The sequence below is a fragment of the Bacteroides sp. ET489 genome, assembly GCF_030518095.1.
In the GTDB taxonomy this organism is placed as follows: Bacteria; Bacteroidota; Bacteroidia; order Bacteroidales; family Bacteroidaceae; genus Bacteroides; species Bacteroides ndongoniae.
The window spans coordinates 115,343-157,677 of the sequence record NZ_JAULLJ010000009.1; the positions used below are offsets into that span (position 1 = coordinate 115,343).

A 42,335-nucleotide genomic window follows, 5' to 3' on the forward strand; every position below is an offset into this window, starting at 1 on the left:
TCAAGCGTATTGCCGGTGTGGGCGACGTGATGGCGATGAACGCCCCTTACAGTATCCGTATCTGGATGAAACCTGACCGAATGGCGCAGTATGGGCTGGTACCTTCGGACATCAGTGCAGTATTGGCTATGCAGAACCTGGAGGCACCTACGGGCTCATTGGGCGAGAATTCGGATAATGTATACCAGCTCACCATGAAGTATCGTGGCCGTCTGAAAGAAGTATCTGACTTTGAGAACATCGTCGTACGTGCACAGGAAGACGGTTCTGTTCTTCGTCTGAAGGATGTGGCCGAAGTAGAGCTGGGTGCATTGAGCTATAGTTACCAAGGCGAGATGGACGGTAAGACAGCCATTGCCTTCATGGCCTTCCAGACAGCAGGATCGAACGCTACTGCCGTGAATGCCGAAATCTCGGCTTTGCTCGATGAGTTGTCGAAAGATCTGCCCGAAGGATTGGAGTTTGTCAATCTGATGAGTTCTAATGACTTCCTGTATGCTTCGATTTACAGTATTGTAGAGACGTTAGTTATTGCCATTATTCTGGTTATCCTGGTGGTATACTTCTTTCTGCAGGATTTCAAGAGTACGCTTATTCCTTCTATATCTATCATCGTTTCTCTGGTAGGTACGTTTGCCTGCCTGATTGCCGCAGGATTCAGTCTGAACATTCTGACCATGTTTGCGTTGGTGTTGGCCATCGGTACGGTGGTGGATGATGCTATCGTGGTGGTTGAGGCGGTACAGGAGAAGTTCGACTCTGGCTACAAGTCGCCTTACCTTGCTACCAAAGATGCGATGGGCGATGTGACGATGGCTATCATTTCTTGTACTTGTGTGTTCATGGCCGTGTTTATCCCTGTGACTTTTATGGGTGGTACGTCCGGTGTTTTCTACACACAGTTCGGTATTACTATGGCTACTTCCGTAGGTCTCTCCATGATATGTGCCCTGACACTGTGTCCGGCATTGTGCGCCTTGCTGATGCGTCCGGCATCGGGTACCAAGAGTGCCAAGAGTATTAATGGTCGTGTTCGTGCCGCTTACAATGCTTCTTATACCGCTTTGTTGGGCAAATATAAGAAAGGTGTGATGTTTGCCATCCATCATCGTTGGATGTGTTGGGCAGCTCTGGTTGCTGCTGTTGTGCTGCTGGTATTCTTTATGAACACCACCAAAACAGGACTTGTACCGCAGGAAGACCAGGGTACCATCATGGCCAATGTCAGCACTGCTCCGGGTAGCACACTGAAGGAGACCACTCAGGTGCTGGATAAAGTAGATGCCATTCTGACCAATACTCCCGAAGTAGCCCACTTCCAGCGTGTAGCCGGTTACGGTTTCCTTTCTGGACAGGGTACGTCGTATGGTATGATTATCATTCGTCTGAAAGACTGGAGCGAACGTAGTGGCAGTGAACATTCGGCAGAAGCCGTGATGGGTCGCCTCAATGCTCAGTTTGCCCAGATAAAGGATGCACAGATATTCTGCTTCCAGACGCCTATGATTCCGGGCTACGGTATGGGTAACTCGGTAGAATTGAACATGCAGGACAAGACGGGTGGCGACATGACCACTTTCTATCACGCTGTGCTGCAATATCTCGGTGCGCTGAACCAACGTCCGGAGGTGGCAATGGCTTATACGACCTATGCCGAGAACTTCCCGCAGATTTCGGTAGATGTAGACGCTGCCAAGTGTATGCGTGCCGGCATTTCACCCAACGAAGTACTGAGCGTATTGGGTAGCTATTGCGGTGGTTCGTATGTGTCCAACTACAATAAGTTTGGCAAGATGTACCGCGTGATGCTTCAGGCCGATCCAAGATATCGTTTGGACCAGATGGATCTGAGCAATATGTTTGTGCGCAACGGTACGGAGATGGCTCCTCTCAGCCAGTTCGTTACGTTGAGCAAGACCGAAGGTGCCGAAATCAAGAACCGTTTCAACCTGTTCAGCTCTATCTCTGTCAACGTGAATGTGGCCGAAGGGTATTCTACCGGTGAGGTACAGAAAGCGATTGCCGAAGTGGCCGAACAGATGTTGCCTTCGGGCTACAGTTACGAGTACGGTGGCATTTCGCGTGAGGAGGCCAATACCAGCCAGTTCCAGACAGTGTTTATCTACAGTATTTGTGTCTTCCTGATTTACCTGATTCTGGCCTGTCTTTACGAGAGCTTCCTGGTACCGTTTGCCGTTATCCTCTCTGTGCCGTTCGGTATGTTCGGATCGTTCTTGTTTGCCAAGCTCTTCGGACTGGAGAACAACATCTATATGCAGACAGGTATGATTATGCTGATCGGTCTGTTAGCCAAGACAGCCATCCTGATTACGGAGTTTGCCATCGAGCGTCGGCGCAAGGGCATGGGTATTATTGAGTCGGCCTATGCAGCTGCACAGGTACGTTTCCGTCCTATCCTGATGACGGTGCTTACCATGATATTCGGTATGCTTCCGCTGATGTTCTCCAGTGGTGCGGGTGCCAACGGTAACTCGTCATTGGGTACTACCGTCGTGGGTGGTATGCTGATCGGAACCCTTGCATTGTTGTTCGTTGTGCCGGTATTCTACATTATCTTCGAATATATGCAGGAGAAGATTCGTCCGCACCAGGAACTGGAAGCCGATGCTCAGGTGCAATTGGAGCGCGAAAGAAGCCTGGCAGAACGTAGTGGGTTTAATGAGGAGAAATAATCATTCTTAAAAAATTAATCCATCAACTAATATGAAGAAACTTATTTTATTGTCAACCGCCGCTGCTCTGCTGAGCAGCTGCGGCATATATACCAAATATAAGCCGGCCGAAAGCGTGCCCGACAACCTTTATGGGGAAGAGTTCAGCACTGAAGACACTACCAGTCTCGGCAGCATGGACTGGCACGAGCTTTTTACCGATCCGCAGCTGCAGGCCTATATCGAACAAGGTTTGCAGAACAATACCGATTATCTGTCCGCACAGCTTCGTATCGAGGAGGCCGAGGCTACCTTGCTTTCCTCCAAGCTTGCATTCCTGCCCTCGTTTGCATTGGCTCCTCAGGGGACGGTAAGCAGCTTCGATGGCGGAAAAGCTACACAGACCTATTCGCTGCCCGTTACTGCCAGTTGGGAACTGGATATTTTCGGTAAGATGCGTAACAGCAAACGGCAGGCACAGGCTCTTTATGCCCAAAGTAAGGATTATAAGCAGGCTGTACGTACACAGCTTATTGCCGGTATAGCCAATACCTATTATACGTTGCTGATGCTCGACGACCAGCTTGCCTGTGCGCAGGATATGGCCCGGTCGTGGGAAGAAACCGTTCGCTCTACCCGTGCCCTGATGAATGCAGGACAGGCCAACGAGGCTGCCGTATCGCAGATGGAAGCCGCCTGTTACGAGGTACAGGCATCTGTGCTCGACCTGAAAGAGCAAATCAACCAGGCAGAAAACAGCTTTGCATTGTTGCTGGCCGAGACACCCCGTTCCTACGAACGTGGTACACTGGCTGGCGTGCAGATGCCCGATGAGTTATCTGTAGGTATCCCCATGCAGATGCTTGCCAATCGGCCCGACGTACGTATGGCCGAACGGTCGTTGGAGTCGGCCTTCTATGCCACCAATGCGGCACGCTCGGCTTTCTATCCCTCCATTACGTTGAGTGGCAGTGCAGGCTGGACCAACTCGGCCGGATCCATGATTATTAATCCTGCCAAGTTCTTGGCTTCGGCCGTAGGTTCGCTCACCCAGCCGCTCTTTGCACGCGGACAGCTGTTGGGACAGCTTAAGATCAGCAAGGCGCAACAGGAAGAAGCCGCCCTTTCTTTCCAGCAGACTCTGCTGAATGCAGGCAGCGAAGTGAACGACGCACTGACGGCTTGGCAGACCAGCCGCGACAAGAGCCTGTTGCTGGACAAGCAGGTAGCTTCGTTGCAGAAAGCCGTGAAGAGTACTTCCTTGCTTATGGAGCATGGCACTACGACTTACCTGGATGTGCTTACGGCCAAACAGAACCTGCTGAGTGCCCAACTTACGCAGACCGCCAACCGCTTCAGCGAAATACAGAGTGTAATCAGTCTTTATTGCGCATTGGGTGGAGGACAGGAATAAATACTAATCTCTCTTTATACTCTTTTTTATAAGAAGACGAGCCATCCCGGGAAGTGATTTCCAGGGATGGCTTTTTATATAGAAACAAGGGATAAAGAAGATGGATTTCGTAGCATCCACTTCTTTATCCCTTGTCGTTTATTCGCTTATCAACAGGTTATGTCCCGTTGGAGAATGTCTGTTAATACTGTGACCAGTCAACGTTGCGCATGTCGCCACTCTTAGCCAACTCGGCGTGCATACCCAGGGCAGCACGGATGGCGTGCGGAGTCTGTGACTTGCCGTCGGTCAGTTTCAGGTAATCCCACATGATGTTCTTGTAGTCGGGGTGAACACAGTTCTCGATGATAGTCTGTGCACGTTCCTTCGGGCTCTTGCCGCGGAGGTCGGCCACACCTTGCTCGGTAACGATGATGTTGACGTCGTGTTCGCTGTGGTCGGCGTGCGATACCATCGGAACGATAGCGCTGATCTTGCCTTCCTTGGCTACAGACGGGCAGGTGAAGATAGAGATGTAGGCATTGCGTGTGAAGTCGCCGCTGCCGCCAATACCGTTCATCATCTTCGTTCCGCCGATGTGGGTAGAGTTTACATTACCGTAGATGTCGGCTTCGATGGCAGTATTGATAGAGATAACGCCAAGACGACGGATAACTTCGGGGCTGTTGGAGATTTCCGACGGACGGAGTACCAGTTTGTCGCGGAAGAAGTCCATGTCCTGATATACACCGTTCAGACAGTCGTTGGTAACGGTGAGCGAACAGCCTGAAGCAAACTTCACGCGGCCGTCGCGGATCAGGCCGATCACGGAGTTCTGGATAACTTCGGTATATACGTCGAAGGCGGGGATTGTGGTGTCGCGTCCCAGTGCGCCGAGTACGGCGTTGGCAATGTTACCTACACCACTCTGCAGCGGCAGGAAGCTTTGCGGAATGATGCCACGTCTCATGTCGTGTACCAGGAAGTCGGCAACGTTCTGTCCGATCTTGTCGGTTACGGGGTCGGCAGCAGCAAACGAACGTGCTTCGTCTGGCCAATTGGTCTCTACTACGCCTACAATCTTCTTCGGATCTACCTGGATGTAGGGCAAGCCGATGCGGTCGTTGGGCTTGGTAATGGGTATTTCGCGGCGGTAAGGCGGATCAAGGGGTTCGTACACGTCGTGCAGGCCCATAGCTGCCTTGCTGTGTGCAGCGTTCAGCTCGACGATGATCATGTCGGCCAAGCGGCATACGGTAGGAGCGATACCACCGGCAGCAGTCAGATAGATTTTACCGTCTTCGGTCAGCTCGCAGGCTTCGATGATGGCTACGTTTACTTTGCCCATGAAGCCATAGCGCAGTTCCTGTGCCATTTGCGAAAGGTGGATGTCGTTGTAGGCAATCTCACCGTTGTTTACGGCTTTGCGGAAGTCGGGGTTGGTGGTGTAGGGAGCACGGTAGCGGATGGCTTTGGCACGCGACAGGATACCGTCGCAGGCATCACCTGTAGAGGCTCCGGTGAAGATACCGATCTGGAAAGGATTTCCCTTTGCATGTTCGTCTTCTGCGATGGCAGCCAAAGCATGTGTAACGGCTTTGGCAGTTCCTGCGGGGGTAAATCCGCTCAGACCAATGTTGTAGCCATGTTTGATGAGGCTTGCAGCTTCTTCTGCTGAAATGTAATTAAATGCCATAATTGTTCTTTTATATTTTTGATGTTAAAGATTTCAGGGTCAAGTCTGTCCGTTCGTGAGTCTTTTAGCCGTTCAGTTGAAGAAAGGTAATAACTTGCCAACTTGCAAACGTAAAAGCGAAGGAACCGAATGCTTATGTACCGACAGCAGGTTTCAGTATTTCCTGTTCAGTATTTCTGCCCAAAGGATGCCTCGCCGTACTTCCTCTATCGACTGCAGGTCGAAGTCGGTTGCAGCGTGGTCTGTTTCTTGCCCGGCAGGGGCCGGAGGGGCGGTCGGTTGCGAAGTCGGGCTGATCCGGTGCGATGATGTCTGCCGGTCTCTTCGCGGAATGAAAGGTTCGGGTCTGGAAGTCTTCTGTTGCTTTTTCGGGGTATGGAGCTGTTCGGCTGGTTTGGGACCTTCGGGAATGTATCCGCCATAGGTTTCTCCTCCCCAGTTTTCGGGAAGCGGATTGGCTTCGTGGGGTAGGGGCATGCCATGTTCATCACTGGGAGGAGCTTCGGTACTTTGGGCTTCCTTCCTGAACTGCTTGATGATTCCGACCACGATGATTCCTGCCACCAACAGAAACTTGAAGATATCTTCCATACGCATGCTTGTTTTTCACCGCCAAAGGTAGTTAATTAATCTGATAGCCCCTAACATTTGGGCAATAAAAAAGGGCAGCTTCACAGCTCCCCTTAATTTTTTTAACCTAAACCTTAACTATGAAAAAATCTAATGTTTCTTTCATTGCACAAAAATGTAAAATAATTCTTTTTTTACCAAATTAACAGTCAGAAAAAGCTTTTTACGTTAACATTAATTAGTAGAATCACTGTCAAACAGGCTATTTCTGTTGCATTTTCTTTTCGTTTAAGCCGTTTTAGGCCAAAAATGGCGTTTGTTTTTCGGTTTATCTGTGGTGTGGGCGCGCACGTTGGATGTGTTACTTCAGAAAACATTGTTTTCATTTTCCCCGGCACTGTCCTTTCATTATCTTTGTCCCCGAAATCAATAAACTTTAGGAATAATGGAAAATCAAACGGGAGCAGACTTAAAATCTGCAACTGCCGGTGACAATAAGAAATTGTTCATCGAAACGTACGGCTGCCAGATGAATGTGGCAGACAGTGAACTGGTTGCGTCGATTATGAAAATGGCCGGATATACGATGGCCGAGACGCTGGACGAGGCCGATGCCGTGTTTTTGAATACTTGTTCGGTGCGCGATAATGCCGAGCAGAAGATTCTGAACCGCCTGGAGTTCTTCCACTCGATGCGGAAGAAGCATCGCGGGCTCATTGTGGGCGTGCTGGGCTGTATGGCCGAGCGGGTGAAGGAAGACCTTATTGCCAACCATCATGTGGACCTGGTGGCAGGCCCCGATGCCTACCTGACCTTGCCCGACCTGATTGCGGCGGTAGAGGCGGGCGAGAAAGCCATCAACGTGGAACTGTCTACCACGGAGACCTACCGCGATATCGTGCCTTCGCGCATCTGCGGCAATCACATTTCAGGTTTTGTGTCCATCATGCGCGGATGCAATAACTTCTGTACTTACTGCATAGTCCCCTATACGCGAGGCCGCGAACGCAGCCGCGATGTGGAAAGCATCTTGCGCGAGGTGGCCGACCTGCAGCAGAAAGGCTACAAGGAAGTGACCCTGCTGGGGCAGAACGTCAATTCGTACCGTTTTGAGCGCGCCGACGGAGAGGTAGTGACTTTCCCGATGCTGCTGCGCCAGGTGGCCGAAGCTGCTCCGGGCATGCGTGTGCGCTTTACTACGTCGCACCCCAAGGACATGAGCGACGAGACACTGCACGTCATTGCCGACATGCCCAACGTCTGCAAGCACATCCACCTGCCCGTGCAGAGCGGAAGCAGCCGCATTCTGAAGCTGATGAACCGCAAGTACGACCGTGAGTGGTATCTGGAGCGTGTAGCAGCCATCCGCCGCATCATCCCCGGCTGCGGACTTTCGACCGACATCTTCTCGGGCTTCTCCAGTGAGACCGAGGAAGACCACCGGCAATCGCTGTCGCTGATGGAGGAGTGCGCCTACGATGCGGCCTTCATGTTCAAGTACAGCGAACGCCCGGGCACCTATGCCAGCAAGCACTTGCCCGACGACGTTCCCGAGGAGGTGAAAATACGCCGTCTGAATGAAATCATCGCTTTGCAGAACCGTCTTTCGGCCGAGGCCAACGCACGTTGCGTGGGGCAGACCTTCGAGGTGCTGGTCGAGGGAGTGAGCAAGCGCAGCCGCGACCAGCTGTTCGGACGGACGGAACAGAACAGGGTAGTGGTGTTCGACCGCGGCACACACCGCGTAGGCGACTTCGTGCGTGTGCGAATCACCGAAGCCAGCTCGGCCACGCTGAAGGGCGAAGAGGTGTCAGCCTGACGTCCCACTGCTTCGCAGGCAGTTATTTTTCTTTATAACATATCCATACCGACCGGGGGAGCCTATCACAGTCGTATACTGAGGCACCCTCGGTCGTATACTTAGACCCCCTCAGTCGTATACTTAGGTACCCTCAGTCGTATACTGAGATAGACAGGACCTAACAGTACTTATATTCAAGAAGTTACGGAATCGGATGAGGGCTGTTTCCTGATTAAGAATATTCCTTGCAGAGCGCCGTTGTGCGTTCTTTTCTCTTAACTTTTGTAGAATATGCCGTGCCTGTGCAGGCAAAGGTTGAATAATGTATAAAATCGTTTCCGTCAGCATGAGGGAAACGGGAATTTTGCTACTTTTGTAAGTAGAGCCTGCGACGGAAGCCTTTCTCCCGACGCGCTGCGGCAGTGGTGTCTTCGCCCGCCGGCGCCGGAGGTGGCTGGTAGTGGTCCGGGCTGTCCGAAACAAGAAAGGAGGAGGATATGTACATCGTACGGAGAGTCTGTCTGAAAGTGATGGTATGCAGCCTGTTGGCGGCGTTGCTCCCACACGACGTGTGGGCACAGGCTGGGGCGGAGGATGCGCCCCGCGACACGCTTCGCCTGGATATGGGGAACGGCGAACTGCCGTATGTCCCCTCGGTAAATACCCCTAAAATCGTGGCTCCCGACCTGATGGAGCTGGTGAAGGCTGCTCCGGATCTGCCTTCGCAGCAACGGTTCAGCGTGCCCGAAGTGCCCGAGCCGACACCCCGCTTCTCGCTCGATGCGATGCCCGTCATTCCTTACTACACCCATCCTTCGCCGCTCTACCGGGGCGACTACAGCACCGGTGGCGTGATGACACGCCTCGGCAGGGGCTATCTGATGGGGGCAGGCAGTCAGACTTCACTGCCCGGCATCGGTCGGCTGAACGAGGCTTCGATAGGCTACGGACGGAAGTTAAGCGACCGGCTGGACTTCCAGATCCAGATGAATGCCATGAAGATGACGATGTCGCACCTCAGCCGTCAGATGTTCAACACGTCGGGCATGCTGAAATATCAGGTTTCCGACCGCCTGGCCTTCCGTGCCTTCGGCTCGTATGTGATGGGCAATTCGTACGGTATGGGCACGAACAGTTACGGTGCCACCATGGTGATTGACATGACCGACCGCTTCGGCATGGAGGTAGGTGTGCAGCGTTACTACGACTCCATGCGCGGAGGTTGGCAGACGGTGCCTGTGGCCATCCCTTATTACAAGTTCGACAAGTTCACGTTGGGACTCGACGTAGGCGGCATCTTGTACGAAATTCTCCGTACAGCCGTCTTCGACAGCAAAAGAAGAAGTGACGGGCCTACGATACTCCCGCCACGTCCGTCGCTGCCCATGCGGTAAGCCGTGGCGGGCACAGGTGTCAGTTGATTTTGGAGTGAACATGGTGAAGTCGAGTCTTTGTATTAGGTAGCCGAAAATGAACATCGAATGCTACAGGCTGATACCCTTGGGTTAGCGGTTAAATGAAAAGTAGAAAAGGACAAAATAGAGAATGCAAAAGACAAAAGAATGCATACTTTGGACTAATAACTTCTTTTCCTTTTCACTCTTAAATCTCCAATATTTACAAAAAATGATGGTACTCCATATAAATGCAGCTATAGCCCCGAAAAGTCCCACAACGGATAGCATCTCTTTTTGCAGGAGTTCACCGAAACCATACAGGGCAAAACAAAGCAGTTTGATGATGCTGATATCTTCTTCGTATTTCATAATGTTATTCCCCAATACAAGTTGCAAAATCAGCAATCATAAGTGCAACGCCGATATAACCTAAATATCTTTTTCCAACAGCTTTGATAACTTGCAATGCCATTTTCGCATTAACAAGACCTCCTATGCCAATGTCTTTTATAGCTGCCAGCCCTGTTGCAACACCCAAACAGGCAAAGATTTGGTTGCTTGATACAGCTTTTGTCTCAGTGCTATTCTGATTAATAGAGCAGACTAAAAAGGAGAGTGTTATTAAATCCGTTTCAGTCATGTTATGCCAATCTTCGCTAAAATCTTTGTCTATGAAATCAATCAATGAATGCTGTATTTGTTTTCCATCCTCTATGAAAGGTATTAATAATTTTCTGGCTTCATTTTCTGTCATTTCAACAGAACCAGTACTTCTGGTGGAATATTCCAAATTAGAAGCTACCATTTCTAATAAGGCTTTATACTCTTTGGCTGTAATATTGCTCTTTAAAGCAAGATTTTCATGTTTTTCTGCTAAATATTCAGTATTGTTAGAGCAGCTTAAACAACAAACAAAACAAATTGACAAGAAAATTTTTAGTACTTTCATAAGTAATCTTTAATTGGTTAAACATATCATTTACGCTAATAAAGGTTTAATTGTTTATTTACACCAAAATATCGCACAATTTATTAAATAATTAACATTTTATAATGTTTTATACATTGTTACTATATGTGATTTTTGGGTTTATCTCTGTCTATTCATCAAGTCGTAACGTCACTTCCACATCAAACAGGGTGTCTGTCGGGGCGAGGATTGCATTCGTACTTTGGCTTGTTGCCATGTGTTGCCTTCGCTGCTGCTGATGTGGGTGAACGTTTGTGCTTCGAGGTGTGCCGACAGCAATAAGGCTGTGCACGACAGGAATAGTCTTGCTGATGTTTTCATGTCATTCGTATGATTATGGGTTTGATGTTTACTTTGTATGTTGTTACGTTTCTGCGAAGTGTTACGCCTAATGGCGACTTCGCGTACGGACATAAAAAAAGGAGTACCGCTGTACTCCAACCTTTGTTAACCTTAAATCTAATACTATGAAAAACACGTTGCAAAGGTACGGTCTTTTCCGGAATCTGCAAATTTCCCGACCGGAAAGTGCTGTTTTATAACACGTTTTAAATCTGTTACAGATTTGTTAAGTATTTGGACCATCCGCTTAGGCTTTCAGGTTACGGATTGGTTTGCAGCAGTTGGATGAGGAACTCGCGCTGAAGCGAGTAGTTGCCGCTGTTTTGCTGGATGTATTTCAGCAGCTGTGCGCCTTCCTGGCGCAGTCGCGACTTTAGCAGCAGGTTGTCTTTCTCTACTTCTTCGGATAGCTTCAACATGCTGACGGCGGCCAGCTCCAACTTATTCATTCCGTCGGGCGTGTCGGCATAGCGTGCCGTCAGCTCTTCGGCAGTGGTGTTCAGCAGGTCGCGGGTGTCGGTGCCCAGTATCTGTCGGGTCAGGTGGTCGTATTCTTCCCAGTCCTTCTCACGGATTCTTTTCCGGTGGAGCAGGGTATCTACAATCATCGAGATGATTTCCTGTATCATGCGTATCAGGTAGTCTTGCTTTATCATAAGCCTATGTTGGGTTTTTATGCACCGCTGCCGTAGCAGAGGGTTTGCAGGTGTTGTCTGTAGGATGAAAGGGTAAAGGTTAACAGGGTTGGGGTACGGGTATAAAAAAAGGAGTACCGCTGTACTCCAACCTTTGTTAACCTTAAATCTAATACTATGAAAAACACATTGCAAAGGTACGGCCTTTCTTGAAATCTGCAAATTTCTGGCCGGAGAATGCGTTTTTTCTAACACGTTTTAAGGCTGCTATAGGTTTGTTAAGCATATCAATACGTTTTCTTCTTCCTTAACCTTCTTCCTCTATCTGCTTGAGTTCACGGTTGGCACTCATCATCTCTTTTACCCGGTCGTGCGTGTAGTGGAAGGTAAAGTAGTCGGCTATGATACAGGCAGCCAGTAACAGCGACATGAAGAGGATGTTGGACCGTGTGCCGTAGTAGCAGAGGAAGCAGATGAAGAACAGGGCGACGAGCGGATAGCCTGTCAGCAGCATACGGTTATAACGGCTCTTGTATTGCAGGATGTGGCGTACCTGGTTTTCCAGATTGGTTTCCCGTCTGATTTTGCTCAGTTTGTTCAGGCTGAAGATTTGTGCAAGAAGACCGTATAAGATCAATACGGCTCCTGTAATACCGGGCACGATGTGGAAACCGGGCTGGGCAATCCAGGCAGACGCGAATACGATGCAGACGACCAATACCATCGCCAGTCCCATCTTTTCCAAGCGTGTCAGCCGTTCCAGGCTGTTTTCCCGTCGTGTGTTCAGTATTCTTTTCACTTCTTCGCGGTGCAGAATTTCGTTGCGTGTGACCCGTTCGTTGAGTTCCTTCCACGCTTGTTGCATTTCTTCCAGATTCATGATAAAGGGTATTTAGAGGTTGGACATAGTTTTCAGTTTCTCTTTGATGCGGTGCAGCCGGATGGCTACCTGATTGCGGTTGGTACCTACGATTTCGGCTATTTCGTCATAGGTCTTTTCGTCTAACCAGAGGACGATATACATGCGGTCCAGCTTGTTCAGGCGGCGGATGAGGCTGTACAGGGTGTTCAGCATTTCGGCCTTCGGGTCGTTGTCGGGCAGGTCGATGTCCGCCAGTTGCAGGGGCACGTACTCGTGGTGCTTTCGGCGGCGCAGGTCGCTGATGCAGGTATTCAGGGCGACACGGTAGAGCCAGGTGCTGAAGCTGCTTCGGTTTTCGAATGTGGCGTAGCTTTTCCACAGGTTATACACCGTCTCCTGGTAGAGGTCGGCGATATCTTCCTTTTCCTGCGCATACATCAGGCACACTTTGTAGATGATGTGCTGGTTTTGCAGCAGCAATTCGGTGAATTCTTTTTCCTTGTTAGTATCCGTCATATCCTTGTCTTTTTGTTTCGTTAGTCGTACAAGGCTTCGGCATAGTTACAGGTAGGGCGTTATTTTTTCCAGTTAGGAAAAAAATGCTGGGCAATTAGGAAAAATCTGTGGCCTGACTGAAGAATCATCGGGAGCAGCCTGACGGGGAGGGCAGAGCAGACGTATGGGCATAAAAAAAGGAGTACCGCTGTACTCCAACCTTTGTTAACCTTAAATCTAATACTATGAAAAACACATTGCAAAGGTACGGACTTTCCGGAGATTTGCAAACAATCCGAGTAAATAAGCATGTTTTATAACATGTATTAGCGGCTTTATATACTTTTTAAATGTTCACAGGCGGTATTCTGCTGTAAAACTCTATTTTTGCACTATCCATAATAAGCCTCTATAACTATGCGATACTTTATGATTCTTTTTTGCCTGATTGCGTCGGTTGCAGTCGGTTCCTTTGCCCGGCCGGCTTCGGACGGGGGTGAGGTAGTGATATGTGGGAAGGTGCTGAACCGTGACTTCTATCCCAACGAACGCGAATTCCGTTTGTCGTTGTCCTACTTCAGCGGTCAGGATGTCTGCTATACGGCGCCTTTGCGCGACGATAGCAGTTTCTTTTTCCGTTTCCCTTTGTGCGATGCGCTGTGCGAGGTGTCGCTGGCCAATTATGCGCCCCGTCTGTATGTCAGTGCAGGCGACAGCCTTTACCTGCAAATCGATTTCAAAGACTTGCTGCATCCCGTGGTGAAGGGTTCGCGGGCAGCTCTGAATCAGGGCATGCAGCATTTTGTCGGGGAAGGCTATTACCTGCCGGATTATTATTATGCAGAGGATGTTCGTGCTTCCGGCGAGGCATTCGACAAAGCTGTGGAGAAAGGGTATGAGGAGCGGAAACAAAGGCGGGCCGACTTCCTGACCCGATATTCGCCCGGCGACGATGTGGCAAAGCTGACGGAGCGTATGTTGCTGGCCGACTACTGTGCCGAGCGTTTCCGATATGCGCGCGAACACTTACGGCAGATACTTATTGAGAAACGGACGGACTGGAAACAGGAGATGGCAGGTTACGAAGCCTTGTTGCCGGAAGTGAATGCGCTGTTGTCCGACGAAGTCATTACGTCGGCTCATTTCCGGTTGCTTTATCATCTGAACTTTTATCTGCAATACCGACGCTATGCCGTGGGCGATGAGTCTTTTACCGACATGGATTTGGTGGACGAGCAACAGGGCAACATGCTGTCGCAATTCCTTTTGGCCAATATGCTGGGCAATTCGTTGGTTCATAATGATACGGTAGATTTTACGACTGCCCGTCCGAAATACGACGCGCTGGTGCAGGTGCCTGTGCTGCGCTATGCGGTGGACCTGCTGTACAGGCGGACCATGGAATATCTGCAGCATCCTGAGGAGTACTCTCATTATCTGCTCTATGGCGACGCCTCCGACAGCGAGGCAGAGCAGTACATGGTACCCCTGCGCTCGCTGATAGACAAGCATCGGGGAAAGGTGGTTTATATCGACTTTTGGGGAGTTCATTGTCCTCCCTGCCTGGCAGAGATAGAACCGATGAAGAAGTTGCGTGCGCGATACAGTACGGACGATGTAGTCATAATCAGTATCTGTGGTAGCGGGAAACGTGCTGACTACGAACGGATCTTGCAACGTTTCTCCCTGCGCGACACAGCGATCGAAAGCCTGTTTCTTGAAGATTGGGTAGACAGCAGCAACTGGAGTAAGATACGCAAGCATCTGGACATCGACGGCATTCCCTACTTTCTGCTGGTGAATAAAGAAGGAGTGATTGTGAATTACGGTTCGATGGTACGGCCCTCCTGGCCTCAGACGCCTGTCCAGATTGACAGGCTGATAGCCAAATAAACAGCCCGCACGACGAATGCACTTCGCGTACGGGCATAAAAAAAGGAGTACCGCTGTACTCCAACCTTTGTTAACCTTAAATCTAATACTATGAAAAACACATTGCAAATGTACGGACTTTCTGGATATCTGCAAATAATCCAAGTAAAAATGCATGCTTTATAACATGTGTTAGCTGAATTACAGATTTGTTAAGCCTTTGGGGCGTATTCTATGCTATTACCCTTTAATACGGGCACCAGGCGATAAAGGTTTTTCCGGGTCATAATTTTATGATTAAGGAAGCTGACAATGTAGCCTGTCAGGCAGGCGGCAATCAGCGAACCTTCGCGTACACCTTCGATGGTCTGTGTGAAAGCCAGTGAAGTAAGTACGGCCAGTGTGACCAGAGTAATGTCGAAGCAAACCTTTGTGCGACCGAACTCGCGGTTATAGCGTGAAGAAGCATACTTCACGAAAGCTTCGGCGCTCATCATTGCCACACGAGGTTTCAGTTCGAGTACCACACCTACCGACTGTATAATGCATCCTACCAGCAGCAAGCCGATGGAGGCAGCATAGTTTACCGGGTGTATGTCGGAAGCCAAAACCATATTGAAGTCGATAAAAGCCGAGAAGATGAACGAGAAGGGTATTTGCAACAGTATTTCCATAACGTCTTGCCGACTTCCTCGTCCGCGTATTAGCCAGAACTGACCTACGATGAGCAGTATGTTAATGATGAACGTACAGGTGCCCAATGTGAGCGGTGTGTTCAGGCTCATTACGTAGTTGATACTCGAAATAGGGGTAGTACCTAAGGCCGAACGGACAATGAGCACTACGCCCGCAGCCAGAAAATACAGTCCCAATACAAAAACTAAATACCTTTTGATAATACTTTTCATTTCCATCTTTTTACCTCTTTCCTAATTATATTCTAATACCTGTTTTTTTCGGCGGCAAAGTTCGTGCTTTTCTGTTGCATGGATATTATCCGATATGACATAATTTTTGTCGATTACGAAACAAGTGCTATCTTTGTAGCTGGTATAATGCTCGAAAATGGTAAAATCGTGTATATTTGACAATGCGGGAATGCTGAAAAGGCATCCGGATATTCCTCATTACGGTGAAGATGTGGTGTGCTTCGAGAGCGTCTATGGCGACCGAAACTATCCCGAGGGCGAAGCCTACTTCAACCGCGAACTGTATCTGATATTCATCCTGGAGGGTCGTTCGGAGATTCTGCTCAATGGTGAACACATTGTGATGGAAGCCGGAACCCTGCTGGTGCATGGAGCAAACTTCCTGACCGACCATCTGTTTTCTTCCGAAGATATTCATTTCATTACGCTTTCCATTTCGGAAACCATGTTTACCAACGATTCCTATCTGACGCAGATAACGGCTATGGTATTGGCTACGATGAGGCAGAACAGGCAATATACGATACTGCTGACTGCGGATGAATCAGACGCCGTGCGCGGCCAGTTGGAGTTTCTGATGCAGTTGCTTCGGTCCGATCATAAGTTTCTTTTCCGTCGCGTCCAGGCAGTGTGCAACGCTCTGTTTCTGGACATTGCCGACTTTCTGTCGCGCAAGACGCCGATACGCAAGCATGTCAGTCCTAAAGATCATGTATTGCAGGAGTTTTATGCGCTGGTTACCCGTCATTTTCGTGAAGAACATTTTGTCTCTTTCTATGCTCGCGAACTGGCCATCAGTGAGCAATATCTGTCGCGCATCGTAAAAAGTGGCACAGGAAAGACGGTGAATGCCATTATCAGCGAATTGTTGCTGATGGAGGCACGCATGCTGCTGGGCAACCGGAAGCTGACGGTGAACGATGTCTCAGCCAAGCTGAATTTCAGCGATACATCGGCATTCTGCAAGTTTTTCAGGCGTTGTTCGGGCGAGACTCCTTTGGGATTTCGCAAGAAGTTGTGGATGGAGATGGACAAGACGCCTGCCGCAGACGGAAAGAAGTGACGGAAGCAATGTTTGCGTACAGGCATAAAAAAAGGAGTACCGCTGTACTCCAACCTTTGTTAACCTTAAATCTAATACTATGAAAAACACGTTGCAAAGGTACGGACTTTTGGGAAATCTGCAAATAAAACAAATAAAAAAGACTGTTTTATAACATGTTTTATGATAATCCGGTAATTTGTTAAGGGTTGCTAAGGATTTAAATGCTCTCCGCATCTGTTTTCTAAAAAAGAGGTATCTTTGCAGAAGTTGCCGAAACGGATGGCAGGGTGGGGCATATCCCAGCAAGTCATCGTGCGTCCGACACTTGGATATTTCAATAAACAGAGAATTCAAAAAAACATATCATGCAAGAAGATATTGTCCTTACTCCGATGATGAAACAGTTTCTCGACCTGAAGGCGAAGCATCCCGATGCTGTGATGCTGTTTCGTTGCGGGGACTTCTATGAAACTTATTCGACCGATGCCATTGTTGCTTCGGAGATATTGGGTATTACGCTGACCAAGCGTGCCAATGGCAAGGGGAAGACCATTGAGATGGCCGGATTTCCCCACCATGCACTCGACACCTATTTGCCCAAGCTGATTCGTGCCGGCAAGCGGGTGGCGATTTGCGACCAGCTGGAAGACCCGAAACTGACCAAGAAGCTGGTGAAGCGGGGAATCACGGAGCTGGTAACTCCGGGCGTGTCGATCAACGACAACGTGCTGAACTATAGGGAGAATAATTTTCTTGCTGCCGTACATTTCGGAAAAGGTGCCTGTGGCGTGGCCTTCCTGGATATTTCGACCGGAGAGTTCCTTACGGCCGAAGGTCCTTTCGACTATGTAGACAAGTTGCTGAATAACTTTGCTCCGAAGGAGGTGTTGTTTGAAAGAGGTAAGCGTGGTATGTTTGAAGGGAACTTCGGGAACAAGTTTTTCACGTTCGAGCTGGATGACTGGATTTTTACGGAAACGACTGCCCGTGAGAAGTTGCTGAAGCATTTCGAGGTGAAGAACCTAAAAGGTTTCGGCGTAGAGCATCTGAAGAATGGTATTATTGCTTCGGGAGCCATCTTGCAATACCTCATCATGACGCAACACACACAGATTGCCCACATCACTTCGCTGGCACGGATCGAGGAGGACAAGTATGTCCGCCTGGACAAGTTTACGGTACGCAGTCTGGAGTTAATGGGTTCGATGAACGATGGAGGAAGCAGTTTGCTGAATGTTATCGACAAGACCATCAGCCCGATGGGAGCCCGCCTAATGAGGCGTTGGCTGGTATTCCCGCTGAAGGACGTACAGCCTATCAACGACCGTCTGAATGTGGTGGAGTATTTCTTCCGCCAACCCGACTTCAAGGAACTGATTGAAGAACAGCTTCATTTGATAGGCGATTTGGAGCGCATTATCTCCAAAGTTGCCGTCGGTCGTGTTTCCCCGCGTGAAGTGGTAGCTTTGAAAGTGGCTTTGCAGGCCATTGAGCCTATCAAAACGGCTTGTATGGAAGCCGATAATGCCAGTCTGAACCGCATTGGCGAGCAACTGAACATTTGCCAGTCTATCCGCGACCGTATTGACCGCGAAATCAACAACGATCCTCCGTTGCTGGTGAACAAGGGGGGAGTCATCAAACAGGGCGTAAATGCCGAACTTGACGAACTCCGTGAAATAGCCTACAGTGGTAAAGACTACTTGTTGCAGGTGCAGCAACGCGAGAGCGAGCTGACCGGCATCCCCAGTCTGAAAATCGGGTATAACAATGTTTTCGGCTATTACATCGAGGTGCGCAACGTGCATAAGGACAAGGTTCCGCAGGAGTGGATACGTAAGCAGACGCTGGTCAATGCCGAACGTTACATTACGCAAGAACTGAAGGAATACGAGGAAAAGATATTGGGAGCAGAAGACAAGATTCTGATTCTGGAAACACAGATCTATACCGAACTGGTGCAGGCGCTTACCGAGTTTATCCCTGCCATTCAGATCAATGCCAACCAGATAGCCCGTCTGGATTGTCTGCTTTCGTTTGCCAACGTAGCTCGCGAAAACAACTATATCCGCCCTGTCATTGCCGACGACGATGTGCTGGAGATTCATCAGGGAAGGCACCCGGTCATCGAAAAACAGTTGCCCATCGGAGAGAAGTACATTGCCAACGACGTAATGCTGGACAGCAGCACTCAGCAGATTATTATCATTACGGGTCCGAACATGGCCGGTAAGTCGGCGTTGTTGCGCCAGACGGCGCTGATCACGCTGATGGCACAGGTTGGCAGTTTTGTTCCGGCCGAGAGTGCCCACATCGGACTGGTGGACAAAATCTTCACCCGTGTAGGAGCCAGCGACAATATCTCGGTGGGCGAGTCGACGTTTATGGTCGAGATGAATGAGGCGGCCGATATTCTGAACAATCTTTCGGCACGCAGTCTGGTATTGTTTGATGAATTGGGGCGTGGTACTTCGACCTACGATGGTATTTCGATAGCCTGGGCCATTGTGGAGTACATCCACGAACATCCCCGCGCCCGTGCCCGTACCCTGTTTGCCACGCACTACCACGAACTGAACGAGATGGAGAAGAGCTTCAAACGGATCAAGAACTACAACGTGGCGGTGAAGGAAGTGGATAATAAGGTGATTTTCCTTCGCAAGTTGGAGCGTGGCGGAAGCGAGCATTCCTTTGGTATCCACGTGGCTAAGATGGCAGGTATGCCGAAGAGCATTGTGAAACGTGCCGACGAAATACTGAAGCAGCTGGAAGCCGAGAACCGACAGACAGGATCGGTGGGTGGAAAGAAGATTACCGAAGGTGCTTCTTCGGCAGCTGGCATGCAGCTCAGCTTCTTTCAGCTCGACGATCCGGTGTTGTGCCAGATACGCGATGAGATTCTGAACCTCGACGTAAATAATCTGACGCCACTCGAAGCGCTGAACAAGCTGAATGACATCAAACGAATAGTGAAAGGGAAGTAATCAGGCTTCCCTTTTATTATATTGATAAACTTTTTTTTGATACATTTTAATCTGATTTGTTCGGGTTGATAGGATTATTTTCTTTCTTTTTTGAACGATTTTTCCACATTTCTTTGCATTATTCATTTTTTTTAGTCTATATTTGCCGCCACATGAACCCGATGTGATGGGATGCAGGCAAATTAGAGAGAGGCATTTATTTTTTGAAAGACAGACGTAATCGGTTTTTAAAGGCATTTGTACTTTTTTCTATAGCTTATTTTCTGCACGTTCTCTCCTAAAGGAAAAGAGCCGGTTTCTGTATCGATGATAATTGTAGTAGCTGATACTATTTATTAACCCTAATATTTATTATTATGAGAAGCAGTACAATGCTAAAATCCGCTGTACGCGGTTTTTCTTGCCTGGCCGTACTCTGTCTGTCGGCGGCATGTGTCAATCAGATTGGTGATGAAGACGTTGCAGAAAGCAATATCCCAATCAGTTTCTCTGCAAAAGTAAGTAAGGCATCGACTGTCACCCGTGTGGGTAACAGCGGCTTCGAGGCGGGCGACCGTATCGGCTTGTTTGCCACTATGGGCGGAGCGTCTATCGATGGTTATCGTTACATCGACAACCTGCGGCTGGAGCATAACGGTACTTCGACACTTATCCCCGAACGGGAAGTGTTTTATCCCGAAGGCGACGGATCATTGGACTTTCTGGCTTACTATCCTTACAGCCAGGCGGGTGTAGAAGCGGGATCGACGGTAATTCCGGTATCTGTACTGGCTGACCAGAGTACTGCGGAAAACCGTTCGGCTTCCGACTTCCTGGTGGCTACCAAAACTGGGGTGAAAAGCAGCAGTGCGGCGGTTTCGCTGACCTTCAAACATCGCATGAGCAAGCTGAACATTGAGTTGATTCCCGGAGAAGGTGCGAATTTGGACGAAATCTATCAGGACAATCCGAAGGTGATTGTAACCGGATTTTACACGAAAGCCCATTACGACCTGAAGTCGGGCGAGGTGAGCAGTCCGGAAGGGAAGTCGGACATCGTCGTTTCTGGCAAATGGAAAAAAGATAGTGACCGGCTGACCGGTAAGGATGTGATTGTGATTCCGCAGGAAGCAGACCCGGAAAGCCAGTCGGTTGTCATCGAGTGGAAGGGCATTCTGTATACTTGTCCTATCTCGGCAGTAACCCTTGAGGGTAACACGCAGCGGGCTATTCAGATTAAAATGGCGGAAGTGGAAAACCGTACGCTTGCCGGAATTGTAGGCGAAGTGGAAGAGTGGGGCGAAACGACCAAGCAGGAAGAAACCGAAGGATCGCTGCAAACGGGCGAGGTGCATATCGCTGCATTGTCGTTCGGTACCTCTAGTGTTTACCGGCTTTACAACAACGGAAGAACCGTGGCCGAGATTTGTAAGGAATATCTTGTTTCCGAAGCCGACGAGATTGCTTCGCAGGCTATCGTTGCCTATCCGGTGAAGAACGAAGTGACAGACCTTACGCAGGGTGTTGTCTTGCAACTGATAGGGCAGACTGGCGAAGTGCATGGAGGTAAGGTCAGCTGGGATGCGGAGCGCAATACATTCGCTTATACGGCCGGAACTTCGGCGCCTGTCGAGACGTTGTATCTGGACGAAAAACAGTCGATTGTTGTTGATGTCAAGCCAGAAACCTGTATGAAAGTCAACGTAGTAGGCTATCGTTTGCGTGATATGCGGGCCGGTAAGCTGGATACTTATTCAGTAGTAAAGATCGGTACGCAGTATTGGATGAGGCAGGACTTGTGTGCCGTCAGCTATAAGGACGGTACGCCCATTGAGCGGCAAACTAACCTGGAGGACAAAGTGACGGGTTATTTTCAGCCAGACGACAAGGACGGTATTCGCTTCTACAACGGCGAAGCCCTGTTAGCCAACGACATCACCCCGGACGGGTGGCGAATACCTTCGACCGAGGACTGGACGAAACTGAAAAAATACCTGAACGGCGAGGCCGGATTGCTGAAAGCCGCTTCCAGCAAATGGGAACCGCTCGATTTGGGAGAAACGACTGCTTCACATTCGGGACTGACTGACTTCAATGCCTATCCGGTAGGAACTTGGATTAAGAGCAGCCATCAGTCTGCCTATAAGATGGTGGGCTACTGGACAATGGAAGCGGACGGAACGCTTCCCGAACAGACTGTTTTCTTGACGGGCAGCGATGAAGGGTTTGTGATGTCTTCCACTCTTTCCACTCGTGGCGACTATTATAAGGCGCTTTCCATCCGTTGCGTCAAAGAGTAATTTATGCTTTTCTAAAGGCTTGTTTGTAAGGCGTTTGTAGGACACTTGCAATACATTTGTGGGACACTTGTGTGGCTCGCGAGCCGTGCAAGTGTTTCTCGCGAGCCGTACAAGTGTCCTACAAAAGCCATACAAATACCCCGCCACAGACGTACAGAGACACGTCTGTGGCGGGGTAAATCATAGGCCGGATGTGTACAGGCAAACGCTCCCGTTATTGCACTTCGCTCGGTCGGAGTCCAAACGACTTGCAGCAAATCTCTTCAACGGGAATCTCCCAGATTTTAACGTTGCGTACAGCCGGGTCAGAATACCCGCACTTGTTCTGTGTGTAATGCTCCATGAAGAGGTCGAGCACGCGACGTTTCTCGTCCATGTCATCGATGAAACGTACCTGTCCGCGGCACATCACGCTACGGCTCTTCATACTATAGCTACAGGCTACCTGCTGGTGCATGTACACCAGTTCGTGACCTTCGCAGAAACTGATGCAGACGGTCGGATGCTGTTGCACCATGTCCAGTTTGCTTCCTTCGGGACCGGAGTGCAGGAAGATGGTGCCGTGTTCGCCCTTCGAAGCGTCGTAGGCGAAGTTCATGGGGATAACGTAAGGATTCCCGTTCAGGTCGGTAAGTCCTACGGTACAATAAGGGCATTTGCGTATGATGCCTTCTATCTCTTTCGGGTCGGTGATACAGATTGTCTTCATAATCTTATGTTTTGTGGCAAAGTTACACGATTGTATGGAAAAAGCAAGTGTCTTAGTTTACCAAATCGGCGAAAATAGTAGACATTAGTATGCTTTCTCCAATATATCGTTATCGGGCTTGCAGTTTTTCGTTTTTTCTTCTTGAATCTTTGTTGTTGGCATAATTTTTGTATAAGAAGCTTAATTTTCTCCTTTTTTCAGCCTTGACGGCTTTTTTTTAACCAATTTCTTTGTCGTTCCTTAATTAGTGCTTACGTTTGCACGATATATAAAGTGAAAGCAGACCTTGGCGCGCAGGCCTGCTTTCCTTTTTGATAAAAAATAATTAATTATTAAAACTTACATGAAAGTCAAAGACCTTATTTCACTGTTCAGCTTGCTGGCCGTGTTCCTCTTCACTGCATGTAGCGATGACGATGACAACACTTGTTCCTATCTGGACTTGAGCAAGCAAGTACTGACACTGACCGGAGGCGAAGCCACCACTTCTACCTATTCGTTCGGTGTGAAGGCATCCGATGCCACCATTCCTTATCTGTGTCTCTATGTAGACAAAAAGACCGTTGACAATGTTGCCAAAGGTGAGTTACCCAACTATTTGATGAACGACCTGAAGAAACAGGCCGAAGCCAAAGGTACTCCGTTTGAGCAATATGTTGCTTCGCTGACTTATACCGGCGATCAGAGCAACCTGAAAGTAGAAAACCTCTTGCCCGGCCGCATCTACGAGTTGGTAGTGTTCGCTGTAGACGGCACACGTGCAGCCGACAAGGCAGAATATTTGTTCTTCCAGACGATGAAGACTGAACACATCGATTGTACTTTCGATGTTGTGGTTGTTCCTGAAATGTTGGATGCACAATCGGCAGTATTCGACATCAAACCGTCTGACAAGAACGTTAAATGGTACTTCTCGGGTATTTCGAAGTCCAGTTACGAAGGCGCCATCGCTAGCGGTAATTATGATGACGAAAGCATCGTTATCACGCTGTTGGAACAAGAACTGCAATCTATTTTTATTCAGTTGGTTCCCGAAGGCGGACAGTTGACTGATGATATTGTAGAGCAGGCACTCGACATGGTATTGCATACTGGTGATGTAGGTCTGAAATTCACAGGGTTGAATGCCAATACCGAGTACAAGTGGATGGCAGCAGCTTTCAAGATTGTTTCTACCGATGATGGCGACGAAGTAGTGCTTTGTTCCGACGTAAGCAAGGGTGACTTTGCAACGCCTCAGAAAGACCTGTCTAAAATGACCTTTGACGTTACGGTTGACAACATTACAGCTGTTTCGGCTCATGTGAAAGTCGTTCCTTCCTACATCGACGAGAAATATGTATTCTTCTCGGATGCCTTTACCGATGAAAACATCAACATGACCGATGATGAACTTATGAACGACTATGTTGAGAAGAATCAGGCGAACCTGAATTTGCCTTGGGGAACTTACAAGGGTGTGCAGGATGTTCCTAACCTTTCTTGTATTCCCAATAGCAAGAACTATGTATTGGTCTTCGGCTACGACCGTGGCATTACGACCAAACCCGTAGTGAAACGTTTTGAGACTCCCGAAGGAGGCAATGCTGCAGAAACAACCTTCAGCTACAAAGATGTTGTGGCTACCCCTTATCGGATTGAACTGACCATTGAACCGTCTGATCTGACAGTGCCTTACACAAGTGTTCTGGTACCCGATGACCAATTTGACAAGGAAACATACATTGACATGGTTGAAATGGATGTTATTAACCAATACAATATGAACGTGATGTGGAATCCGGGTATGACAATGACTTCGTTCCTCTATAGCAACACCAGCTATTGTCCGGGACTAAAGAGTGCAGGTGTATATCAGGATCTTAAGGAAGGCACATCATATACCGTATGTTCGTTTGCTCTATCGCCTGATGGTAAGGTAGCAGCCGTTCACGAACAAAAATCCATTGTCACTGTTCCTGGACTTTCCGATGCGACGGTATCGGCCGAAATCTTAGGTTATTTCGACGGTGACGAAGAAAACGGACTGGTATTCGGTTTGCCTGATAAGACAGCAGGACGTGTTATCCTGGCTATGAAATATACGAAGTCGGCAGAGGCTAAAGATGCTTGGTTCAGTGTTATCTATGATGCAGAAGAAATAGATGAGTTGGATCCTGTTTCTTTGCCGGACATCGATATTATCCAATACTATGCAACTCCTTGGACCGAACTGACTGACAGTTATCGTTTCATCATGTGCGATTGGAATACGTTGTATTACAGCTTTGCTTATGCAAAAGACAAAAATCAGGTAGAAGGTAAGGTAGCGCGTATGGAAATACCTGTAATGACAAAAGAAGGCGCTGGTACTATCGACGAACTGAAAGAATTGGTGAAAGCTGGCGAAGCAGAGAATACCCGTTCATTATTCCGTGCCATTATGCCTCAGAATAAGCAAGAGGAAGCAAAAGCTCAGAAGCCTGTTGTACAAGTGCCCTATCGCTATGGAGTGATGAACAAGGCTGTCAGCAAGACGGATACCTCAGACTTCTATCCGACGGCATTCCCGGTTGACGGTTATCTGCCGGTTGTACGTTCAGTGAAAAAATAAAAATCCATGTCCATTGTCCTTCGTGAGCACGGGAGGGCAATGGCATTGGTAAAACGTGAAGCATATATAGATATTAAAAATTGATGGTTTTACACTTTTGTCATTTCTTCAATCAGGAGAAAACAGGCGTATAAGGCTGTCTAAATAGAACAATATGAAACTGAAATTATTATATCTGTTGCCATTCTTCTGTCTGTTGTTGGCAGGATGTAGCGACGACGATGCGCTGATGACCGTATCGCAAAACGAGTTCAAGGAGATTTCTTACGAAGGTGGAGTCTTCGATATTGAAATGAATACGAATGTAGAATGGACGGCCGTCAGTCAAGCCGACTGGTGTCGTGTATCGAAGTCAGAAGGTGTGGGTAGCCGTACATTGTCGGTAGAGGTAGAAGCTAACTTGGGAGCTGCACGTACAGCACAAGTGGTAATCGAAGCTCAGGGCGAACAGCATACCATCACCTTTAGCCAGCAGGCTATTCCTGACGGACAGGAACTGAAATACAAACTTCCCATCGTATTTCATATCATCTATGCTGATGAGAATGACCCTAAACAGAATATTCCCGCTGATGAAATATATACCATGCTGGACGAGGTGAACAAGATGTACCAGAATGCAGGAGCGGAAACAACGGTCGATCTGAATATGGAATTTGTTCCTGCCGAGTTCGACCCCCAGGGTAACCGATTGGAAGAACCGGGTATCGACCGTGTAAAATGGCTGACTGCCGACTTGGATCCGACCGATGTTATGGAAGACGATACGCGCAAGTATGTACACTTCTTATGGGAGCCCAACGATTACGTGAACATCCTTGTATATCGTTTTTCGTCTTCTGCTTCTAACATTTTGGGTATATCTACCTTCCCTTATACTACGAAGTCGCATCCTCTTGAGGGAACAGACGTTCTTGAAGATATGAATATTACGTTGGCTAATTTGAATTACGTACGTGGCGTGTCCATCAACAATTCTTATATGGGTAATGTGGAAGATGCATTTACTCCGTTTGCTCCTGAAAATTATAAAGAACTCATCACTAAGCAAGTTTCAGGTAGCATCACGCTGGCACACGAGCTGGGTCATTACTTTGGCTTACGCCATACTTTCTCGGAAGCACAGATTGGCTGTCTGGATACAGACTTCTGCGAAGACACTAAGAGCTATGACAAAAGCAGTTATGATATGTTTGTGAATCAGACTTATCAGTTGATGAACTATAATGCCGATTATGCCAACAAGTTCGATTGGGAAAGCTTGTTCAAACGTACAACCTGCCAAGACGAGGAATTTGTTTCACACAACATCATGGACTACGCTTACAGCTATCTGGACGAGTTCACAGCCGACCAGCGTCTGCGTGTTCGTCACGTGCTCGACTACAGCCCGATGATACCGGGTCCGAAGCAGACACGTGCTTACCTGAGCACAAAGGCTGTTTCCGACGCTCCGATGGATCTGCCTTTCTCTGTATCTAACTGCGGTCCCCGTGGTCTGATTGTGACTAATAATAAGTAAAAATAAGGTCTTTGCCTGTTAAGGCTGAAAAATAAAGCAGCCGTTTCCCGAAAAGAAACCATTGGTTTCATCCGCGGAAACGGCTGCTTTTGTTATGTATAAGGTTTGCTAAGGCAGGAAGATAGCAGGCTTTGTTGTTTCTGCTCTTATTCTTCCAAAGCAAAATCCAGTTGTTTCTTTTCCAGATTGGCGCGTGCTACGCGTATGGTGATGGGGTCGCCCAAACTATAAGTACGGTTCTTACGGCGTCCACGCAGGCAGTAGTTCTTTTCGTCGAACTCGTAATAGTCGTCATCCAGGTCGCGGATAGGAATCATTCCTTCACATTTGTTCTCGTTCAGTTCTACATAAAGTCCCCATTCGGTGACACCCGATATAACGCCGTCGTACACCTGACCCAACCGTTCGGTCATAAATTCTACTTGCTTGTATTTGATGCTCGACCGTTCGGCATTGGCTGCCAGTTGTTCCATGGCACTGGAGTGTTCGCACAGAGCTTCGTATTTCTTTTCGCTGACGGTACGTCCGTTTTCGTCTATATATTTGGTAAGCAGGCGGTGAACCATCATGTCGGGATAGCGTCGGATGGGCGAGGTGAAGTGCGTGTAATAGTCGAATGCCAGTCCGTAGTGGCCGATGTTGTGCACCGAGTAACGTGCTTTCTGCATGGCCCGTATTGAGACGGTTTCTATCAGGTTTTCTTCTTTCTTTCCCTGAATGTCGTCCAGCAAGTGATTAATAGATTTTGATACGTCGACTTTGGTACCTGAAGTACGCAGTTTGTAGCCGAATCGGGCGATGAATTGCGCCAGATTGTCTAGCTTTTCGGGATCGGGCAGGTCGTGAATACGGTAGGGGAATACTTTGGCTTTCTTTCCTTTGGGTACACGCCCGATGCGTTCGGCTACTGTCCGGTTGGCCAGCAGCATGAATTCTTCGACCAGCTTGTTGGCGTCTTTCGAGACTTTGAAATATACGCTGATCGGCTTGCCTTTTTCGTCGATTTCGAATTTCACTTCGTAGCGGTCGAAGTTGATGGCGCCGGCGGCAAAGCGTTTCTCGCGCAACAGTTTGGCCAGTCGGTCCAATTCCAGGATTTCTTCCTTGTAGTCGCCTTCGCCCGTTTCGATGGTTTGTTGGGCTTCTTCGTAGGTGAAGCGGCGGTTGCTCTTGATGATGGTGTGCACGATGCGCGAGTCGATTACTTCGGCTTTTTCGTTCATTTGGAAGATGACGGAGTAGGCCAGCTTTTCTTCGTCGGGACGCAGGGAGCAGATGTAGTTGCACAGTCGTTCGGGAAGCATCGGTATGGTGCGGTCCACCAGATAGACGGAAGTGGCGCGTTTCTCGGCTTCCTTGTCGATGATGCTGCCTTCCTTGACGTAGTGTGTCACGTCGGCAATGTGTACGCCTACTTCCCACAGGCCGTCTTTCAGCTTGCGGATGGAGAGGGCGTCGTCGAAGTCTTTGGCATCTTTGGGGTCGATGGTGAAGGTTGTCACTTGGCGGAAGTCTTCGCGACGGGCTATCTCCTCGGCAGGTATTTCGTCGGGGATGCGGTCGGCGGCTTTCTCTACGGCTGCCGGATAGGTGTAGGGCAGGCCGTATTCGGCCAGGATGGCGTGCATCTCGGTGTTGTTTTCGCCGGCTCGTCCCAGTATGTCGATGACTTGCCCGATGGGGTTCTTTGCCTTGTCGGGCCATTCGATGACTTTCACGATGGCCTTATCGCCGCTTTTGCCGCCTTTCAGCTTGTCTTTCGGTATGAAGATGTCGTTGGCTAAGGTGCGGTTTTCGGTGACGAGGAAGGCGTACGATTTGGCTACTTCGAGGGTGCCTATAAAGGTGTCGTTGGCCCGTTCAAGGATTTCGATCACTTCTCCTTCGGCTTCACGTCCGCGTCGTTTGGCGTAGAAGGCTATTTTTACCCTGTCGTTGTTCATGGCGTGTGCCGAGTTGCGTTCGGCAATGAAGATGGGGTCTCCTCCGTCGTCGGGGATGAAGGAGTTCTTTCCGTTGCTTTTGCGCTGGAAGGTTCCTGTCATCTCTACTCCATGGACGTTGAGTTTGAATTTGTTTTTATCCGTTTCGTTGATGTAGTCATCATCCTTCAGCTCGTGCAATACGTCTATGCACAGCATTTTCAGCGGGTGTGTGGTCAGGTGGAGCTGTTCGAAGATGTATTTCAGTGGCAAAACTTCGCCCTGTTTCTGGTGGAAGAAGTCGAGTAGGGCTTTTACCAGTTCTTTTTTGGTCATTCGTTTGCCGGCTTTCTTCTCTTTCTTTTCTTTTTTCTTTCCCATAATGTCGATCGTTTATTTAGGTAGGAGGAGACGAACCTATTGTTAGGCTTCTACAAAGATAACAAACATTTGGATTCGGTAGTTCAGAAGAGGTCTAAATTCTTGCTGATGTGCAGATTTTAGGGATACAGAAAGTCGCTCGTAACAGAATTGTAGTATCTTTGCTCTCCCTTTTTAATGAATTTCGTTATGAGTTCACAACCATTGAATCAGAAAGAGAAAAGTGAAGAGGCTGCCCGTGAGGCAGGCATCTATCGGGTTACGCTGGTAGGCAGCGTAGTCAATCTGTTATTGCTTGTATTTAAGTTTGTGGCAGGCATCTATGGGCATAGTGCGGCTATGCTGGCCGATGCCGTTCACTCGTTGTCCGACTTTGTGACGGACATCATTGTGATTGTCTTTGTACGCATTTCGTCGAAGCCCGAAGACGAGGGACATGACTATGGTCATGGCAAGTACGAGACGCTGGCTACAGCCATTATTGGCCTGATATTGCTGTTTGTCGGTTTTGGTATTTTGTGGAATGGAGCTACTTCCATTTGGAATTTCTGGCAGGGAGGTGAACTTCAGGAACCGGGTATGCTGGCTTTGTGGGCGGCATTGGTATCTATCCTTTTTAAGGAATTACTCTATCAGTATACGGCTTTCAAAGGGCGCAAGCTGAATTCGCAGGCTGTGGTTGCCAATGCCTGGCACCATCGCAGTGATGCACTTTCGTCCATCGGTACGGCTATTGGCATCGGTGGTGCTATTTTACTGGGTGATCGTTGGCTGATCCTTGACCCGTTGGCAGCTGTGGTAGTCAGCTTCTTCATCATGAAGGTAGCCATTCAGTTACTGGTACCTTGTATCGAAGAACTGCTGGAAAAGTCGTTGCCTGCCGAGGTAGAGGACAAAATCAAGCAGGAAATTCTTTCTTTTCCGGGAGTTTCCGCTCCGCATCACTTGCGTACACGCCGGATAGGCAACAGTTATGCCATCGAGGTGCATATCCGTATGGACGGAAGAATCTCGTTGGGAGAAGCGCATCATACTGCTACGGCCATCGAAAACCGTCTGAAGAGTGAGTTTGGCAACCGTACATACATCAATATTCATGTAGAACCAGTAAAATGATTATGGAAAGAATGAAAAAATCGGTTTTGATTACGGGTGCCAGTGGCTTTATTGGTAGTTTTCTGGTAGAAGAAGCGTTACGCCGGGGATTCGACACCTGGGCCGGAGTCCGGGCATCGAGCAGCCGGAAATACCTGCAACAGCCTGAACTGCACTTTCTGGAACTGGACTTTGCACATGCCGACCGCCTGTACAGTCAGCTTAAGGCTCATCGTGAAGTTCATGGATCGTTCGACTACATCATTCATTGTGCCGGAGCTACCAAATGTATCGATCAGGCCGATTTCGACCGTGTGAACTACGAACAGACTCGTGCGTTTGCCGATACGCTGCTTCGTCTTGATATGGTGCCGCAGCAGTTTGTTTTCATCAGTACGCTAAGTGTCTTCGGCCCCATCCACGAAGATACGTACGAGCCTATCCGCGAGACAGATACTCCCCAACCCAATACCGCATACGGACGCAGCAAGCTGAAGGCTGAACAGTATCTGATGGGACTGGAAGGCTTTCCTTATGTGTTCTACCGTCCTACAGGGGTTTACGGACCTCGCGAGCGTGATTATTTCCTGATGGCTGAGTCTATCAAGCGGCATACCGACTTCTCGGTGGGGTATCGTCGGCAGGATTTGACTTTCGTCTATGTGAAGGATGTCGTGCAGGCTGTCTTTCTGGGCATCGAGCGTCAGGTGTCACGACGTGCCTATTTCCTGTCTGATGGGCAGGTGTATGCCAGCCGTACCTTTTCCGACCTGATATGTCGCGAATTGGGTAATCCGCTGATTATTCGCATCCGATGTCCGTTATTTCTGTTGAAAGTTGTATCTTTGCTCGCTGAGCGTTGGGCGCGGCTTAGGAATACAGCGAGCACGCTCAACCGTGACAAGTATAATATAATGAAACAACGCAACTGGCAGTGCGACATAACTCCCGCCGTTCGCGAGCTGGGCTATCGGCCCGCTTACGACCTGGACCGTGGTGTGAGGGAGACCATTGCCTGGTATAAGAAGGAAGGATGGCTTTAGATATATTCAAGATGGTAGATACCCGTAAGGGACTGTTTGCGATAGAAAAAGTATCGCTTATCTACAACCTGCTGACGTCGATACTGATACTCTTTCTGTATCAGCAGTTGGATCACCCGCTACGCATGCTGGGCGACCGTGCGCTGATAGCAGGTATGACATTCCTGCTGATGTATCTTTACCGGCTGGCACCTTGTAAGTTTTCTGCATTCATACGTGTAACGATACAGATGGCGTTGTTGTCTTACTGGTATCCGGATACTTACGAGTTCAACCGTCTTTTTCCCAATCTTGACCACATCTTTGCCTCGGCCGAACAATGGCTGTTTGGCGGACAACCAGCCATCTGGTTTGCCGAGCGGCTGCCTTACATGTGGGTGAGCGAGCCGCTCAATATGGGCTATTTTTTCTATTATCCCATGATGCTGGTCATCGTGTTGTGGTACTTCATTCATCGCTTCGACCTGTTGGAAAAAGTATCGTTCGTCATCATTTCCTCCTTTTTCCTTTACTATTTCTTCTACATTTTTGTGCCTGTAGCAGGACCGCAGTTCTATTTTCCGGCTATCGGTATGGACAATGCCCTTCAGGGAGTTTTTCCGGCTATTGGCGACTATTTCAATCATAATCAGGAGTTGTTGCCCGGTCCGGGCTACGAACATGGTTTTTTCTATAACCTCGTAGAGAGCTCGCAACGGGTTGGCGAACGTCCTACCGCCGCTTTCCCGTCGTCGCATGTAGGCATTTCTACCATTCTGATGATTATGGCGTGGCGTGGCAGCCGTTGGCTTTTCGCCTGTCTGATGCCTTTCTACGTGCTTCTGTGCTGTGCGACGGTATACATTCAGGCTCACTACCTGATCGATGCCATAGCGGGCTTTATTTCGGCCTTCGGACTTTACGTTTTGACGACATGGATGTATAAACGCTGGTTCGAGCAGCCAATGTTCCGCTGATGCCAATGTGCTAAGAAACTCCTTCGGAATCTTTCATTTCAAAACCCCGTGGGTTTTCATTCAAAACGCCCGGACTTTCTTCTCAAAACGCGTGGGCTTTTCAAGCAAAACACGTGGCCTTTTGAGACAAAACACGAGGGCTTTTCGGACAAAATGCGTGGGCTTTTCCGACCGGACTTCTCTTTCATAGTCCGGTCGTAATCATTGTCAGAGATACGACCGCAGCTTTCAGCCGGGAAAGAACCGCTGTCTGATGTCGTCAAAGATGCGGTACAGTTCGTCTTTCGTCTCGGCCCGCAGCATGGCGATGCGTGTGTCGCGGAAGTTGGGCAAGCCTTTGAATACCGGGCTGGCTGCCAGATGCCGGCGTACGTGCAGGATGCCGCGTCGTTCGTCCAGCAGGTTGACGCTGTCTTCTACCTCCTGTCGCAGTACGTCCATGCACCATTGGGGTGTCAGGGCAGGTAGCTCTTCGCCCGTCTCCAGATAGTGTTTTACTTCTTTGAATATCCAGGGACGTCCGAAACTGGCGCGGCCTATCATGATGGCATCCACACCATACTGTTCGAAACATTCGCTGGCACGCTGCGGAGTAGTGACATCGCCGTTGCCGATGATGGGGATGTGCATCCGCGGGTTCTTCTTTACTTCGCCAATGAGCGTCCAGTCGGCTTCGCCGGTGTACATCTGTGCGCGGGTACGGCCGTGGATGGTCAGAGCACTGATGCCGCAATCCTGTAACTGTTCGGCCAGGCTGACGATAATCTTGTGGTCGGCATCCCAGCCCAGGCGGGTTTTCACGGTGACTGGAATCTTCACCGCATCGACTACCGAACGGGTGATTTCGAGCATCAACGGAATGTTCTGAAGCATGCCCGCTCCTGCTCCCTTACCAGCCACCCGCTTCACGGGACAGCCGAAGTTCAGGTCCAAGATGTCGGGGCGCGCCTGCTCTACTATTTTGGCGGCTTCGACCATCGTTGCCGTGTCGCGTCCATATATCTGTATGGCTACGGGGCGTTCTTCGTCGCTGATGTTCAGTTTCTGTTCCGTTTTGCTGACGGAGCGTATCAGCGCGTCGGCCGATACGAATTCGGTGTACACCATGTCTGCACCGAAGCGTTTGCACATCAGTCGGAAAGCGGGGTCGGTGACGTCCTCCATCGGAGCGAGGAGTACAGGGCGTTCGCCCAAGTCTATGTTGGCTATCTTCATATTCTGTTGCGTTTTGGGTGCAAAAGTACGGAAAAAAGAGTGCTTCGCTGCAAAAAAGAGTTATCTTTGTGTGTGATTATCATATTAATGGGAGACTGGATATGGCAACAATGGGATTGGAGGCGCAGAAACTGATGTTAATGCGTGAAATTATCAACAGTGACGATAAGACCTTCTTGCAGGAAATGAGCAATGCCTGTAAGGAGATAAAGAAACGTCTGGCCAAAGTCGCAGATACAACAAAGGACGAAAAGGCCGGTAATAAAGAACTTGTTCTCCACGAGCTGAAGGAAGCCATCTTGGAGTTGAATGATTACAAGGCCGGCAAGATTCAGGCGCGTCCTGCCGAAGAGTTGGTTAAAGAACTGCTAATGGAAGAGGAAGCATGATAGAGATTAAGACGATTCCTCCTTTTGACCGCGCACTGAAGAAGTTGCAGAAAAGATATAAATCGATAGTTGCTGACTATCTGACCTTGCTCGAAGAATTGAGACAAAATCCTTTTGTAGGAACAGATTTAGGTAAGGGTGTGCGTAAAGTACGCATGGCAATCTCGGCAAAAGGCAAAGGGAAAAGCCATGGCGCACGTGTTATAACTTATACAGAAGCCATTGTAAAGATAGACGAAGGAACCTTGATTCTATTTTACATTTACGATAAGGCTGATAAAGAAAGCATTTCCGAGAGCGAAATACGTGATTTACTGGAATACATCAAATAATAACAATGGAACTGAAAGACTTTGAAATAATGGCCCCTGTCGGCTCGCGCGAGTCGCTGGCCGCCGCCATACAGGCCGGAGCAGACTCCATCTACTTCGGCATCGAGAACCTGAACATGCGTGCCCGTTCGGCCAACACGTTCACCATCGACGACCTGCGCGAGATAGCCCGCACGTGCGACGAGCACGGTATGAAGAGCTACCTCACCGTCAACACCATCATTTACGACCAGGACATCCCCCTGATGCGCACCATTGTGCGTGCCGCTAAGGATGCCGGTATATCGGCCATTATTGCTGCCGACGTAGCCGTGATGACCTACGCCCGCGAGATAGGGCAGGAGGTACACCTCAGTACGCAGCTCAATATCAGCAACGTCGAGGCTTTGCGCTTCTATGCCCAGTTTGCCGATGTAGTGGTGCTGGCACGCGAACTCAATCTGGATCAGGTGGCCGAAATCTACCGTCATATCTGCGAGGAGAACATCTGTGGCCCGTCGGGTCAGCGCATCCGCATCGAGATGTTCTGTCACGGTGCTCTGTGTATGGCCGTCAGTGGCAAGTGCTACCTCTCGCTTCACCAGATGAACAACTCTGCCAACCGCGGTGCCTGCATGCAGGTGTGCCGCCGCTCCTACATCGTGCGCGACAAGGAGACCGACGCCGAACTGGAGATTGACAACCAGTACATCATGTCGCCCAAGGACCTGAAGACCATTCACTTTATGAACAAGATGATGGATGCCGGTGTGCGGGTGTTCAAGATAGAAGGCCGTGCCCGCGGCCCCGAGTACGTGCGTACCGTAGTTGAGTGCTATAAGGAAGCCATCCGTGCCTATCTGGACAACACATTTACCGACGAAAAGATTGAAGAATGGAACCGCCGCCTGGCAACTGTCTTCAACCGCGGCTTCTGGGACGGCTACTACTTGGGCCAGCGTCTGGGTGAATGGACGAAGAACTACGGTTCGGCAGCTACGGAGCGCAAGATATACGTGGGCAAAGGCATCCGCTACTTCTCGAACATCGGTGTAGCCGAGTTCCTGGTCGAGGCTGCCGAAATCAGTGTGGGCGATAAACTGCTTATCACCGGACCTACCACCGGAGCCGAGTACGTCACACTGGAGGAAGCACGCGTTGACCTGAAACCCGTGCAGACCGTCCATAAGGGCGAGCATTTCTCCATGAAGTCTGTTAAGATACGCCCCAGTGACAAGCTCTATAAGTTAGTGACCATCGAGGAACTGAAACGTTTCAAGGGACTGGATGTGGAGAAACAACGAGGATAATAACAGCGGTAAATGGTTAATGGTAAGTGGTAAACTGTTGTGCAGATTGATATTGACCATTAATCATTTACCATTAATCATTATTTTATGGCAGAAAAATACATCTACGAGCTGGAAATGAAGGTGCGCGACTACGAGTGCGACCTGCAGGGCATTGTGAACAATGCCAACTACCAGCACTATCTGGAACATACGCGCCACGAGTTTCTTACCTCCGTAGGCGTCAGCTTTGCTGCCCTTCACGAGCAGGGAATCGACCCTGTGGTGGCACGTATCAGCATGGCTTTCAAGACTCCGCTGCGCAGTGGCGACGAGTTCGTGTCGAAGCTCTACATGAAAAAAGAAGGCATCAAGTACGTCTTCTATCAGGACATCTTCCGCAAGAGCGACGGTAAAGTATCGCTGAAAGGAGTGGTAGAGACTGTCTGCGTGGTAAACGGACGGTTGAGCGACAGCGAACTGTTCGACCGCATATTTGCGTCTTATATTTAGGGACAAGGGGACGAGTTGACGAGTTGACAAGGGGAGGAAGAGTTAACAAGGGGACGAGTTAACGAGGCCACAAGGAAAGGCAAACTGAGTATTTATGTTCTTTCCAACTTGTTAACTCGATTACTCGTGAGCTTGTCAACTCATTAACTCATCCCCTCTTGTCAACTTGTCCCCTCGTCAACTTGTTAACTCGTTAACCCGTATCTAACATCAATTACTATGAATACCGACGAACGAATCTGTAGCATCGCCCTGACCCTCTGTCCGGGCATCGGACATATTGGTGCCAAACGCCTGATTGATACCGCAGGCAGCGCAGCCGAAGTATTCCGTCTCCGTAAAGAACTGCCTAAACGCTTTCCGGGCATCATTCATGCCTCTGCTGTGGCAGCACTCGACTGTCCCGAAGCCTTCAGCCGGGCAGAAGCAGAGATGGAGTGGGCCGAAAAGAACCGTATCAGTTGTCTGACGCTGGGCGACGAACGCTATCCGTCGCGTCTGCGTGAGTGCGAGGATGCGCCGGTAGTGCTGTTCTTCAAGGGCAATGCCGACCTGAACCGCCTGCGGGTGGTCAGCATGGTGGGTACACGCCACGCCACCGAGTACGGCAAGCAGTTCTGCACCGAGTTCCTGCACGACCTTTCCGAACTTTGTTCCGATGTACTGATTGTCAGCGGACTGGCTTATGGCATCGACATACATGCCCATCGCGGTGCGCTGGCAAACGGCCTTTCCACCGTAGCTGTACTGGCTCATGGGCTGGACCGCATTTATCCGGCTGTTCATCGCAAGACGGCGGTCGATATGCTGGCCGAAGGCGGGCTACTGACCGAATTCCTGACCGATACCAACCCCGACCGTCATAACTTTGTCAGCCGCAACCGCATTGTGGCGGGCATGAGCGATGCCGTCATTGTGGTAGAATCGGCAGCCAAAGGCGGTTCGCTGATTACGGCGGAACTGGCCGAGGGCTACCATCGCGACTGTTTTGCCTTGCCCGGACGTGCCACGGACGAGTATTCGCGCGGTTGCAACCGGCTGATCCGCGACAACAAGGCAGCCTTGATTAACGATGCTGCCGACTTTGTGAAAGCCATGAACTGGGGACGGAGCACCGACCGCAGCAGCCGGATGGCGTCGGGCGTACAGCGCAGCCTTTTCCCCGAACTGACCGAGGAAGAAGCACGTGTCGTCAAGATTCTGAGTCGCAACGACCTGCACATCAACACCCTGGTGGTCGAAGCCAACATCCCGGTGAACCGCATGAGCGCCCTTTTGTTCGAACTCGAAATGAAGGGCATGGTCAAAGCGCTGGTAGGCGGAGTCTATCACTTGCTGGCATAGTCGCCGGCTTGCGTCAGCCGGATGTTCCATACGCCGGGCGTAAGTACCTTTTCGGCCGACTGGCAGACGGTGCTGTTTACGCTCATGCCTGTATATCCGTCGGGCAGGCAGAAGCACGCCTCCGTGCCTTGGGAAACTTCCAGCACGATGTCGCACCGGCGGCTGTCCTTGTCGAGCGACAGTCGTATTTCTCTTTTCCCGCTCAGGGGTACAACGGCCCGTATCTGGTTCAGGTGTGCGGGATGCGGACTGACGCGGAAACGGCGGAAAGCGGGAGCCGTCGGTTCAATTCCGGCTATATACTGGCTCATGACGGTCAGCGGGCCGCCGCTCCAGGCATGGTTGTAAGTGCCGCCGCCGAAACCTTCCGAGCCGATTTCCCATCCTTCCCACAAGGTAGTCAGCGGGCTGTCTGTCATGGCGCGGTAGCGCAGTTTCATCCGGTTGAGGGCATCCTGGTGGTAGCCCATCAGGCAGAGGGCTTGCAGGACGTATTTCTCCATATACGGGCTGGCATGATATTGTTGGCCGAAGAAGGGGCGCAGTGCCGGATAGAGCGTGTCGGGCAGTGTACCCGAAACCACGGCAAGGGCTTGCGGGCGGTCGTCGGGCAGACCCTGGTGAGAAGGTGACACGTAGTAGCTTCCGTTCCAGTATTTTTGGTGGAAGGCGGTGCGTGCACGGTCGGCCGTAGTCTGTGCCCAGTCGGCTTCGGTGGTGTCGCCGGTCAGGCGTGCCATGCGTTCGTAGCCTTGCAGGGCGATGATGTACCATTGGCTGAACAGCAGTTCCATGTCTTTGTTCTCGCCCCAGTCGCCCTAGGTCCATCCTCCTTTGCGGGGAATAGCCAGTCCCTGGGCGTCGGTCTTCCATACGTGGATGTATTTCTTTACGTTGGGATATACGTAGCCGATGGTGGCGCTGTCTGCCGTACCCATGTAGTACGTCCAGAAGCCGTAGTAGCCTACGCTGGCCAGCATCTGCATGGGCAGTTCCGAGTCGTAGTTTCCGGCAGGTACAGGGGCGAAGATGGTGCTGTCGGCACGTTGCCAGTCCATCAGTTCGCGGATGCCTTTGCGGGTCAGCAGATGGGCTTTCTCGTCGAGGGCATAGAAGGCTTCGCCCAGTTCGTTCACCACATCGCCCCACCACTGGGCACGTTCGCGGTCGGGGCAGTCCATGTAGGTGTCGCGCATGGTGATGTACAGGGTTCGCTGCGACTTCTCCCACAGGCGGTTCAGGGCAGGGTCGTCGCAATGGAAACTTCCGGCAAAGTAGGTGTCGTAGCCCGTTTCGCGGTACATCAGGTCGAGGACTTCGGCATCCTTGGGTACCTGATAGACCACGTAGTGGCCGTTCATCCAGCCAAGACATTCAAAGTCTTGTTCGCCCTGTCGGGTGGTATATTCGGCAAAGACGTTGTTGGCCGATCCGCCGGTGTAGTTGTCGGTGCGGATGCGTACTTTCCGGTCTTTGTCGGCGCGCAGCCGTATGTAGGGGGTAATTTGCGCGTTGTAGGGCAGGTAGGCGTGGAGGATGGTGTCGTTTATCCTTTCCGTGCGTTCGTAAGGTTTCAGGCCGTAGTCTTTCCATTGGGGGATGGGGCGTGGTTGCAGCTTGTTCCATCCGGCTGCTGCCAGGTCGGTGAGGCGTGCGTCGGGCCACTGGCTGTCGTCGAAGTCGGGACGGGTGAAGTCGATGTCCTTTCCGGCGTCGAAGCCGATGTTCGACTCGGGCAGGCGGTAGTTGGGCTGTTCGCCCTCGGGCTGGTAGAAGGCGGGATGGACGATGCTCTTCCACGGCTTGCGGAGGCGGATGTCTTTTCCGTCGACGTTCAGGGCGAAGGTCATGCCGGGAGTGGGCGAGTTGCGGTGGCTGAAGCCGTCTTTACCGAAGTACCACACCAGCAGGGTGATGGTGTTCTGGCCTTTCTTCAGGGCGGGCAGCGAGCCAATGGTGTCGCAATAGGTGTCGTTGGGGTTGGGGCCGCGTTTCAGGCCGCCTTCGCGCACTTGCAGTTCGCCGTTCACCCACAGCCAGTATTTGCTGTCGGCAGCTATGTGCAGGCTGACGTTGCGGGGTTGCCGCTTCAGGTTGACGGTGTTGCGGAAGCAGTACCACGAGCCGGGTTCTATCTTGTCCGGCGGGCAGTCGGGACTGATGACCTGTGCGACGGCGGTGTACGTGCCGATGCACAGCAGGATGAGTGTGTACAGCAGTTGTTTCATATTATTGGGTTCTGTTTATGTGTGTGTCAGGGTATAGGCAAAAAAAAAGGAGTACCGCTGTACTCCAACCTTTGTTAACCTTAAATCTAATACTATGAAAAACACGTTGCAAAGGTACGGACTTTGGCGAAATCTGCAAATTCTGTAAGCAAAAAGCCGCTTTTTATAACATGCTTTAATATCGTTACAGGTTCTTTTACATCTTTCGCCCGGTTTTGTGTCCTGTCTGTTGCCACTGTTCTTCTTTTTACTCCTCCGTCCGCGTGTAGGCTTCAATCTCGCGGATGGCATCTTTAGCCTTGCGGCGCACTTTGTTGAGGTGTATCAGGCCCATGATGGCTCCGACCACGAATCCGACGCCTCCTCCGATGCAGATGGTTTCTCCTCCTTCCTTGGGATAGCTTTCAACGAGGAACCAGACTATCCACAGCGCGGCGAAGGGCAGGCCGAAGTACAGCCATTTCAGCCCCAAGCGGTTCATGCGTATCAGGGCCTGGCTGATGTTTATCAGGTTGCCGGTCGATATTTCTTTGGGGTTTATTCCTTTGTGGCTGTATACCTGATAAATGCAGGCTACGATCAGAAAGAGGGAGGTCACGACGCAGAACAGCCACGAATAGCCCGTCGAGATGAAGAACAGGTTGCAATAAATCAGTGCAAAGGGGACTAGTATGTACATGGAGCGGATTTTCCGTTTGATGTAACCAAGTTTTTCCCGGATCGATTGCATGATCATCTTTTCGTTGACGATGGTTTCTTTCGCCAGTTTCTCTTTCAACAGTCTGATTTGCTGTTTCATTTCTTCCAGTTCGAAGTTATCTTGATGCTTTTCCATACTGATGCGTTTTTAGCGGTTCGACATTTTTTTCAACTCCTCTTTGATGCGATACAGGCGCACGGACACGTTTTTGGTCGAGATACCTACAATGGCTCCTATCTCTTCGTAGCTCATGTTCTCCAGCCACAGCAGGACGATGGCGCGGTCGAAGGGCTTTAGCTTGTGGATGCGGTCGTAGAGCTGGCGGATTTGCCGGGAGTCTTCGTCGTTGTCCTTAAACAGGTTGATGTCCATCGTCAGTGGGAGGGTAGCCCGCTTCTGCTTTTTCCGTTCGTAGGAGATGCAGGTGTTGAAGCTCACTCTCCATATCCAGGTATCGATGCTGCTTTGGTTCCGGAAGGAGGGATACCCTTTCCAGAGGTTGATGAGTACTTCCTGAAACAGGTCGCTGACTTCATCGGAATCGTTCGAGAACATAAAGCACACCGTGTAGATGGTGCTTTTGTGTTCCTTGATCATTTGCGCAAATGTGGTGTCCAATGTTTCCATATCGAATTCTGATTTGTTTTTGTCCGTTAGACGCAGGTGTTGCCGGAAAAACTACACGAATATAGTGTTTTTTTTATTCATACTTGCACGGTTTGCGAGCAACACTTGCATCGCTCCTGAGAGACACTTGTACGGCTCGCGAGCAACACTTGCACGGCTCGCGAGCAATACTTGAGTGTGTGTCGAAGCTTAGTTATAGTATCTGATTCCCCTCCTTCCTGAAGGAGGAGAGTTTCAGATACTTTTATTTCGACACATCCTCAGGCAATACTTGGCAGGTTTGTGAGTCATACTCGTGGGCTTTGTCGGCAGAACCCGGCGGCATTGCTTGCGATAGGCGGCGAGATTGCTTGTCGCTTGGCCGGACATTGCTTGTTGCGGCGGCTAACTATGGATGTTACGCGGCTAAAGTGGGTGGTTAGGAATGAAAAGTGCCACTTTGTGGGTGAAGGATGGATACGCGGACTACACTGATGAGGCGGATTTACACGGATGAAGAGTGGGAAAGAGGGAAATTGCTTTCACGCCTTCACTTAGCTTTCAGGATCTTGGCTGTCAGGTAGATAGGATGAAACATCCGGTTTCACGGAAGTTTCACCTCTTGCTTTCACCTTTCCGGATTTTTCTATTTCTTCGGGATTTAAGCCTGTTCGATGGGTATTTGTTAATCTATTGATAAACAGGGTGATGTGGTAAAGGATGTAATGTACATGCAAGTTTATGTAACGTACGTGCAAGTTTGATGTAACATTTGTGTAACTTTTGCAATCCGTTGCAAGGGTGAAACCTGAATTTTTAACACGCGATGTTACGCCATCGAAGGTATTTGATACAAATTGTTTTGGGTGTGTAGTCGATAAGTAGGATATTTGCATACAGACCTTATACGTACAAACGAATATGAATACAATCGAAAACACACACCCGGGCATATCGCGTAAAAGCCTGCCCGTTCTGTTTGCCGCCCTGTGCGTGCTGCTGTGCCTGAGCGGCTGCCGCCCCAAGCCCTATCCATCGCTGCTGCTTGCGGCGGACAGTCTGGCGTCCGTGCTGCCGGATAGTGCCTGTGCCCTGTTGGCCTCCTATGCCGCCGACACGGCGGACGAACCGCTGTACGTCCGCATGTACTACCGCCTGCTTTGCATCAAGGCGAAGGACAAGGCCTACATCGTGCATACGTCGGACAGTGCCATCCTGCCTGTAGTGGCCTACTACGAGCGGCACAAGCGCCTCCCCCACCTGCCCGAAGCTTACTACTATGCCGGCCGTGTATATAGCGACTTGGGCGATGCGCCGCAGGCGTTGGCCTATTTTCAGCGGGCACTCGACGCGATGCACGAGGATGAGGATCGGGTGAATATGACGGTGAAAAAGCTGGTCCTTTCGCAGATGGGGACGTTGTTCAAAAGGCAGAATCTTTATCCCGAAGCGTTGGATGTGTACAGGCAAAGCTTCCAGTGCAAAATTTTACTTCAGGATAGTGTGGGTATGATATATAGTAACAGGGACATCGGTCAGATATATATGTTTCTGGAGCAGCGGGACAGCGCCTTATA

33 protein-coding genes and 1 pseudogene (1 of these 34 cut by a window edge) are annotated in these 42,335 nt (G+C 49.9%); 19 read left to right on the forward strand and 15 right to left on the reverse strand.

The features are described 5' to 3' along the window. Nucleotides 1-2,693 carry the 3' portion of an efflux RND transporter permease subunit gene (locus Q3C19_RS07445; protein ID WP_302728285.1) on the forward strand. 499 nt of this gene lie to the left of the window's left edge, so only the last 2,693 of its 3,192 coding nucleotides appear in the window; its start codon lies off the left edge, out of view; its stop codon occupies nt 2,691-2,693. Between the two features lie 31 nt (nt 2,694-2,724). After that, complete coding sequence (locus tag Q3C19_RS07450; RefSeq protein WP_022162604.1) at nt 2,725-4,086, forward strand: TolC family protein; 1,362 nt, start codon at nt 2,725-2,727, stop codon at nt 4,084-4,086. A 181-nt stretch (nt 4,087-4,267) separates the two neighbouring features. Here the strand turns inward: Q3C19_RS07450 and Q3C19_RS07455 are convergent, their stop codons facing one another. Both Q3C19_RS07455 and Q3C19_RS07460 read right to left on the reverse strand, forming a co-directional pair. Next, on the reverse strand, nt 4,268-5,761 hold the full coding sequence (locus Q3C19_RS07455) for an acetyl-CoA hydrolase/transferase family protein (RefSeq protein WP_302728288.1): 1,494 nt from the start codon (nt 5,759-5,761) through the stop codon (nt 4,268-4,270). 153 nt (nt 5,762-5,914) lie between these two features. Further along, a complete protein-coding gene (locus Q3C19_RS07460) occupies nt 5,915-6,352 on the reverse strand; it encodes a hypothetical protein (RefSeq protein WP_071148564.1) in 438 nt (145 codons plus the stop codon). 424 nt (nt 6,353-6,776) lie between these two features. On the opposite strand from Q3C19_RS07460, the gene miaB reads away from it, so the two are divergent. Beyond that, a complete protein-coding gene (miaB, locus tag Q3C19_RS07465) occupies nt 6,777-8,150 on the forward strand; it encodes a tRNA (N6-isopentenyl adenosine(37)-C2)-methylthiotransferase MiaB (protein WP_302728290.1) in 1,374 nt (457 codons plus the stop codon). 479 nt (nt 8,151-8,629) lie between these two features. Continuing rightward, on the forward strand, nt 8,630-9,526 hold the full coding sequence (locus tag Q3C19_RS07470; RefSeq protein WP_302728292.1) for a hypothetical protein: 897 nt from the start codon (nt 8,630-8,632) through the stop codon (nt 9,524-9,526). A 111-nt stretch (nt 9,527-9,637) separates the two neighbouring features. Here the strand turns inward: Q3C19_RS07470 and Q3C19_RS07475 are convergent, their stop codons facing one another. The 6 genes from Q3C19_RS07475 to Q3C19_RS07500 all read right to left on the reverse strand — a co-directional run bounded on the left by Q3C19_RS07475 (nt 9,638) and on the right by Q3C19_RS07500 (nt 12,854). After that, nucleotides 9,638-9,898, reverse strand: a complete 261-nt coding sequence (locus tag Q3C19_RS07475) for a hypothetical protein (RefSeq protein ID WP_277122897.1) — start codon at nt 9,896-9,898, stop codon at nt 9,638-9,640. Between the two features lie 4 nt (nt 9,899-9,902). Beyond that, on the reverse strand, nt 9,903-10,478 hold the full coding sequence (locus Q3C19_RS07480) for a hypothetical protein (protein ID WP_302728295.1): 576 nt from the start codon (nt 10,476-10,478) through the stop codon (nt 9,903-9,905). A 171-nt stretch (nt 10,479-10,649) separates the two neighbouring features. After that, nucleotides 10,650-10,820 carry a hypothetical protein gene (locus tag Q3C19_RS07485; RefSeq protein WP_277122901.1) on the reverse strand — a complete coding sequence of 57 codons (171 nt, stop codon included), beginning with the start codon at nt 10,818-10,820 and terminating at the stop codon, nt 10,650-10,652. A 281-nt stretch (nt 10,821-11,101) separates the two neighbouring features. Further along, the gene (locus Q3C19_RS07490; RefSeq protein WP_302728298.1) at nt 11,102-11,497 is read right to left on the reverse strand and encodes a hypothetical protein; all 396 of its coding nucleotides are present in this window, start codon (nt 11,495-11,497) and stop codon (nt 11,102-11,104) included. Nucleotides 11,498-11,783: 286 nt separating this feature from the next. Further along, entirely contained in the window at nt 11,784-12,356 is a 573-nt protein-coding gene (locus tag Q3C19_RS07495) for a hypothetical protein (RefSeq protein ID WP_302728300.1), read from the reverse strand. A 12-nt stretch (nt 12,357-12,368) separates the two neighbouring features. Next, nucleotides 12,369-12,854 carry an RNA polymerase sigma factor gene (locus Q3C19_RS07500; RefSeq protein WP_302728302.1) on the reverse strand — a complete coding sequence of 162 codons (486 nt, stop codon included), beginning with the start codon at nt 12,852-12,854 and terminating at the stop codon, nt 12,369-12,371. Between the two features lie 408 nt (nt 12,855-13,262). On the opposite strand from Q3C19_RS07500, the gene Q3C19_RS07505 reads away from it, so the two are divergent. Then, a complete protein-coding gene (locus Q3C19_RS07505) occupies nt 13,263-14,726 on the forward strand; it encodes a TlpA disulfide reductase family protein (protein WP_302728304.1) in 1,464 nt (487 codons plus the stop codon). 191 nt (nt 14,727-14,917) lie between these two features. Here Q3C19_RS07505 and Q3C19_RS07510 read toward each other — a convergent pair whose 3' ends face one another. After that, on the reverse strand, nt 14,918-15,619 hold the full coding sequence (locus tag Q3C19_RS07510) for a YitT family protein (protein WP_277122908.1): 702 nt from the start codon (nt 15,617-15,619) through the stop codon (nt 14,918-14,920). Nucleotides 15,620-15,770: 151 nt separating this feature from the next. On the opposite strand from Q3C19_RS07510, the gene Q3C19_RS07515 reads away from it, so the two are divergent. From Q3C19_RS07515 to Q3C19_RS07525, 3 genes are all read left to right on the forward strand, one after another. Further along, nucleotides 15,771-16,697 carry an AraC family transcriptional regulator gene (locus Q3C19_RS07515; RefSeq protein ID WP_071148242.1) on the forward strand — a complete coding sequence of 309 codons (927 nt, stop codon included), beginning with the start codon at nt 15,771-15,773 and terminating at the stop codon, nt 16,695-16,697. Nucleotides 16,698-17,044: 347 nt separating this feature from the next. After that, entirely contained in the window at nt 17,045-19,663 is a 2,619-nt protein-coding gene (gene mutS / locus Q3C19_RS07520) for a DNA mismatch repair protein MutS (RefSeq protein WP_071148243.1), read from the forward strand. A 356-nt stretch (nt 19,664-20,019) separates the two neighbouring features. Continuing rightward, entirely contained in the window at nt 20,020-21,942 is a 1,923-nt protein-coding gene (locus Q3C19_RS07525) for a fimbrillin family protein (RefSeq protein ID WP_302728308.1), read from the forward strand. A gap of 214 nt (nt 21,943-22,156) precedes the next feature. Here Q3C19_RS07525 and Q3C19_RS07530 read toward each other — a convergent pair whose 3' ends face one another. Next, nucleotides 22,157-22,651, reverse strand: coding sequence for a pyridoxamine 5'-phosphate oxidase family protein (locus Q3C19_RS07530; RefSeq protein ID WP_071148248.1), 495 nt, complete (start codon nt 22,649-22,651; stop codon nt 22,157-22,159). 343 nt (nt 22,652-22,994) lie between these two features. Between Q3C19_RS07530 and Q3C19_RS07535 the strand changes: the two genes are divergently transcribed. Further along, on the forward strand, nt 22,995-25,244 hold the full coding sequence (locus tag Q3C19_RS07535) for a hypothetical protein (protein ID WP_071148249.1): 2,250 nt from the start codon (nt 22,995-22,997) through the stop codon (nt 25,242-25,244). A 154-nt stretch (nt 25,245-25,398) separates the two neighbouring features. Continuing rightward, the gene (locus tag Q3C19_RS07540) at nt 25,399-26,766 is read left to right on the forward strand and encodes a zinc-dependent metalloproteinase lipoprotein (RefSeq protein ID WP_302728312.1); all 1,368 of its coding nucleotides are present in this window, start codon (nt 25,399-25,401) and stop codon (nt 26,764-26,766) included. Nucleotides 26,767-26,912: 146 nt separating this feature from the next. Here the strand turns inward: Q3C19_RS07540 and rnr are convergent, their stop codons facing one another. After that, on the reverse strand, nt 26,913-29,069 hold the full coding sequence (rnr, locus tag Q3C19_RS07545; RefSeq protein ID WP_302728314.1) for a ribonuclease R: 2,157 nt from the start codon (nt 29,067-29,069) through the stop codon (nt 26,913-26,915). Between the two features lie 189 nt (nt 29,070-29,258). Between rnr and Q3C19_RS07550 the strand changes: the two genes are divergently transcribed. From Q3C19_RS07550 to Q3C19_RS07560, 3 genes are read left to right on the forward strand one after another with little or no spacing between them, the layout of a single operon-like run. Further along, complete coding sequence (locus tag Q3C19_RS07550; protein WP_302728316.1) at nt 29,259-30,185, forward strand: cation diffusion facilitator family transporter; 927 nt, start codon at nt 29,259-29,261, stop codon at nt 30,183-30,185. Between the two features lie 11 nt (nt 30,186-30,196). Next, a complete protein-coding gene (locus Q3C19_RS07555) occupies nt 30,197-31,207 on the forward strand; it encodes an NAD(P)-dependent oxidoreductase (protein ID WP_302728338.1) in 1,011 nt (336 codons plus the stop codon). Continuing rightward, nucleotides 31,198-32,163, forward strand: coding sequence for a phosphatase PAP2 family protein (locus Q3C19_RS07560; protein ID WP_022162543.1), 966 nt, complete (start codon nt 31,198-31,200; stop codon nt 32,161-32,163). Before Q3C19_RS07555 ends, Q3C19_RS07560 begins: the two co-directional genes overlap by 10 nt. A gap of 228 nt (nt 32,164-32,391) precedes the next feature. Here the strand turns inward: Q3C19_RS07560 and dusB are convergent, their stop codons facing one another. Continuing rightward, nucleotides 32,392-33,378 (reverse strand): tRNA dihydrouridine synthase DusB, encoded by a 987-nt coding sequence (gene dusB / locus Q3C19_RS07565; protein ID WP_302728319.1) that lies wholly within the window; start codon nt 33,376-33,378, stop codon nt 32,392-32,394. Between the two features lie 101 nt (nt 33,379-33,479). On the opposite strand from dusB, the gene Q3C19_RS07570 reads away from it, so the two are divergent. The 5 genes from Q3C19_RS07570 to dprA all read left to right on the forward strand — a co-directional run bounded on the left by Q3C19_RS07570 (nt 33,480) and on the right by dprA (nt 37,224). After that, complete coding sequence (locus Q3C19_RS07570) at nt 33,480-33,767, forward strand: hypothetical protein (RefSeq protein ID WP_022162541.1); 288 nt, start codon at nt 33,480-33,482, stop codon at nt 33,765-33,767. Continuing rightward, nucleotides 33,764-34,099 carry a type II toxin-antitoxin system RelE/ParE family toxin gene (locus Q3C19_RS07575; RefSeq protein ID WP_302728321.1) on the forward strand — a complete coding sequence of 112 codons (336 nt, stop codon included), beginning with the start codon at nt 33,764-33,766 and terminating at the stop codon, nt 34,097-34,099. Before Q3C19_RS07570 ends, Q3C19_RS07575 begins: the two co-directional genes overlap by 4 nt. Nucleotides 34,100-34,104: 5 nt before the next feature. Next, a complete protein-coding gene (locus Q3C19_RS07580; protein ID WP_071148254.1) occupies nt 34,105-35,388 on the forward strand; it encodes a peptidase U32 family protein in 1,284 nt (427 codons plus the stop codon). An 87-nt stretch (nt 35,389-35,475) separates the two neighbouring features. Then, complete coding sequence (locus tag Q3C19_RS07585; protein WP_022162537.1) at nt 35,476-35,880, forward strand: thioesterase family protein; 405 nt, start codon at nt 35,476-35,478, stop codon at nt 35,878-35,880. A gap of 219 nt (nt 35,881-36,099) precedes the next feature. Beyond that, nucleotides 36,100-37,224 (forward strand): DNA-processing protein DprA, encoded by a 1,125-nt coding sequence (gene dprA / locus Q3C19_RS07590; RefSeq protein ID WP_302728323.1) that lies wholly within the window; start codon nt 36,100-36,102, stop codon nt 37,222-37,224. Here dprA and Q3C19_RS18400 read toward each other — a convergent pair. From Q3C19_RS18400 to Q3C19_RS07610, 3 genes and pseudogenes are all read right to left on the reverse strand, one after another. Beyond that, a pseudogene (locus Q3C19_RS18400) lies at nt 37,209-39,452 on the reverse strand (GH116 family glycosyl hydrolase). The gene dprA and the pseudogene Q3C19_RS18400 sit on opposite strands and share 16 nt — an antisense overlap. 247 nt (nt 39,453-39,699) lie before the next feature. Then, nucleotides 39,700-40,287: a hypothetical protein gene (locus Q3C19_RS07605; RefSeq protein WP_022162534.1), complete on the reverse strand. Its 588-nt coding sequence runs from the start codon at nt 40,285-40,287 to the stop codon at nt 39,700-39,702. Between the two features lie 12 nt (nt 40,288-40,299). Further along, nucleotides 40,300-40,779, reverse strand: a complete 480-nt coding sequence (locus Q3C19_RS07610) for an RNA polymerase sigma factor (RefSeq protein ID WP_022162533.1) — start codon at nt 40,777-40,779, stop codon at nt 40,300-40,302. Nucleotides 40,780-41,679: 900 nt separating this feature from the next. On the opposite strand from Q3C19_RS07610, the gene Q3C19_RS07615 reads away from it, so the two are divergent. After that, on the forward strand, nt 41,680-42,335 hold a 656-nt coding region (locus Q3C19_RS07615; protein WP_302728330.1), incomplete at its 3' end, for a tetratricopeptide repeat protein.

Bases quoted from the DNA above. Each gene is read 5' to 3' on its own strand.
- Q3C19_RS07490 (WP_302728298.1), bottom strand. From the start codon at position 11,497: ATGATAAAGCAAGACTACCTGATACGCATGATACAGGAAATCATCTCG.
- dprA (WP_302728323.1), top strand. From the start codon at position 36,100: ATGAATACCGACGAACGAATCTGTAGCATCGCCCTGACCCTCTGTCCG.
- dusB (WP_302728319.1), bottom strand. From the start codon at position 33,378: ATGAAGATAGCCAACATAGACTTGGGCGAACGCCCTGTACTCCTCGCT.
- Q3C19_RS07485 (WP_277122901.1), bottom strand. From the start codon at position 10,820: ATGAAAACATCAGCAAGACTATTCCTGTCGTGCACAGCCTTATTGCTG.
- Q3C19_RS07555 (WP_302728338.1), top strand. From the start codon at position 30,197: ATGAAAAAATCGGTTTTGATTACGGGTGCCAGTGGCTTTATTGGTAGT.
- Q3C19_RS07580 (WP_071148254.1), top strand. From the start codon at position 34,105: ATGGAACTGAAAGACTTTGAAATAATGGCCCCTGTCGGCTCGCGCGAG.
- Q3C19_RS07585 (WP_022162537.1), top strand. From the start codon at position 35,476: ATGGCAGAAAAATACATCTACGAGCTGGAAATGAAGGTGCGCGACTAC.
- Q3C19_RS07455 (WP_302728288.1), bottom strand. From the start codon at position 5,761: ATGGCATTTAATTACATTTCAGCAGAAGAAGCTGCAAGCCTCATCAAA.
- Q3C19_RS07475 (WP_277122897.1), bottom strand. From the start codon at position 9,898: ATGAAATACGAAGAAGATATCAGCATCATCAAACTGCTTTGTTTTGCC.
- Q3C19_RS07480 (WP_302728295.1), bottom strand. From the start codon at position 10,478: ATGAAAGTACTAAAAATTTTCTTGTCAATTTGTTTTGTTTGTTGTTTA.
- Q3C19_RS07575 (WP_302728321.1), top strand. From the start codon at position 33,764: ATGATAGAGATTAAGACGATTCCTCCTTTTGACCGCGCACTGAAGAAG.
- Q3C19_RS07510 (WP_277122908.1), bottom strand. From the start codon at position 15,619: ATGGAAATGAAAAGTATTATCAAAAGGTATTTAGTTTTTGTATTGGGA.
- rnr (WP_302728314.1), bottom strand. From the start codon at position 29,069: ATGGGAAAGAAAAAAGAAAAGAAAGAGAAGAAAGCCGGCAAACGAATG.
- Q3C19_RS07470 (WP_302728292.1), top strand. From the start codon at position 8,630: ATGTACATCGTACGGAGAGTCTGTCTGAAAGTGATGGTATGCAGCCTG.
- miaB (WP_302728290.1), top strand. From the start codon at position 6,777: ATGGAAAATCAAACGGGAGCAGACTTAAAATCTGCAACTGCCGGTGAC.
- Q3C19_RS07530 (WP_071148248.1), bottom strand. From the start codon at position 22,651: ATGAAGACAATCTGTATCACCGACCCGAAAGAGATAGAAGGCATCATA.
- Q3C19_RS07570 (WP_022162541.1), top strand. From the start codon at position 33,480: ATGGCAACAATGGGATTGGAGGCGCAGAAACTGATGTTAATGCGTGAA.
- Q3C19_RS07535 (WP_071148249.1), top strand. From the start codon at position 22,995: ATGAAAGTCAAAGACCTTATTTCACTGTTCAGCTTGCTGGCCGTGTTC.
- Q3C19_RS07525 (WP_302728308.1), top strand. From the start codon at position 20,020: ATGAGAAGCAGTACAATGCTAAAATCCGCTGTACGCGGTTTTTCTTGC.
- Q3C19_RS07505 (WP_302728304.1), top strand. From the start codon at position 13,263: ATGATTCTTTTTTGCCTGATTGCGTCGGTTGCAGTCGGTTCCTTTGCC.
- Q3C19_RS07450 (WP_022162604.1), top strand. From the start codon at position 2,725: ATGAAGAAACTTATTTTATTGTCAACCGCCGCTGCTCTGCTGAGCAGC.
- Q3C19_RS07560 (WP_022162543.1), top strand. From the start codon at position 31,198: ATGGCTTTAGATATATTCAAGATGGTAGATACCCGTAAGGGACTGTTT.
- Q3C19_RS07550 (WP_302728316.1), top strand. From the start codon at position 29,259: ATGAGTTCACAACCATTGAATCAGAAAGAGAAAAGTGAAGAGGCTGCC.
- Q3C19_RS07605 (WP_022162534.1), bottom strand. From the start codon at position 40,287: ATGGAAAAGCATCAAGATAACTTCGAACTGGAAGAAATGAAACAGCAA.
- mutS (WP_071148243.1), top strand. From the start codon at position 17,045: ATGCAAGAAGATATTGTCCTTACTCCGATGATGAAACAGTTTCTCGAC.
- Q3C19_RS07460 (WP_071148564.1), bottom strand. From the start codon at position 6,352: ATGGAAGATATCTTCAAGTTTCTGTTGGTGGCAGGAATCATCGTGGTC.
- Q3C19_RS07500 (WP_302728302.1), bottom strand. From the start codon at position 12,854: ATGACGGATACTAACAAGGAAAAAGAATTCACCGAATTGCTGCTGCAA.
- Q3C19_RS07610 (WP_022162533.1), bottom strand. From the start codon at position 40,779: ATGGAAACATTGGACACCACATTTGCGCAAATGATCAAGGAACACAAA.
- Q3C19_RS07540 (WP_302728312.1), top strand. From the start codon at position 25,399: ATGAAACTGAAATTATTATATCTGTTGCCATTCTTCTGTCTGTTGTTG.
- Q3C19_RS07515 (WP_071148242.1), top strand. From the start codon at position 15,771: ATGGTAAAATCGTGTATATTTGACAATGCGGGAATGCTGAAAAGGCAT.
- Q3C19_RS07495 (WP_302728300.1), bottom strand. From the start codon at position 12,356: ATGAATCTGGAAGAAATGCAACAAGCGTGGAAGGAACTCAACGAACGG.